Genomic DNA, 57,671 nt, shown 5'->3' with positions numbered 1-57,671 from the left:
AACATGTGCATCCCAGATCTTTTCTACTAATGTTTTTGACATTTTTATTGTTTTAAGTCCCTCCGGACCAATATCCAGAGGGTAATAATATATGTTATGCTGTTTTAATCGATTTCATAGCAGTCATTGCTTTTCTCAACACTGCACCAATTTGCTCTACCTGATGAGAACGGATCGCTTCATTAACGGCAATCAGTGCTCTATTGTCTACTGCACCGTCTTTTCCTTCGTTGAAATTCTTACCAACCAGATCCGTATCCACACCTTTCATGAAATCAGCCAGTAAAGGTTTACAAGCCTGATCAAACAGGTAGCAACCGTATTCTGCGGTATCAGAGATCACGCGGTTCATCTCAAATAATTTCTTACGAGCAATCGTATTTGCAATCAGTGGAGTTTCATGTAGCGACTCGTAGTAAGCAGATTCTGGTTTTATACCAGCCTGAACCATAGTTTCAAAAGCCAATTCCACACCAGCTCTAACGAAGGCCACCATTAAGGTGTAATTGTCAAAATACTCTTGCTCTCCAATCTTAACGTTTCCTGCAGGAGTCTTTTCAAAAGCTGTTTCACCAGTCTCTGCGCGCCATGCCAACAGGTTTTTATCACCGTTAGCCCAGTCTTCCATCATAATGCGACTAAACTCGCCACTCATGATGTCGTCCTGATGCTTTTGGAACAATGGACGCATAATATCTTTAAGCTCCTCTGAGATCTCAAACGCTTTTATCTTTGCAACATTGCTTAACCGATCTAACATTGCCGTGATGCCACCTTGCTTTAAGGCCTCAGTGATCACCTCGACACCGTACTGAACCAGTTTGGAAGCATATCCAGGATCAATTCCCTTTTCGACCATTTTGTCAAAAGAAAGGATAGAACCTGTTTGCAGCAATCCGCAAAGGATGGTTTGCTCCCCCATCAAATCTGATTTAACTTCAGCAACGAAAGAAGATTTCAGTACGCCAGCTTTGTGACCGCCGGTACCCACACAGTAAGCTTTAGCTTGCAACAGACCTTTTCCTTCCGGATCATTTTCAGGGTGAACGGCAATTAGCGTCGGTACACCAAAGCCACGAACATATTCTGCTCTGACTTCGCTACCAGGACATTTAGGCGCCACCATGATTACGGTAAGGTCCTTGCGGATTTGCATGCCTTCTTCAACAATGTTAAAGCCGTGTGAGTATAAAAGTGTAGCACCTTGTTTCATCAGGGGCATAATGGCGTTAACTACCGCGGTATGCTGTTTATCAGGGGTAAGGTTGATCACCACATCCGCATCAGGAATGAGTTCTTCATAAGTTCCTACAGTGAAATTGTTTTCTGTAGCATTTTTCCAAGAATCTCTCTTTCCTTCAATTGCTTCTTTACGGAGGGTATAGGAGACATTTAAACCACTATCTCTTAAATTTAAACCTTGGTTGAGGCCTTGAGCTCCGCAACCTACAATTACCAGCTTCTTTCCTTTCAGGGCATTTACGCCATCTAAAAATTCTGAACTGTCCATGAAATCGCAGACACCTAATTGGTTTAATTTTTCTCTAAGAGGTAGTGTGTTAAAATAATTTGACATCGTTTATTAGTTTTTGGTTATATGGTTTTATTATAAAATAGTTGTGTTGTAGGTGTTGTTTTTGTTGTGTTATGGTTGATGTTGGTTGTCGCCCCCGTCACCCTGAATTTATTTCAGGGCCTCTATTTAGTTGGGCCGGGGTGCTGAAATAAATACCAATGACAGGTTATCCTACGATCGTCATTGCGGCGTAGGCCGCAACCTCGGACTGGGTGGAATTGCTACTCCGAGGTCCTGAAATAAATTCAGGATGACGGACTTTAAACCTGTCAATGCTACTTCTTTATGTTTGCCAAAACACTAAAATCCCAGCGTGACGATTGCTCAACCTTACATCGTGAATACGTTCTTTTCCTTATCCAGGTACTCGTTTTCAATCACTTCCCGTCCTGGCTCTTCTCTTTCGAACTCCCTAAGCTTCGCATTGAAACCCTCGCTGTCTTTAATAATCGCTACCCGGGCACTCCGAACAAACTCAATCAATCCATAAGGTTGCAGAACCTCAATCAGTTTATCCGTTTCTTCCCTATGACCAGTTGTCTCAAATACAGTGTAATCCTTGCGAATCACTACTGCTCTGGCGCCGTTCTCACGCAATAATCGCTCTACCGATACCTTTTCTGCAATCGTATCTGTGGGCACCTTGTAAAGCGCTAATTCCTGCCAGATAATATCCTCATTCGTATTGTAATAAACCTTTAATACTTCAACTTGCTTCTCTATCTGACGAGCCAGTTTACGCACTACATCCTCTGTCTCTGTTATCACAATATTAAATCTGTGAATATGCTCAATTTCAGAAGGCGAGACGTTCAAACTTTCAATATTAATTTTTCTTCTTGAAAATATTATAGCGATACGGTTTAATAAACCAATCTGATTTTCTGTATAAACAGTGATTGTAAACTCCTGTTGGGTATTCGTTTCTATACTAAAGTTGCTCATAGTCTTTAAATTATTTAAGTCGGATTTCACTTACACTACATCCCTGAGGTACCATAGGGAACACATTATGCTCTTTGGTTACCATCACTTCCAGCAGGTAAGAGCCTTTATGATTTAGCATCTCTTCTAATGAGCTCACTAAGTTTGCCCGCTCAGAAACGCGTTTACCCTTAATGTAATACGATTCGGCTAACTTCACGAAATCTGGACTCTTTATATCTACAAATGAATATCTTTTCTCATTAAATAACTGTTGCCACTGACGTACCATTCCTAAAAACTGGTTATTTAAGATCATGATCTTCACATCAACGCCTGATTGCATAATGGTTCCTAATTCCTGTAAGGTCATCTGAAATCCGCCATCGCCAATTACAGCAACCACCGTTCTGTCTGGCCTGCCAAATTTAGCACCAATCGCTGCTGGTAGCCCGAAGCCCATAGTGCCTAAACCACCACTGGTTACGTTACTTCTGGTCTTGTTAAACAAGGCGTAGCGACAAGCAACCATTTGATGCTGACCAACATCACTCACAATAATCGCTTCACCTTTAGTCAGCGTATTCAATTCGTTAATCACTTCGCCCATTGACAATTCATCGCTTTCCGGGTGAAGCTCTTTCTGGATCAGCTCTTCTTGCTCGGTCTTTTCAAAAGCCCTGAATTCTGCCAACCATTCTTTATGTTCTTTCGCTTCGACAAGCGCTGTTAACAAGGGAAGCGTCTCTTTGCAGTCTCCCCAAACAGGTACATCAGCTTTTACGTTTTTATCAATCTCAGCAGGATCTATGTCTAAATGAACCACCTTAGCTTGCTTTGCATATTTGTCCAGACGGCCTGTTACCCTATCGTCAAACCTCATTCCGATAGCGATCAATACATCGCAAGAGTTGGTTTGGACATTCGGGCCGTAGTTTCCATGCATACCTAACATGCCAACATTTAAAGGGTGATCTGTAGGTATCGCACTTGCGCCAAGAATAGTCCATGCGGAAGGGATACCGGTTTTCTCTATGAAATCTTTAAACTCTTGTTCTGCGCTTCCCAACAATACGCCTTGGCCCCATAAAACAAAGGGTTTCTTAGCAGAATTAATTAATGCAGCTGCAGCTTCTATATACTCTGTTCTTACAAGAGGCTTCGGACGATAGCTGCGGATGTGGTTACATGGAACATGCCCTGCATAATCAAACAGCTGCATCTGCGCGTTTTTGGTGATGTCAACCAATACCGGACCTGGTCGGCCGCTTTTAGCAATGTAAAATGCTTTAGCTAATGCCGCAGGGATTTCACTCGCATCAGTCACCTGATAATTCCATTTGGTTACCGGAGTAGTGATGTTGATTACATCAGTCTCCTGAAAAGCATCCGTACCCAACAAATGTGCGAACACTTGTCCTGTAATACATACCATCGGCGTACTGTCGATCTGTGCATCAGCTAAACCTGTGACCAGGTTGGTTGCACCCGGGCCGCTTGTTGCGAATACCACACCAACCTTGCCTGACGCTCTGGCATAACCCTGTGCGGCATGTGTCGCACCTTGCTCATGGCGTACTAATATATGTTGTAATTTATCGTTGTAATCGTACAGTGCATCATAGATGGGCATTATGGCGCCTCCGGGATAGCCAAAGACAACATCTGTTCCTTCTGCGATCAATCCTTCTAATAAAGCCACAGAACCCGTTACTGAAACAGTTGTTTTTGGCTCAACCTGGGTGGTCAATTCTGCTATTGCTAATTCCATATTGGTATTATTTTTATAAGTCTTAAAAAATTATCCGGTGTAGGCATCTGTAACACACCCTTCACTTGCATTGCTTACTTGTTTCAGGTATTTATATAACACCCCTTTTGTAACTGGTGGAGGTAGTTGCGTCCATGCAGCCCGGCGTGTAGCCAGTTGTTCGTCAGTCAGATGAACATTGATCGCGTTGGTTGTAGCATCAATCGTAATGATGTCATCGTCATGCACTAAAGCAATGTTTCCACCGTCCCATGCTTCTGGGGTAATATGGCCCACAACAAATCCGTGAGTACCTCCCGAAAAACGACCATCGGTGATAAGGGCTACTGATTTTCCTAAGCCTGCACCAATAATTACAGAGGTAGGCTTAAGCATCTCAGGCATTCCTGGGGCTCCTTTCGGTCCGACCTGTCGGATAACTACGACATCTCCACTTTTCACTTTGCCGCTTTGAATTCCGGCGATCAGGTTTTGCTCTCCGTCAAAAACACGTGCCGGGCCAACAAATTTCTCTCCTTCTTTACCGCTGATCTTAGCTACAGAACCCAAAGGGGCCAGGTTGCCATACAACATTTGAAGGTGACCTGTCGCTTTTAACGGCTCGGTTACAGGAAATATAATTTTTTGGCTTTCAAAATCTAGATCAACCGCTTCCGCTACGTTTTCAGCGAGTGTCTTTCCTGTTACGGTGATACAATCGCCATGTACAAGTCCTACTTTGATCAGATATTTCAATACAGCTGGCACACCACCGATGGCATGCAAATCTTCCATGAGGTAAGATCCACTTGGTTTCAGATCACCTAGCACAGGTGTACTGTCGCTAATTCTTTGAAAGTCCGCCAGGTTTAAGGGCAAACCGACTGATTTAGCGATTGCTATCAAGTGAAGAACAGCATTGGTAGAGCCTCCTAGAACCATAACAGTTACGATTGCATTGTGAAATGCTTTCTCAGTCATGATGTCTGAAGGAAGGATATTTCTTTCTAAAAGGATGCGGATATACTTTCCGGCTTCCTTACATTCGTTCTTTTTCTCTTCACTGATCGCAGGATAGGAAGAGCTATAAGGTAAGCTCATTCCCATGGCCTCAATAGCCGAAGCCATTGTATTTGCGGTATACATACCGCCGCATGAACCGGCGCCTGGACAAGTGTTTTTAATGATACCCTGAAAGTCGTCTTCAGATAAGTTCCCTGCTAATTTCTGACCAAGCGCTTCAAATGCGGAAACGATATTTAGTGTTTTTCCCTGGTAATTGCCTGAATGGATACTGCCACCGTATACCATGATAGATGGTCGGTTTAAGCGGCCCATAGCCATAAGCGATCCCGGCATATTTTTATCACATCCTGGAACAGTGATTAAACCATCATAGTATTGTCCGCCACAAATAGTTTCAATTGAATCAGCAATTACATCTCTGGAAACCAAAGAATAACGCATTCCATCAGTCCCGTTAGACATCCCATCACTAACACCAATGGTTCCAAATGTCAAACCTACCATATCGTTTGCCCATACACCTTCTTTTACTATTTGTGCAAGATCATTTAAGTGCATGTTGCAGGTATTACCGTCGTAACCCATGCTTGCTATTCCCACCTGGGCCTTGTCCATATCGGCCTTGGTTAATCCAATGCCGTATAACATGGCCTGGGCAGCTGGTTGCGTAGGGTCTTGTGTGAAAGTTTTACTATACCTGTTTATTTCTGGTGATTGTGACATAAGGTTGGTTGCTCTGTATTATTTTGGTTCTAAATTTAAATGTTGTTTATTCTTAAATGATCACTTCATAATCCTGCTTTTCTAACACAAGGCATTTGTAGGCGCGCTGTAATGTTGCGCCGGCACTCTCTGTCCAGGTCATTGGAAATTTATAATCATTAATGGAGGCAAGTCCGATGATCTCGGTTGCGGTACCACAGAAGAAAGCGCTATCTGCATGCTTTACTTCTTTAACAGTTAAGTGTTTTTCAATCACTTCAATATCCAGTACCGAGCATAATGTGATGATGGTTGCCCGGGTAATACCTGCTAGAATATTGCCAAGTGGCGGAGTATACAATCTTCCCATCTTCTCAATAAAAATATTCGCACCTGGAGCCTCGGCGATGTTGCCATGCATGTCAAGCAACAAAGCTTCGTCGTAGCCCTTGCTTCTCGCTTCGGTGCTTGCTAATATAGAGTTCACATAGTTCCCGCTTACTTTCGCTTCAACAGGAGTCGATTTAGGATTAGGTCGCTCGTAACTCGAGATGCCAACTTTTAGAAGTTTATTGCCAGAGTATGCTTCCCATTCCCATGCACAAATCATAATAGATGATTCTTGTGCCGCTACTAAAGTCATGGCAGGCGGACAATAAACCAATGGACGGATGTAAGCGTCTTTGAAATCGTTTAATTCCAATAACTTGTAGGTTTGCTTGATGAGATCATCGATGTCCCAGGTAAAAGGGATATGCACCAATTCTGCAGATCTTTTTAAGCGCTCGAAATGCTCACGTGCTTTAAAAATGCGTGTTCCATTGTGGGTATGATATGCTCTTATCCCTTCAAAAACAGCATATCCATAGTGGAGGGATTGTCCATAAAGATCAGTGGTTGAATCAACTGCCTTTTCAAACTTCCCGTTTATATAGATTGTGGTTTCTGAATTATAGTATTGCATTTCGATGGTATTATTTTTTCAATTCGTTTGATCATTAAAAAAGCGCCATTTTTGGTGGCGCTTCATATTTTGTTATTGAATATTTTATAGCAGCGCCTTTTTCCCCTGGTTCAGCAGAAGAATCACATTAATAATGACAAAGAATAAGACGTTTGCGATAGTTATCATGATAGTATGTTGTCGTTATTTTATAAAAACCAATTTAGGACTTGACATTTAAAGTATCAATAGCCGTCTTAAAATAAATACAAAAAAATATAATATTGTTATTTTATGTTTTATCAATATAATATATCTGTATGTCAACGATTATCATATCATTAAGTGGATGCTGCTATACCAAATATGAAATCGGTATTCGGTATAGGTGTTATGCAAGCATTATAAAAACGTCTGTATTCTGCCTAAAATCTCTAAAAGGCTCTAGAGTTTTGAAATCATTACGTCATGCTGAATTTATTTCAGCACCTCGGAATAGCGATGCCACCCAGTCCGAGTTCGCGGCCTACGCCGCAATGACGATGTTGAAATAGCGATGCCACCCAGTCCGAGTTTGCGGCCTACGCCGCAATGACGATGTTGATATAGTGATGCTACCCAGTTCGACGCTGCGGCCTACGCCACAATGACGGGTAAAAACAAAAAGCTCTTTGAAATTAATCAAAGAGCTTTCTAATATTAGATCTTTAAATATTAAACAACGCCTTCGGCCAGAACAATAATCTTATTTTTTAAAACCTCTACGACACCGCCTTTAATAATGAAGGTATCTTCTGATGCTTTAGTTTTAATAATGACTGGACCGTCCTCTAAAGTTGAAATAATAGGGGCATGGTCTCTTAAAATCTGAAAAGAGCCCATTGTGCCTGGGACCGTAACTGAAGTCACTTCTCCTTCAAAAATTTTCTTATCTGGTGTTAATATTTCTAATGTCATGCCGTATTGCTGCTAGTAGTACTAATTAGTTAGCCTCAGCTAATAGTTTTTTACCTTTTTCAATAGCCTCATCGATGCTTCCAACTAAGTTAAATGCAGCTTCAGGATATTCATCTACTTCACCGTCCATGATCATGTTGAAACCTTTGATGGTATCTTTAATGTCAACAAGTACACCTTTCAAACCAGTAAACTGCTCTGCAACGTGGAATGGCTGTGATAAGAAACGTTGAACACGACGAGCGCGGGAAACGATCAACTTATCTTCTTCAGACAACTCGTCCATTCCAAGAATGGCAATAATATCCTGAAGCTCTTTATAGCGCTGTAAAGTTTCTTTAACTCTCTGAGCAGTGTTGTAGTGCTCATCACCTAAAACGCTTGGAGAAAGAATCCTTGAAGTTGAATCCAATGGATCCACTGCAGGATAAATACCAAGCTCAGCAATTTTACGTGAAAGTACTGTTGTAGCATCAAGGTGGGCAAATGTAGTTGCCGGCGCCGGATCGGTTAAATCATCCGCCGGTACGTAAACCGCCTGCACTGAAGTAATTGAACCACGTTTGGTTGAAGTAATACGCTCTTGCATCAGACCCATCTCAGTAGCCAACGTTGGTTGGTAACCTACTGCTGATGGCATACGACCTAGAAGGGCAGATACCTCAGAACCAGCCTGAGTGAAACGGAAGATGTTATCAACGAAGAAAAGGATGTCTTTTCCAGCGCCTTCACCATCACCATCACGGAAATATTCAGCAACGGTCAAACCTGATAATGCCACACGTGCACGTGCACCAGGGGGCTCATTCATCTGACCGAATACCAATGTTGCTTTTGATTCTTTTAATTTTTCAGTATCAACTTTACTCAAGTCCCAACCACCTTTTTCCATGGAATGAAGGAACTCGTCACCATAGTTAATTACACCAGACTCGATAAACTCACGCAAAAGGTCATTCCCTTCACGAGTACGCTCACCAACACCAGCGAACACAGATAAACCAGCATATGCTTTCGCGATGTTGTTTACCAGTTCCATGATCAATACTGTTTTACCAACACCAGCACCACCGAATAAACCGATTTTACCACCTTTAGCATAAGGCTCTAATAAATCGATTACTTTAATACCAGTAAAAAGTACTTCAGTTTCCGTAGAGAGCTCATCAAATTTAGGAGGAGCACTGTGAATTGGTCTGCCGCCAGTTTTATCTACCGTGTTAATACCATCGATAGCGTCACCAACTACATTGAATAATCGACCTTTAATTTGATCACCTACAGGCATCTGAATAGCTGCACCAGTGTCAATTGCTTCCATTCCACGAACAAGACCATCAGTCGAGTCCATTGATATTGCACGTACACGATCTTGACCTAGATGTTGTTGAACTTCTAAAACGATCTTTTGTCCGTTCTCTTTTGTAATCTCCAGTGCAGAGAATATCTTAGGTAAATGAGCATCGTCAGCAAAACTCACGTCAACTACCGGTCCTATAATCTGCGCTATTTTTCCAATGTTAGGCATATATTGTTTTGGGTAAAATTATAAATATCAAATTGTTAAAGGCCATTTTATAAGCCCGCAATTCGGTTTGCAAAGTTAAATTTTTTAAACAAGAAATATACATATAAGTATAAAGATTTTTCAACAAGTTCAGGAAAGCTTTTTATGCTATCTTAAGACCTGAAAAATCCCATCGTTTAAAGCTATGAAAACTATCTTAGTAACAGGAAGTAACGGACTATTAGGTCAGAAAATTACAGAGCGTGTCATCCAAACAAAGCAGTTCAATTTGATTGCTACGTCCAAAGGGGCTAATCGGTATCCAATTAAAGAAGGATATATCTATGCAGAAATGGACATACTTGATCCGCAGCAGATACTCCAGGTTGTTCATAAGTTTAAACCAGATGCAATCATTCATACGGCAGCGATGACAAACGTAGATACAAGTCACACGCAACAAGAGTTAGCTCATCAACTTAACGTCGTTGCTGTTGCAACCCTGACTGAGATTGCTGCGGCAGAAGGCATCCAATTTATTCATTTGTCCACCGACTTCATATTTGATGGGGCGGCTGGTCCTTATGATGAAGAAGCAGAACCGAATCCCTTAAGCCATTATGGTCGGACGAAATTAGAAGGGGAGGAGATTGTGAAAGAATCAAGTGCCCAATGGGTAATCATCCGTACGATTCTCGTTTATGGGATTGTTAGCGACATGTCCAGAAGTAACATCGTGCTTTGGGCCAAGGGAGCACTCGAGAGTAAGAAGCCAATCAACGTGGTGAATGATCAGTGGAGAATGCCTACTTTAGCAGAAGATCTTGCCGACGGCTGTTTATTAGCCGTTGAAAAGAATGCACAAGGTGTCTTTAACATCTCAGGGAAGGACATGATGAGCGTTTCAGAGCTGGTTAAAGAAGTAGCTGATTACTGGAAACTGGATACGAGCATGATGAATGAGATTAGCTCAGAGAGCTTAAACCAGGCGGCGAAACGTCCGGCGAAGACAGGCTTCATTTTAAATAAGGCAATAAGTCAACTTGGATACAAGCCGAGGAGCTTTCAGGAAGGACTCGCGATCATCGATCAACAACTCAAACAAGGCCTTGATAAGGACTCTTAATAACACTAATAATATGCCAGCGTAAAACCAGGGTAAGTCCATGTTTTAACGGTTTATATTGGTCTTATCTTGGACACATGTTGGTCTTATACAAAGCCCTTATCAACTGCTTACCTTTTTATTTACCTTTTTACATTGAAAAACATCAGGTAGTGTATCCAGTATTTATATTTATCAAAAAAAGTTATGGCTTTACATGTGGGAGATCAATCTCCGGATTTCAAATTATTTAGTTCAGAATTAAAAGAGGTTTCCCTGGCAGATTACGCAGGTAAAAAGCTGGTTATTCAATTTTTTCCAATGGCTTTTACAGGAGTCTGCACTGCGCAACTTTGCACGATGCGTGATAGCTTTGGCTTCTATGAAGGCATGAATGCTGAAGTTGTGGGTATTTCAGTAGATTCACCATTTACGCTCGCCAAATTCAAAGAAGATCAGGCATATCAATTTCCTCTGCTGTCAGATTTCAACAAAGAAGTTTCACAGGCGTTCGGTGCTTACTATCCAGAATTTGCGTTCAATTTGAAAGGAGTTTCAAAGCGTGCGGCTTTCGTTTTGGATGAAGAAGGAAAAGTACTTTATGCGGAAGTTTTGGAAGATGCCGGTAATATGCCAGACTTTGATGCGATTAAAAAGGTCATAGAAAGCTAGTTTTCATAACGTTAACGGACCGCATTGAATAATTTGCTGAAAAAATTGTTAAATTGGTTTCCAAGCATTACTTTTGCAGTCCGTTAACAAAGCGGAAAACATGCATTTGTAGCTCAATTGGATAGAGCATCTCACTACGGATGAGAAGGTTTGGGGTTCGAATCCCTACAAGTGCACTTAATTGGAGTTAGTTCTAGATTTAGAGTTAACTCCATTTTTTTTGGCTTCTAACGGCTTGTTTATCTGGCAGATAATTCTGAACGCAAAATTCATGTCAGCGGTTCTATAAATTTCCCCGTCAATCACGACCATCTGCTCCTTAATGATGCCAAAGACGAGGTCATTTGTATTTACTTGAGCAGTAGTTTCCTCGACAGGTATCTGCCTGGCAATCATCCCGCGTGGGCACAACTAAACGGAGGGATGGCCATGGATACACCCCAGGTGCTCTCTAAACTTAATATGCACCTCACTCCGGAGATTAGCGCGATCTTACAGTGGTTAGATCAAACTACCCATAGTGGATTTTGTGCCCAATTGTTGTTGAAGTCTAAAGTCATTGAACTATTAGCATTACAGATTTCACAGTTTGAATTGACTCAGCTGGAAGAAAAGCCAATACACTTAAAGAAACAAGAATTGGACAAGATGCTTGTAGCAAGGGAAATCATCATTAGTCATACAGGCGAACAGTTGTCATTACGCGCTCTGGCCCATCTTGTGGGCACTAACGAATTCAATTTGAAACGGAACTTTAAGATCGCATTTGGCACTACAGTGTATGGTTATCTCAGCCAGTATAAGATGGAACAAGCCAAGGCTATGTTGATTGCGAAAGATCTCACTGTAGCAGAGGTCTCTTTAAAAATGGGTTATAAATATGCAACCCATTTCAGCACTGCATTTAAAAAGTACTTCGGATACCTCCCTAACAGGCTTAGGTCGGGAAAATTGTCCATATTTTTATTTATTGAAGAAATCTCAGTTGTTTTTGAAGACGTCACCCTGTTATTGGGGAATACGTAGAACGATTTCTAACTTAAATACTTCATCTAAGGAAACCTCTCCACTTTACGAAGTTGTTAGTGAAAACCAATATGGGAAAATTGGTCTTCGCCGATTTCATATATGGGATAAAGATTTTAATAAGATTCTAATCGCGAGCTCCGCTCCAGCCAGATCTTTTTGTAGTTTGCCTTGTAGTCCAGGGACAGGAATGACTGGTCTATCAGCGCAAATACTTTGTCCTGGGCTCCGGTATATTTGGTGATCACCCTTTGAAAAACCTTATCTGACAGACCCAGGGATTTTGCTAGGTTTTCAAAATCCTTTAGCTTGATTTTGCTTTTGCGTCCGCTCAACATCATAGCCATATCGTCTTTGTCCTTTGGAAAGACCAGGGCGCTGTTGATCAGGTCGTATGCCGGTGAGAGCACAATCTCTTCTCCCTGATAGAGGATGGAAAAATTCTTCATGTGCATGTCGCTGTTGCCGCTTAAGAAACTGAATACCAGCAGCTCAAAATAGGCATGAAGGTCCAGTCCCTTGTTACTGCAGTAAGTACTGATCAGTTTGCCACAGCGCTCGTAGGAACTGTCGTATTTCTGTTCGGTCTGAAAGCCGCCTAGCTGGCAAAAATCTTCCATATGAATTTTTTTGTTGTCCTCCCGGTCAAATCTTTTGGCAATGTAGGCCAGGCTGCCGTCTGCTATGGGCATAAGGGCATGCTGGCAGGTTGAGATTTTGAACAGCTCTGCCAGATGCATGGTAAGGTCTTCCACTTCGGGCATAGCCGCAAATTCGGTATTTTGAGGTTTCAGGATGTACCTGCCCCGCAGGCCAACAATAGTCAGGCGCTTCCCGGCAGTATTATTTTCAAGGTCAAGGGACAGTTTGGGTTGAACTCCGGTTACTGCGATCCGTTTCTTCACCGTTTCTTCTGCCAGTTTATCCAGCGTAGTTTTATCCAATGCCAGTTCAGGCATTTTTTCCGTGCCAAAGAATTTCTTGCAGCACCTGGCATGGTAGGTCAGTCCGGGTTCCAGGGCCTGATAACAAAATAAACAATTAGCCATTTGATGCCTCCTCTTCTATGGGTTCAACGGTGACTGCACCGATGGTGTCCATGCATAGGGTGATCAGCAGTTCAAACCGGTGGGTTCTGTCAATTTTCCAATGGTTGCTTGCAATATTCAGCAGCCATCCTTCCGGTATAAGTCCGTCAAAAAACGGGAACAATGTCCGGCTGGTTTTGGTATAGGGGCTCAGTGGCAGGGTTTGGCTGACCGGTTTAGGATGCTCGCTCTTTAAATAGCCCTGATCGTAAGTAAAACTGTATCCGTTATCGGTTTTTTCAAGGTATCCTGCCAGTTGGTTACTGTACAGAACTTTTGCTCTATTGGTCATTTTCTGGTTGTTTATCGGTTACACCAAGTTCCTTTCCAAACATGTTCAGCACGATGTTTACTTTGTCAAGCCGTACCGTTGTTTTTCCTCTTTCCAGTTCGCGCAGGAAGCGGAGTCCGACGCCTGCCTTGAATGCCAGTTCTTCCTGGGTAAGCCTATGCTTTTTCCTGGAATTTTTAATGAATGTTACTATTTCTTTCATATCTCATACCCTAAAGGGTATAAGATATGAATTAATTACCTATTACACACCCTTTCGGGTACAATATTTCAGAATATCAATAATATTGTACCCGTAAGGGTATGTTTTAAGATTTAATGGATTGTTGCTCCCTTTCGGGTATAATTTTATAAGAATGTTTGTCCAGTCTCGTGAATCGGAATGCTGAACTGCGGTATTATTCAAGATCAGGGTAAAAAGCTAAATGCTTCAATGCCCTGATAGCTGGTCTCTATCCATAATTGCGACAAAGAACCGTTGTCTTTGGCGCAGCTATCAGTCTACTTGTTGTTCACCCGCTGGATCAGCTTCTTCTTCACCCGGGTTGAATCGCTTATACATCTCCATATCGAAAAAAGAGGTGGAATTGATTTTGTCTACCTTCAACACAAGGTCCGTTTTTAATTCACTTTGATCAGTAACAGAACCGTCGGCGATGTAAGACGCATAGACAGTTAAGTATTGGGTGGTAAATACCAATTCTTTTTTTTCATCCCTATAGCCACTCAGTGCAGGCGTGATTCTAATATAGCTGGTTGTAAACGGTTTTGGAAGTTCTTTTACCCAGCCTATATACACTTTGCCACTGTCCATAGTAAATTGCAGGAGATGGGCATCGAAAAATGACGAACTTAATAGCAGCTCGAACTCGTTGCCGGCTTTTTCAAGCGAGTTTTTTATTGCCTTTTTCCTGTCAATAAATAGGTTAGCGATTTCAGTAAAAACCACGGCTGCGAATAAAGTAAAGCTAGTGGTGCCAAAATAGGCGGATTTTATTGGCATTAGAGCACCGAGGTATTCAATAAAAGATGGAGAGAGTAGCTGAACAATTGTCCTGAGCATAAAACATACAACTAGGAGAATTATTCCGGCAAAGGCTGAGTTTAGCAGAATCCGCTGGCTTTCTAAGCGGTATTGTATGTAGCGTAGATATTGGAAACGAATTAAAATGTAATAACCGCCCACAAGGGGGAAAATGAGCAGATTAAAAGGCATACGTTTATTTGTTATGCTTTTCGTTCGCGATCTTTTTAAAGATATTAGAGGCCATTATCGAACTGATCATCTGCTGAACCTTAGGCTGACCGAAAAAGTCGGGACTTTTGATGTAAAGTTTGCCGCTGCTATCAGACTGTATAATGTGGCTGAAATCCTTTTTCTTGTCCATTGATCAAATATAACAATATTTATTTTGGTAATAACAAACGATAGAAGTTTTGGTTTACCTGAGACATTGATTATTATGCAGTTAACATCTTAAATGATGGTTCCACCAAAACATTAAGCAACTTCATGCAACCGTCGAGAGTTGCGGTCCTGCCCAATTGTATTAGACAGTCATGGCGTCCCAAAGCGATGTCTATAGCTTTTTAGGCTTTTTGAACAGGAATTCTGTTGATTCTTAGATCAGGAATTTGTATTTTACTTACCGATGAAAAATTTATTGTATTTGCTTTTTTTAGCCTTGGTTATTACTTCATGTGGCAAACGCACTCCTGCACCAGATACTGTCGACAATTACAAACGTGTAACTTCTGAACTTAAGCAGGTTCTACACGTGATGAGCGCCGGAAGTAAACCAGACATTTTCCTATATATGGACTTTCCCAAAAGTACCGTTGGGAAAGCCTCGAAAATTATCGGTTATGACGTTTATTCAGAAGGAGCTCAAATCTATACCGCCACAGGTTTGAATATAGGCTCTGAGGATATTAATAACGGGGCTTATATCTATGGCTTTAAGACAAATGTGCTAAAAGAAGGATGGAACATTTTTAACTATACAATAAATTATGAAGACGGATTCAAGCAAAATGCAAGTGGAAAGTTTTACGCTTTGAAGGATAAGAAAATAGGCACCTGGTGGGAGAAAATTACCTTTGCTTACCTTGACACTGTCCCTGTAACTATGCCTTTTATCGATCGCATTAGCGATCCATCCCAAATGAGACCGGCAACCATTAATTCCTATTTTAGTAAACCGCCTCAATTGGACCTGATTGACGGTCTTTGCGGGGTTTATTATGTAGTTTTCGACAATCAAAAGCACCTGCAAACGATCTTCGTCAGTCATGGATATACTTATAACCTGAATGCAGGTGTGATCAAAGATGATATCCTTAAGGTCTATCCAGACTTCAGTGTCACCAAAACCGGTCACCAATCTTATGTGCTTAACAATCCAGCTTTCAATTTCCGGGTGTATTTTGACGGGAAATCTTATTTTACCGAAATAAAAAAGAATAATTGATGCCTTAATTTTTAAGAAGGTATATAACCTTTGTGCAGCTCGGGATCTGCCTTACCTTTAGTCGAAGATTATGATTAAACATATTTGCAAACTGATACTAGCAGGCTTCTTGAGCTTGGCAACTAGCCATACTAGTGCTCAGCCACCGATTCCTATTCCATTTACATTTAAACAAGCCGGTTTTGTCACCCTGGTAATTGAAGATGCTAACGGTAAACGGGTGCGAAACTTAATCTCAGAAACGCGATTTGCTGCCGGAGATAATACAGCTTACTGGGATGGCCTTGATGATTTAGGACGTGCAAAATCAGTAGTGACTGGCAACCTTGTTACTCCTGGAAAATATACTGTTCGTGGTCTGGTTCGCCCGGAAATTGAGGCGCGTTATGAGATGAGCGTGTACTCACATGGCAAGCCGCCCTGGTATACCGGCGACAAATCAAGCGAATGGCTTACCAATCATACGCCGCCCTCGGCTATTTTATGGGTTCCTGAAAAGAATGCGCCACTACGCGGCGGCAAATCTATCGCTGGTGGCCAGGTTCTGGCGGGCAGTTGGGTTAGTGAAGGCGGTAGCGGCCTGGCCTGGATGGATACGCGAGGCAACAAGGTGTGGGGCCAGGGTTGGGTAGGAGGCGCCTGGACTGGCGTTACAGAATTGGCTCGCGATGCAGGTTCGAAGCCTGTAGAAGGAATTTACGCTTACGCTGCAGTCGCCTGGGACAATGAGCTGCGCCTTACCGAACTGTTACCAAAATCGCTTGGTGGCGGTAATGATGCGCGCATGGGAACTGGTGAGGACAGGCCGCTGTTGACGCCAACATGGAAGTTCCCTGCCGGAACACCAGATCTCAGTGATAAAGGATATGGTGCCCAGCATGGCATCGCCGGTCTTGCAGTGCGTAATGGCCTGCTTATCGCCAGTTTACCGGTAACCAATCAGCTGCTCTTTGTTGATGCACATGCGCACAAAGCGCTTGGCACTACTACAATTAAAGATCCGCGTGGTATAGCTTTTGATTCCAAAGGCCGTTTGCTGGTAATATCGGGCAATCGCGTGCTTCGCTACCAATTATCATCCGATCCAAGAAAGTTATCAAAGCCGCAAGTTCTGATCAATGCTAATCTGGAAGATCCGCAACGCCTGACCTTAAATGCAAAAGATGAAATATTTATCAGCGATCATGGCAACTCGCATCAGGTTAAAGTGTTTGAGCCCGGCGGGAAATTTGTTCGCTCTATTGGCTATCCGGGAAAGCCGAAGCCAGGATTATATGAACCCAATCACATGAACAATCCGCTAGGTATTGCCATTGACGGCCAGAACCGGTTATGGGTAGCGGAGAACGACTTTACTCCAAAGCGTTTAAGCGTGTGGACAAGTAAGGGGCAACTCGTTAGCGCGTTCTATGGGCCGTCGCAATATGGTGGTGGTGGCGAACTGGATCCACGGGACAAGAATCTGTTCCATTACGCAGGTGAAGGTGGAGGTATGACCTTCGGGCTGGATTGGAACAACCGCAGCAACAAATTGCTTAACGTTTATTCGCGCGGAGACTCGAACCCGGCAAACTTGCCGCAAGGCGCCATAGGATCAACGCAGCCGCAAAAAGTCCTCTATCATAATAACAGGCAGTATTTGACTAATGTGTTCAATACCAACCCAACCGGCGGCATTGAAACTGGTTTCCTTTGGACGATGGAAAAAAATGTGGCATTTCCACGCGCCGGGTTTGGTAGCGCTTATGGTTGGGGCGTCCTGGCTTGGACGCTGCCAAACTATAACAAGCACTTTTACGTGCGCTGGACGGGACAAATTGTACCTCGACATAGCCAAATTTATAAGTTCAGCACCCTAACTGATGATGGTGTTCGCTTGTGGATCAGTGACAAGCAGTTGATTAACCGTTGGGAGGAAAAAGGGCTTACCGAAGATTCCGGCACCATCATGCTTGAAGCAGGGAAGCGCTACGACATTACCATGGAGTTTTACCAGAATCAATCGAGTGCCCAGGCTCGCTTATTTTGGGAAAGCAAGGACCAGCCGCGCGAAATTGTGCCGCCAAGCCAGCTTTTCCCTAGCCGGGAGTCCCGGCAAGCGGGAGGAATTACCGGACATTATTTCGCTGGTTCAGTCTACGGAGATTTGCGTGGCACAAGCCACAACGTTCGGCATGTTGATCCAAATATCAACTTTGACTGGGCTTCCGCGGGTCCTAAATGTCTGCAAACCCCCAATGCTGCTGCTTTTCGAGCGCGGTTGCCAAAAGATTACCGTGAAGCAGAGCGTCTTGTCTTTACCTGGTCAGATACTAATAGCGATGCGCAAGCGCAGCCCGCTGAAGTAGATTTTGCTCTGGCCGGATCAGATATTGGGGGTATTACCTTGATGCCCGATCTGTCGTTCATCGTAGCGCGCCTGAACAATAAGGCTACCCGCTTTGCTCCAGTCAGCTTCGATAGCAAAGGCACGCCACGGTATGATTTAAGTCGAGGTCAAGTGCTCGCTGACGGGGCGCAAAGTCCGGTTTCCAGTGGTGGCGACCAAGTAATTCAGGCAGCTAACGGCTGGACGGTGCTAACCAATGCGCCAAAGCCTTTCTCTGCTTATGGTGTTGGCGGTGTCCAGAACGGAGTGGCGAAATGGAGTTATCCAAGCTTGTGGCACGGACTACATGCGAGTCATGATGCTCCTTTGCCTGAGCATCCGGGACAGCTTCTTGGCACTACGCGGTTACTAGGCGGCTTTGTTACACCCAAAGGTTCTGACGCTGGGCCATTGTGGGCGATTAACGGCAACAAGGGTAATGTATACTTGTTCACTGCTGATGGACTTTTTGTCGCCACACTTTTTAAGGATTCGCGCTTGGCTTCGTTTAATGCGCCGGACGAACAGTATAACCGTAAGATGAATGAATACAGTTTGCAGGAAGAAGCTTTTTGGCCATCGATCTCGCAAACATCTGATGGCAACATTTATATCACAGGCGGCACGTCCAGCATCATGCGGCTTGACGGATTAGACGGAATTCGTCGTCTGCCCATAAGTAACCTCGAGGTGTCGGCGCCAATGCTCGAAGCCGCACAGCAGTATTTTCAGCAACAAGAAGCTGTGCGTCAGCAGGCTCAAAAGCAAGGCCCATTGATGATTCCGATCCTTGATGCCGCTCCAGTGCTCGATGGCAAACTGGGCGAGTGGGAGGCGGCTACTTTTGTGCCCATTGACAAGAGCTCTTCAGCTGCCATTGCCATTTCCGGCAACCGACTATACGCCGCCTGGAAAACCGACGATGCATCCCTTCTTAACAACAAGCCCGAATCGCTTTCTAACCTCTTTAAAACCGGTGGAGCACTCGACTTGATGCTGGGCAATGTTGAAGGTGGCCAGCGCCTTTTGGTTGCCAGGGTTGAAGGTCAGCCAATTGCAGTATTGTATCGCACCAGGGATGCACAGGCAGGGACTGAGCCAACCAAGTTCATCTCCAGTTTAGGTATCAATAAAACTACTTCAATAGACCGGGTGGAAAATGTGAGCAAACAAATTGTTCTGGCTCAAGACGGTAATAACTATGAGATCAGTGTGCCGCTAAGCCTACTAAAGCTGCAGCCGCGCCCAGATCAGACCATCAAAGGTGACATTGGCATTCTGAGAGGAAATGGTTTCCAAACCATGCAGCGACTATATTGGAATAATAAATCGACCGGACTGACTTCGGATCTTGCCAGCGAAGCCGAACTTACGCCGCAGTTGTGGGGAAACTTTAATTTTAAGACGCCCTAATTACCTATCGCTCACTAGGGCCTAGTCGTCAAGGAGGCACTGGACAAGATTAAAGAAGCTAGTTTATTAATCTTTCAAGTGCACATCCAGTTTATGTTTAAGGTAATTAGACATAAACATAGCGCCTGTTTTGTTTAAATGACTGGCGTCATAAAAGTAAGTATTTGGAAGGGACTCGTACTTAGTGTCAAAAATCATCCTTGGGTACTTACGCTGTAAGTCGCGTTTAAAGCGTTGATATTGCTTCCAAAATATTTTCTTTTCTAAATGTTTCAGACTCGCATGATTAATAGGAGGTATCAGAAACAAAATTGATGCTCCGTTTTTAACACTTAAATTATAGATCGAGTCTACATAACTCATAATTACCGGATTGGGGTCAAAACGTTTTTTTATTCCTTCTATTCCAGCTTCTGCATTAAGTTGGTCGCATGAATCCAGTTTCATTGGGTTGTTGAAACCTTTTGTTTCAGCCATCATTTTTAGAGCTGACGGATCGTAATCATTTTGCTTTAAGTTTTCTACGAACGTTTCTCTGAGTATAATTGGATTCTGAAAATAAATGGCTTTTCTTTTTAAATACAAACTGTATTTCGGTTTTTGATTATCAATGGTTCTTCCAAATTGCCTCTCAACAGCTTCAAGGTAATTGATGTCATCCTTAGAAGGTAAAGCATACGGCAAGGTCCACCTTTCCAATCTCTCGCTTTCGAGGTAATGATATATTCCAAAACTGATAATTAGTGTGTCAATGTGATTGTTCAGATAAAACTGTTTTAATACGGAATATCCTTCAAACGGAGTGGTTCCGCTTATAGCCAGGTTGAGTGTGTTATGTCCGATAATGATTGGGTTGAAACCAATCATAGCTCTTGAATCGCCAATAATCACATTTGTGGTTCCTGAATAAGAACTATTGATCAGCTTTTTCTTGTATTTCCACATAGCGTACATTGTGCTTTCTCCCAGCATTTTTCCGAGATTCAACTTCGTAACGATGTAAATCGTCGCATAGCCAATAAATGCAACTATAACGAGGTATATCAAAATACGTCTTAGAAACTTATTCATAAAGTCAGAATTGGAAGTAAATAAAACTATTCCTCTTACCAAAATAAAAGAGAATTAAAATGCCTAACCCAATATAGAACAGGTTCTTATACCATACGTTTTTAAATAATAATTGTCGCTCATTATGTCTAAAGTTCCAGTCGATAATTAGCAATGGGAGTATATATGCAAATGAACTAAGGCCTTGTGGTAATGTGAAAAACTGCTTTGGACTTTCAATCGTGCTAATGATGATTTGTTGAACGTAACCCCAGGCCGACCTAAGGCTCTCAGATCTGAAAAATATCCAGGCAAAGGTGACAAATGCAAAGGTGGAGAGCATTTGAAAAGCTTCTTTTATTGTAGGGAGGCTTGATGATTGTGCAACTACATCACTGATGTACTGCCGGTTCCGATTTAACAATAATAGCGGCAAAAAGCCACAAGCGTGGATAAATCCCCATGTAATGAAGTTCCAGCTTGCTCCGTGCCAAAATCCACTTACCAAAAATATAATAAATGTATTCACTACTGCTCTTGCCTTTCCTTTTCGGGAGCCCCCAAGTGGGATGTATAAGTAATCCTTAAACCAGGAAGAAAGTGAGATATGCCAGCGTCTCCAGAATTCGGCAATGTTCCGCGAAAAGTAAGGGAACTTGAAGTTGCTTAACAATTCGAATCCAAAAAGCTTAGCGGTACCCAAGGCGATATCCGAATAGCCGCTAAAATCTCCATAGATCTGGAATGCAAATGCGACTGCACCGATCAATAATGTGAATGCATTATAATCTTGGTAATTATTGAAGATTTGGTCGGCTATCACCGCAAGACTGTCGGCAATCACCACCTTCTTGAACAAACCCCATAAGATCAGGCGGCACCCTTCCACTGCCTGACTGTATTTAAATGTTCTTTTAGATTGAACTTGTGGCAAAAGGTGATTTGCTCTTTCGATGGGTCCTGCTACCAACAGCGGAAAAAAAGATACAAAGACAGAATAATCAACAAAGTTTGTTACCGGTTTTCTCACGCCACGATAAATGTCAAACACATAAGACATTCCATGAAAGGTGTAGAACGAAAGACCCACAGGTAAGGCAATTTGCAGGAAAACCGGATTGGTGTGAATGCCAGCTGCTTCGAATGCTTGCTGAAACTGTAATGCAAAGAAATTGTAGTATTTGAATATGCCCAGAATCCCTAGGTTATTAATGATGCTGAGCCAAAGGAAGAACTTAGATTTCGTTTTGTCGCTAGAACCTACCCCAAATCCATATAAGTAATCAAGAAGTGTCGAGCCAATTAAGAGTAGCAGAAACCTCTCACTCCACCCGCCATAAAAAACATAGCTCGCAATAAGAATCAGGATGTTCTGCCATGTGAGAGATTTATTAAAAACGAACCAGTATAATAAGAAAACAATCGGTAAGAATACAAGGAAGCTGGTAGAATTGAAAAGCACGAAAAGTCCTTTGGTCCGACATACCCTGAACACTTCCTATAAACCTTTGTTTAATCTATTTTAGGATACAAAACCGGGAAATCGTAATTACGAAAGCCATTCTCTATATTAGATAATAAAATCTAAATTAATGCACATTCTCCATTTTTCGGCGGCTATCCGCCATAGGCTTTTCATGCCTACACTGATCTTATCATCTATTTTAATTTTATTGAGCTGCGGGAAGGACAAAGCACCAGCGCCCGAAATTCCTCCTGCTGAGGTGGAAACTTCTGCATTAACATTCAATAGCCCAATAGGGGTTGATGTGGTTGGGAGAATTACTAATCCCGGAAGCGGTAAAATTACCGATCATGGATTTATTTACTGGTTCAATGCCGAGGACGAAATATCAAAAGGGACAAAAGTTTCTCTGGGAGAAATTACCTCTGGGTTTTTCACCACTTCAATTAATAGCTTGAAATTCCCGGAAGTAAATGGGCTTCAAGCGCTATTTGTTGTAAAAGCTTACGTAACCGATAAAAATGGAACACGATATGGCCAGGTATTTTCTAGCCGCTATACAGGCACAGTTGTCTCAAGTATTGTTCCTAATGAAGGGAAAACAGGCGATTTAATTACTCTTTCCGGTGTTTATAAAGGCTTAACTGCAAATGATATTAAGATCACTTTTGGGGGAATACAAACATTAGTTAAAAACATAACAGATAATGAAATTACTGTCGAGGTGCCAACAGGGATTCCAGTAGGACATGGGCAAACAGTCGAAGTCAGGTCTTCGGTAGCAGGAGTCACCGCTATTGTCTCTTATGAGTTTAGGATCTGGGCGAACATCAAGGACATGAACCCCAAATCCGGACCTATTAATACCAAGATCAGATTTACCGGAGATAACCTCCCGTTATCAAAAGATGCATTGTTTGTTAATTTCGGAGAGCGTTCAGATGTTACTGGAAACTCCGGTTATGATCATGGATTTTATGTTAGTGTTCCTGGACAAATCCGGACTGAGAAACTAGCGCTAAGCTATAATAAAGGCAAGGTAAGTGCAGTATTGCCCTGGGAGTTTAGCTTGACACCACCTGCAATTAGATCCATTAGTCCAAATCCAGCATTAGACTTGCAGGTAATGACCATAGAATTGGATAACTATTTATATTTACAAAAAGGTTATAACGACTTTTCTGTAAAAGTCGGAAATTTTGACCAATGGGTTACAGCGGATGAAGATGGTAAGTTAACGTTCAGGTTAGACCATAATGCCAAATATCTTACCGGAAGTAGCTATCCTGTTTCCATCGCTTTCGGCCCGCATACAGTAAGAGCTTCTAGTCCACTTACCATTACCAAACCAGAAGCCACTGGATTTTCTCCTAAAACGGGCGCCCCTGGGACACCAATTCTTATCACAGGAAAATTTGCAAAAGGAGCAACTTATTATGTAAAGTTTAACAACAGTGGAGGACTATCTTTTGATGCTGTTTCAGACTCTAAAATAGCAGGAAGTGTGTATATGGGTATGGAGCCAAAAAGCTATACGTTGAGTATAACAAATGACGCTGGAGATGTACCTGTCCCGGGTGGGCTTTTTGAAGTGCTGCCTACCAAATTTATTAGTGTTTTACCTGTATCTGCAACTGCAGGATCAACCGTTACCATCTTAGGTGAAGGATTTGAGAGCAATGGTGGAACCATTACTGCTAATTTTGCTGGTCATACTGCTCATGTAAGTTCAGTTACTTCAAATAAAATTACCCTTGTTCTTGGGAATTTAACCCCGCCGGGAACATATCGTATTAAACTGGACTGGGGTCTAAGCATCTATGACACCGGACAAAATATCACCGTGGTTCCGTAATGATTCATCGGTAGTAGATTTGAGAAGCAATCGGGCAATTTCAACCAGCAGCTTTTCACCAAATAATGACCGTTATTAAATTGGCTGAAACGTCTAGACCTATTTCAAGTAGTTGTCAGGCGCAGGAATCTCTGTGTCTGGAACCCAACATTTAAATCCTTTTCTACATGTGGCATTGGTTCGTCACACGGTATAGGTTACACCGGTCTTGGCAGGGCATTGAGTTGGGGTTGGACCGGCTTAGGACGAACCAATACCGAACCAACCCCGGACCAACACCGGACCAACCCCGGTTCAACCTACTACTGTCCTACACTTGTACTATACTGAAATAAGTTTACACTAAAAGTTTTGTTACTACTCTGTGTTTACAATAAGATTCCTGTTCAACCTTTTTTGCGCATCACGTATGATGCTATCTTTAACAACAATCTTCTTGCTCTCCGGGCCTCAAAAGCGCAAAGTCTTCTAGGGGCATTGCGGTTATGCTGTTGATAAAGGCTATGACTCTTTCCATTTATATAATTTAGCGATAAGAATTGGAAATAGCTTCGCTTATATTTTAGCGCTTATTAATCCAATCAACAACTTTTGCAAGTGCGATTGGACTAACGGTCTCCTCAATCTCACCATACTCTATTACTCCTCCTGTCTTTGCAGTTTGAAAAAGGTGGTTCAGACCTGTTAGAGGCAATACTTCAAAGCGTTTGTTTCCAGCTTTCTTTAGGCTGTTGGTAATCCCATCAAGGTTCTCTTTATAGCTCACCTGCATATCCAAAGTTCCATTCAGGGCTAGTACCGAACATTTTAATTTGGTAAGATACGCCGTTGGATCAAATGAGATAAAGTATCGAAACCAAGGTCCCGATATCTGGCTAACATTGGCTGCTACTTGTTTATCAATCTCTGCTTTCGATAACATGCCTGCTCCGCGGCTACTTAAATCTGCACTAAGCGCACTATCCAGTTTTATTTTTAATGCATCCACGCCTAGATTCCTATGGGATTTAATAAGTTGATAAAGTTTTCCATTACTTGCCGTGTTTACTTTAATAACACTATCAGCCGCACCAAGCAATCGCATTTGGTCGGCCGACTGCCTTACAAGAACTTCTGTAGTAGGAATTCCAGGAGCTGCAAGCAAAACTACAAATCCAATAGTCTGGTCATCAGCAGCAACCATTGGGGCAATCATTCCTCCTTCACTATGTCCCATCAAGCCAATGCTTAATTTTGCAAGATCACTTCGGGATTTGAGATAAGCTATTGCGGCACGAACGTCATCTGCAAAGTCCGCACTGGTAGAGGTACCAAAGTTTCCAGTTGATTTACCTACTCCACGATCGTCGTAACGCAACACTGCGATCCCTTGTCGCGTTAGCCAGTCACTCCAAACTAAAAATGGGCGGTGATTAAATTGCACCACTTCTTCATTTCGGTTCTGCGGGCCGGATCCTGAAATCAGGATCACTATCTTTTTGGTCGCCCCTCTGTCTTTAGGCATCGTCAGCGTTCCGGCAAGTTGAACGTTTGCTTTTGTGTTATTAAATGTTACTTCCTCCTGAAGATAGGAGATATCTGAAGGGTCTTGCGCACGCTTAACGGATTTTGCTCCAGGAGAACTGTTGCTGCCTGAATAAGTTGAAGCGGTAACTTTATACAACGTTAGAGGAATGCTACCCGGTCCCTGACTGAACGTTCCAGTGATTCTGTTGCTGTCTGCCTGGTAAGTCCCTACATACTTCAGTGCGAGCTTTGATGCCTCTATGATAATTGTGTTATCTGAGACCACCGTTTTATCGGTTAACAACCCTTTTGCACCCTGATCTGGACTGTCCATCGTAGAAGTATAAACGCCCGCTTTTTCTGAAATATGAAGTACAAGGCGAAGTTTAAGGTTCTGGGCTCCGGGAATATTTAGTACCCCATTCCAGTCTCCAACAAAATTTTGTGCCTGGGTGATTTCGCTAAGCAAGAGTAACGATGCGATAATGATTATCTTTTTCATAAGTCTATGTAATAGCTAAAGATAAACATCACAATACCAGATAAACAAAACAAATTGAAGCTTTGATGTATTGATGTCAAGGTATTTTATTTGATTTCCACCAATATTCCTTCAAATTTTCTACCATCAACTAATCAATTTATTTATCGAGCCATGAAAAGAATTTTTACACAACTAGCCTTAGTGGTTGCTATCTGTTTTCTCTGTGTTTCCGTTGCTGTTGCTCAGAACATTACCGTAAACGGTACAGTCACAGATGGAAAGTTTCCTATCCCAGGGGCAGGAGTAATCTTAAAGGGTACCACCACTGGAACAGTCACCAATGCGGAAGGCAAGTTCGCTATTAGTGTACCTGCTAATGGTACACTTGTAATCACCTACATCGGATATGAGTCCAGGGAAGTATTGGTGAACAATCAAACCACAATTAACGTTTCCATGATTACTTCTTCACAGGATCTGGAGCAAGTCGTTGTTGTCGGCTATGGTACCCAAAAACGAAAGGACCTGACAGGTGCGATTTCCAGCGTGAGTGGAGAAGACCTCGCCCGTCTGCCTGCTGTAAATCCACTAGCTTCCCTACAAGGAAAAGTAGCGGGATTAACAGTGGTCAACTCAGGCGGTGCAGGATCGCAGCCTGTCATTAGGATCAGGGGAATCAGTAGTACAAACAGTGCCAACCCCTTATACGTAGTTGATGGATTATTGCAGGACAATATAGACTATCTGAATCCGGCTGATATCGAATCTATAGATCTTTTACGTGATGCCTCTTCCTCTGCCATTTACGGTTTACGAGGTGCCAATGGGGTAATAGCAGTGACTACCAAGCGTGCCGCCCGTGGACAAACCACCGTTAACTTCGTAAGCAATGTGGGTGTTCAAAGTGTCGTGAATCAAATTGATGTGGTCGATGCTGCCGGCTTCAAGCAACTTTACTCTGCGCAGCTGGCAAATCTGGGTGCTGCCCCCTTTGACTATACTAACTATACAGGTAACACGGATTGGCAAGACTTGATTTTTCGAAAAGGTGTTATTAGTTCGAACAGTCTCACTTTCTCAAATAGTGGAGATAAAACCACTACACTCATCAATTTTGGATATAATACTCAAGAGGGTGTATTAAAGTATGAAGACTATCAGAAATACGTCCTGAGGATGAATGAGGAGATCAGAGTAACTGATAACTTCAAAATTGGAGGAAACATTACCGGTTTTCACGAGAAGAAGAACCCAACAGTTGCAGGCTTAAACAACCCTGCAGGTCCAGGCTTAAACAACGCTTTGTGGGCTGCACCTATTGTTCCTGTTCAATTAAATGACAACACATACTATGCTATGCCATCGTTTCAACGGGCACAAGTAGGCAATCCTATTGCCTCCATAAATAGGAATAACGGAACCAGTGTAAATAAAAATTATCGCTTCAACGGAAGTGTGTTTGCAGAACTTAGAGTGCTTAAAGACTTCATTGTACGCTCTACCCTATATGCTGATTATGGATATGCGCACAGCAGAGGATATAGTCGTCCGCCATTTGCATTCATAAATATTGGAGAGAATGGAGGAGCTACCGAGACTACTACGGATAACCAATTCCGTTCGTCAATCAGTCAGAATCAATCTGAAGCTCACCGATACCAGCAGGATCATACCATTACATATGAGAAGGAGTTCGCCGGAGGCCATAGGCTGACTGCCTTAGCTGGTTTTACCAGCTTACGTTGGGCAAATTCTCTTGTAAGTGCCTCACGCCAGGACAGTACATTGATTGTTCCTGGAGATCCTGATCTTTGGTATTTAAATCTGATTAATGTTAACAACACCCTAGGCAACGCAGGTGAGGGTGCTGAAGAAAGCACAGCTGGTGGATTTGCACGTGTTAGTTATTCCTACAACAACAAATATTTATTCAATGGAACCATTCGTAGAGACGGAAGTTCAAGATTCTCTCCTGAAAACAGATGGGGAACTTTTGGTAGTGTTGGTTTAGGATGGATTGCGAGCGAAGAAAGCTTTTTCAAGGATAATATAAAAGGAATCGAATACTTAAAATTACGTGCTTCCTGGGGAAGGTTGGGTAATTCAAATGGCGTGCAAGGAAACTTGTTCCAGCAAGGTTTAACTACCGGCGCAACGGCAGTATTTGGCGACAATGTCTATACCTCCGTTCAAAATGCTTATATCCCAGATCCAAATTTGAGGTTTGAAATTGTTCAGGGAACGGATGTCGGATTAGATGTACGCGCGTTAGACAGCAAATTGAACGCAGAAATCAATCTTTACGATAAGACTACGGATGGAATCCTGACCAGTTTCCCACTTCTTGCCGGTCAGTTACCCTTCTTTACCAATCTTGGTAAAATAAATAATAAGGGTATCGAGGTTACATTAGGATGGACGGACAAGATCGGAGACGACTTTAGCTATAATCTCTCCGGTAACTTTAGTTACAACAAGAATAAGGTAGCCTCATTAGGCAATACCACTGAGTTCCAGATCACTGGAAATAGCGGTGTGAATTTGACCAATACTGGATATTCCATCGGTTATTTTTATGGATATAAACAGGTTGGAATTTACCAGTCTGCAAGAGACCTGTTAACGCAACCTGCCTTTGCAAATTCTCTTCCTGGTGATATCGCTTATGAGGACATTAATGGAGATGGAATTATTTCTGCATTAGACAGGACTTATTTAGGTACTCCATTCCCGCCATACAGTTATGGTTTGAGTTTGTCCTTAGGTTACAAAGGCTTTGATGCATTAATAGAGGGTCAGGGAGTGATTGGAAATGAGATCTTTACGCAAAGACGCACGAATAACTTCGCTGTATTAAATTATGAGTCGAATAGACTGAATGCATGGACTGCGCCGGGCACTTCAAATGTGGAGCCTATCCTTGACAATACACGTGGGAACAACTTCCAATTCAGCTCCTATTATCTGGAGCCTGGAGATTATTTTAGATTGCGTACTGTTCAATTGGGTTATGCCTTTGCTCCAGAGCTTCTAAATACGATTGGCGTTAAGAGATTACGTGTTTATGTAAGTGGGCAAAATGTTGTGACCTGGAGCAAAGCCACAGGTTATACCCCAGAAGCGCAAATTGGCAGCATTTTAGGCGGTGGAGCAGACAACGGAGTTTATCCGGTACCTGCTATTTATTCCTTCGGTTTGAATGTTACTTTCTAATTATTTAAGACTAAGAATTATGAGACTATCTAATATAACTAAAAGAAATCTTTGCATCACGTTGATGACGGCAACGATTATTTCGGTAAATCCGGGGTGTAAAGATTTCCTGGACACACAAAGACAAGGAGAATATACTGCTGATAATTACCCTTATCCAAAGGGATCTGGTCCCTATGACACTAATTTATTCGCAGCATACAATGCATTAAGGGCTTATAATTATGTCTCGGACGGCTTTATGGTGGCTACAAGTATCAGGAGCGATGATGCGGATAAAGGTAGTACTCCAGCTGATGGTGGCGCAGATGTGATTGCTATGGATAATTTCCCTGTGTTGACCAACGGACGAGTGAATACTTTATGGACTGAATACTTTACTATGATCAATCGTTGCAACGCGATTTTAGTAGCGATTGAAACCAATACAGATATTGCGGCAACACCATTACAAAAAACAACCGCTGAGGCAGAGGCTAGATTCCTGCGTGGTTATTCTTACTTCTTTCTGGTGAGGGCATTTGGAAGAGTTCCTAAAATCGATAAAGTTCAGGAAGTAACTTCGAATATCCCACAAAGTTCCCCTCAGGAGATCTATGCTTTGGTTGAAAGTGACCTTCAGTTTGCGGCTGCTAATTTACCTTTAAGTTGGGACAGAAAGTTTGTGGGTCGTCCAACCAGCGGTGCTGCAAGCGGAATGTTAGCCAAAGTATACCTGACGCAACAAAAATGGGGTTCTGCCATGGCGTCTGCTTCTATGGTCATGAATTCTGGTCAGTATGACCTAAGTACTTCTTACACTATGATATTTGGTGAAAGCGGAGAAAATAGTAGGGAATCAGTTTTTGAGATACAAGGTACTGCTAGTGCGGCAGTTCCGGAAACTAACGGTGTGCAATACGCAAACATTCAAGGCGTAAGGGGATCAAATGAATGGAATTTAGGATGGGGCTGGAACATGCCTAGTGCAGCTTTAGAAGCTGCTTATGAGCCTGGGGATCCAAGAAGAACACGTACCATCCTCTATACCAGTACAGCAACTACTCCTGGTGTAACAATCTATGGTGAGGTTACCCCTACAGGTTTACCAAATCCAAAGTATAATCAAAAGGTATTAACCAATCCTTCTTTCAGGTCGTTATACAACAGTCGTGGCGGATGGTGGATGAACGTTCGGATCCTACGGTATGCAGATGTGGTTCTAATGTATGCTGAGGCGGCGAATGAACTTGGAGGAACTGGAAATATCACCAATGCTTTAGGTGCATTAAATAGCGTACGCGCCAGGGCAAGAGGTACTAATAATGATATCCTTCCTAACGTAACCACTACCGATCAAGCTGTTTTAAGAGACGCAATTCGTCATGAAAGAAGGATTGAACTGGCCATGGAGCACGACCGTTTCTTTGACATTGTAAGGTGGGGAATCTCTGGAGCAGCAATGCAAGCCGCGGGTAAAACGAGTTTCAACCCGGCACGGGATAATTTATTACCTATCCCACAGCAGCAAATTGACTTAAGTAGAGGTACGCTCACTCAGAATTTTGGTTATTAATCTCCGTTAAAACTTTAGAAAATGAAACTATTCCATTCTTATAAAAAATACTGCCTGTTGGGAATCGCCCTCTCGGCAGTAGCCTTTTCTGCCTGTAAAAAAGACGGAAATCCAAATAACCTTCCTGAGGTTGACGCAAGCAAATACGCTGGAACAGTCGATGGATATGCATCTTCAGACGAAGTATATAAAGAAAATCTTGTTGCTTACTTTCCTTTTGATGACAATTATAATGAAGTCATTAGTGCCACTACGCCGACAGCTACTGTCGGCAACACACTTGTAGCCGGTATTAAAGGCAAAGCTGCAAGCCTGAATGCAGGATATTTATACTACGGGACGCAGTTTGCAGCTTTCTGGACAGAAGTCTTTAAAAGTTTTACAATCAGTCAGTGGGTTCAGATCGCTAACAATGGTTCAAAAAGAACCATGTTATTTCAACTGGCAAGGCCTGGGATGTTGACCGGGAACATCAACATCAATTTAAATACCCAGGCACGGCCAGCAACCAATACAGATTTCCTAGGCATTCAGCCTGTTTTCACAACGGTTGGAGGCGGCACGCAGGACAACGCTAATGCAAATGCATCTCCGAAAATTGGCACTATGACCTGGGCGCATATTGTGATCAATTATAATGGCTTGACGGGTCGTTTTAATATTTTCGGCAATGGTGTAAATATCGGTTCCTATTCTGATCGTGGAGTAGACAACAACCTTTTCAAGTCTTACGAGCCCAATGAAGTCATTGTAGGTGGAAACTATAATGTAATCCCAGGTAAAGTTGTCAATACAGACGCTTCTTTTGCCGCCATGACTGGTAATGTTGATGAGATAAGAATTTACAATACTGTCTTACCGGATGCAATTGTGAAGGCACTATATAATCTTGGCGTTGCAGGCAAATAATTTGCACGCACAAAGTAATTATTCTGATCTTCAACTTAATTATATTCTCAACAGCTGGCTTTAAATTTCAGTCGCTTACTTAGTCCGACTAAAAAATGTAAATATGAAATTACTTTATGCATTTATTTTAATTGCTGGACTCTCGAGCTGTAAAGCGAGGATTGTAGAGGATCCGCTTGTAATTAAACGAAATCTAAGTGACAACGCATTGCTTACTTTGGTACAGAAACAGACGTTTCAATACTTTTGGGACGGTGCGGAACCCAACTCCGGGCTTGCACGTGAACGCTATCATAGTGATGACATTTATCCCCAAAATGACAAGCATATAGTTGCCACCGGAGCAGTTGGCTTTGGTGTAATGTCTATCCTTGTAGGAATCGAGCGCAAATTTATTACCCGTCAGGAAGGTTTTGAACGGCTTAAAAAAGGAGTGTCTTTTTTAGAGAAAGCAGAACGCTTTCATGGTGCTTTTCCGCATTGGATTGACGGCAACACAGGAAAAGCAAAACCATTTAGTAAAAATGATGATGGAGCCGATCTTGTGGAGACTGCTTACCTGGCTCAAGGGTTGTTGTGCGTCCGACAGTATTTCAAAGACGGAAACATAGCGGAAAAGGCTTTAGCAGCGCAGATTGATACCTTATGGAAAGGCATTGACTGGAACTTTTTTACAAAAGGAGAAAACGTATTGTATTGGCATTGGTCGCCAAACGTTGCCTGGAAAATGAACTTTGCAGTTACAGGCTTTAATGAATGTTTGATTATGTATGTGATGGCTGCCGCTTCTCCTACTCATACGATTAAGCCAGAAGTTTATCATGAAGGTTGGGCACGTAATGGTGGAATTAATACTGATATCAAACCCTATGGTTATCCAATCAAGCTCAAACATAATGGCGAGAAAGACAACGTTGGTCCGCTTTTCTGGTCTCAGTATTCGTTTCTTGGTTTAAATCCGACGGGCTTAAAGGACAAGTATGCAAATTACTTTGAAGAGGCTAAAAACCACACTTTGATCAATTGGGCCTATGCAAAAGAAAATCCTAAGAATTATAAGGGTTACGGCGAAAATTCCTGGGGTTTGACTGCGAGTTATTCCGTTGATGGATACTCGGGCCATAGTCCTGCAAATGATCTGGGAGTAATTACACCTACTGCGGCACTTTCTTCGTATCCTTTCACTCCAGATAAGTCAATGAAGATGATCAGGCATATGTATGAGAACTTAGGGGATAAGGTTTGGGGAGAATTTGGGTTTTACGACGCTTACAGCGAGACTAAGAACTGGTATCCCAAAAGATATTTAGGCATTGACCAGGGTCCCATCGTGGTGATGATTGAAAATGGACGCTCTGGATTGCTTTGGGACCTGTTTATGAGTAGCCCAGAGGTTAAAACAGGACTCAGGAAATTAAGATTCACAAGTCCGGCATTATAAAAAAGATGATCATGAAGCTATTTAGAACTATTGTCCTCGGTTTAATTGTCTTTACAACAACCGGTGCTTTAGCACAAAACAAACCTTTCTGGAATGAAATCCAGGATTTCAAGAAACAGGACAGTACAAAGATGCCTGCAGCCGGAGGTATCGTATTTGTTGGAAGCTCTTCCCTTCGGATGTGGAAAAACCTGGAGTCTTTTTATCAATCGTACAAAGCGATCAACCGGGGTTTTGGTGGTTCCAACCTACAACAGGCCAATATGTACATCAATGAACTGGTATTTCCGTATAAACCCAGGCAGGTTGTAATTTACAGTGGCGAAAATGATATCGCAGAGGGAACTTCGGCTATTGAGACTTTAAATAGACTGGCCACTTTCTTTTCAAATATTAGAAACAGACTACCTGAGGCTAACATTGTGTTTATATCAATTAAAGAAAGCCCATCCCGCGCTAAATTTAGCGATGCCACTGTCCACGCAAACCGACTCATTAAAGAATATCTGCTCAATTACAGAAACACAAAATATATAGATGTGAACAGTAAGATGAAAACGGCAGATGGCAAACTTAGACCCGAACTCTTTTTAAAGGATATGCTTCACATGCAGCCTGCGGGATACGAGATATGGATCAAGGAAATCACTCCCCATTTATTGAAATAATAGTTAGTTCACTCTAATAACGATACTTACAACCAATAGCAATGAAAAGGTTTTTCCTGTTTATATTTTTAGTGAATACCGTGGCATTTGCATACGGACAGCAAAAGAAAGCGCTTAGCGAAAGTCAAAAGATGAATACATTTATCTCTGCGTTAATGACTAAGATGACGATTGACGAAAAGATCGGGCAATTAAATCTGGTTACAGGGGGCGAAGCGACAACTGGTGCGGCGGTAAGCACGGATGTAGAGAGTAAGATTAAAAAAGGCCAGGTTGGCGGTATTTTCTCTATGACTACTCCTGCAAAAATCAGAAAAACACAGGAACTGGCAGTCAACAATACCAGACTAAAAATCCCGATCATATTTGGACAGGATGTCATCCATGGTTATAAAACAAATTTCCCTATTCCATTAGGACTTGCCGCTACCTGGGATTTGGATCTTATTAAGCAAAGTGCCCGGATCGCAGCTGTGGAGGCAAGCGCGGACGGGATAAACTGGACATTTTCTCCTATGGTTGACATTTCCCGTGATCCGCGTTGGGGACGCATTTCTGAAGGAAGTGGTGAAGATCCATTCTTAGGCTCTGCAATTGCAAAAGCGATGGTGGAAGGATACCAAGGTAATGATTTGAAGTTAGCGAACACCATCATGGCGTGTGTTAAACATTTTGCCTTATACGGTGCAGCAGAGGCAGGGTTGGATTACAATACGACTGATATGAGCCTTCAGCGGATGTATAATGAATATTTGCCGCCTTATAAAGCCGCCTTAGCTGCGGGTGCAGGAAGTGTGATGGCATCATTCAATGACATCAATGGAACCCCTGCTACTGCAAATAAATGGTTGATGACTGATGTTTTACGCAAACAATGGGGCTTTAAGGGCTTTGTGGTATCAGATTATACCGGGGTTAGTGAATTGACAAACCATGGTTTGGGAGATCTTAAAACGGTTTCCGCATTGTCATTGAAAGCGGGTGTGGAGATGGACATGGTAAGCGAAGGATTTTTAACAACCTTGAAAAAGTCATATCAAGAAGGTAAAGTAACCCTTCAAGAAATAAACAATGCTTGCAGATTGATTTTGGAGGCGAAGTATAAGTTGGGGTTATTTGAAGATCCATACCGGTATTGCAATGAAGAACGTGCAAAGAATGAGATCCTGACTCCTGCGAATCGGGCGTTTGCAAGAAAAGCGGCGACTGAATCGTTCGTGCTTTTAAAGAACGAAGGCAACATTTTGCCCTTGAAAAAGTCGGGTAAGATTGCCTTGATCGGCCCGTTGGCGAATACCAGAACCAATATGCCTGGAACCTGGAGTGTAAATGCGGATATGAATGTAGTTTCTACTTTTCTTGAAGGATTAACAGACGTTGCCGGACCAGGTGTTAAAATTCTGCATGCAGTTGGCTCTAACTTAATCGCAGATGCTCAGCAGCAGACCTGGGGTACGGCGCATGGAAGGGATATTCCAAGGGACAACCGGCCGGAAGGTGAAATCATAGCAGAAGCAGTTGCGATAGCTAAACAATCGGATGTCGTGGTAGCTGCCTTAGGAGAAGCATCGGAGATGTCTGGTGAAAGCAGCAGTAGAACCAACATTGAGATTCCGGAAACGCAAAAAAGGCTGTTGGCAGCGCTGCTTAAAACAGGGAAACCCGTAGTCCTGGTTTTATTTGCAGGCAGGCCATTAGCGATAAAATGGGAAAGTGAGAACGTCCCCGCAATATTAAATGTATGGTTTGGTGGGACTGAAGCTCCAAGAGCAATCGCTGATGTCCTTTTTGGAACGGTTAACCCCTCGGGAAAACTGCCTGCAACTTTTCCGCAAAATGTGGGTCAGGTACCGATTTACTATAGCCATAAAACTACTGGTCGCCCACTGGGCAGTGATCCCTGGTTCACTCGATTCAAAGCGAATTATTTAGATGTAAGTAATGATCCGCTTTATCCCTTTGGTTTTGGGTTAAGCTATACGACCTTCGCTTACAGCAATATGAAGATCAGTAGTCCTTTATTGAAAAAAGGCGGCAAGGTAATAGCGAGTATTACGGTGACGAATACTGGTAAATACGAAGGTATGGAGACTGTTCAACTCTACATCCGCGATTTGGTGGCTTCGAGCACCCGGCCGGTGAAAGAACTGAAGGGATTTAAGAAAATACATTTGAAGCCTGGAGAAAGCACTAGTGTCGATTTTCCGATAACAGAGCAAGAATTGAAGTTTTACAATATGGATCTGAAGTTTGTAACTGAACCGGGAGACTTTAAGGCATTTATAGGGCCTAACTCAAGAGATACGAATGCTGTAGATTTCAAGCTACAGTAGTATCGAGTTTTGGTTTGGGTGCAAGTGGGTGATTGATGCACGCCCTTACCACCAAACACAAATACATATTATCATTAAGACCTACCTATCTTAAAGAAAAAATTACTAAGTATCTCTATTTATCCTAAATAATCGTTAAGTTTGAACCGCTAACCGGTTATACATTGACTGCATCCAGTAAAAAATATAAACTTTTAAAAAAGGAAGTGTTACGTCATTTGTACGTTCACAAAATGCTCACGCTTACGGAATTAAGTGCTTTGAGTGGCAAGAGTGTGCCCCTTATCACATCAGCAATCAGCGATCTTGTAGCTGATGGTTATGTAGTTGAGCATGGCTTAGCTCCCTCTACGGGAGGACGCCGGGCAATTGGCTTCTTATTAAATCAAGATAAAAAACGATATATAGTAGCTGTGGCCCTCGATCAAATGGTTGCCCAGATCGCTATATACGATATGCTAAATTATCCACAGCATCCTGTTGAAGTGATGTCGCTAAAGCTAGCAGAAGACAAGGCTGCAATTCAAAAACTAGTTCCATTTATCGTCGGCCACATACAACGTTCCGGAATCTCTCCTGATCACCTCCTTGGAGTCGGTATAGGTATGCCCGGCTTTATTGATGCAGTTAATGGCATCAACCACAGTTTTTTCAAGCTTCCGGATGGGCAAAATCTAAAAGCTTACCTCCAAAAGGAGATCGGCTTGCCGGTATTTATCGACAATGACTCCAGTTTGATTGCACTCGCAGAGCTAAAGTTTGGACAAGGGAAAGGCGAAAAGGAAGTGATGGTGGTTAACATCGGCTGGGGCATCGGCTTAGGCATGATTGTAAATGGAAAGCTTTTTAGAGGTCACAGTGGCCTTGCCGGAGAGTTTAGTCACATCCCATTATCGCAAAGTAATAAATTATGTTCCTGTGGTAAAAGGGGTTGTCTTGAAGTGGACACCTCTTTATTGGTACAGGTAGAACGTGCCCGGGCAGAGATGGCCGCTGGAGTAAATTCAAGTATGGAAAGACTGTTCGAGGATGAATCGAAGCTTCCTGGAGACCATCTTCTTGATGCTGCTAACGCGGGAGATCCGCTAGCAGTAAATGTATTATCTGAGGCTGCATTCCTTATCGGAAAAGGATTGTCGACCCTGATTCATATCATGAATCCGAAGCTAATTATACTAAGTGGTCGTGGTGCAAGAGCAGAAAAAATCATCATGGCTCCAATAAATCAGGCGATCAATGAATTCTGCATCCCAAGGATTGCAGAATATACAGAGATCAAGGTATCTAAGATTGCATCTGAATCTGAACTGTTGGGAGCGGCGATCCTCGTAATGGACAATTGTGAATTTAAGTAGCGAATAAGAACAACCAATATATATAACAACCAATTTCTAACTTCAATCCCAAAAAATGAAACAGATCTATTTAAAGTGTTTAAGCGTATTGCTATTTACCCTCCTGGCAATGTCGGCTTCTGCACAAAAAGCAGTTACAGGTACTGTAACAGACAACTCAGGCTTGCCCATTCCGGGGGTGAGCGTGATCGAGAGGGGTACAAAAAATGGCACCTTAACGGATGTTAACGGTAAATATACCATTACGGCCGCACCAGGCGCTATCCTCACATTTACCTATGTAGGCCTCGCTGTCAAAGAAGCCACCATTGGTGAGGCGGCAACAATCAATATCGTTTTACAAGACGATGCAAATACGCTTGGAGAAGTAGTCGTTACTGCCTTAGGAATCAGAAGAGAAAAGAAGTCACTCGGATATTCCGTTCAGGAAGTGAAAGGACAGACACTCGTCGAAGCAAGGGAACCCAATCTGGTGAACACGCTTTCAGGCAAAGTAGCTGGTCTACAGGTGACAAGGTCAAGTAACGGTCCAATGGGATCTTCCCGAATCACGTTACGTGGAAACAATTCACTAACTGGTAACAATCAGCCTCTTGTAGTAGTTGATGGTGTTCCGGTAAGTAATTTCACAGGTGCAGACAACAATGATTTCAATAATCCTAACCCTGATTACGGTAATGGTCTTGCTGATATAAATCCGGAAGATATAGAAAACGTTTCTGTACTTAAAGGTCCAACAGCTGCGGCACTTTATGGCTCCCGTGCAGGTAATGGTGTCATCTTAATTACTACAAAGTCGGGTACCGCTCAAGCCGGTCTGGGGATTAATTTCTCGACTTCTGTAGGTATCGAAACCATATTTACTGGTCCAGACATGCAAAATGAATTTGGACAAGGATCTAATGGTGTCTTTGCAGCGCTCGATGGTACAAGTTGGGGGCCGCGTATTGAAGGACAAAGTTTGCCGAAATGGAATGGTGTTTCCAGCCCATTAGCAGCGTACGACAATGTTCAAAACTACTTTAACCGTGGTACTTCATTAAATCAGAGTATTTCGTTTCAAAGGCAATTCAAATCTACTTCGGTTTATACTTCTTATAACCGTTCTGATGATGCGAGTATAATTCCAGGTGCTAAGCTAACGCGTAATAACTTAACTGCTAGAGGCGTTACAAAGTTTGGTGCCGATGACCGTTGGACTACTGACACGAAGGTTCAATACAGTAACACAAAAGCAAACAATCGTCCAATTGGAGGTAATAGAACAGAAAATTCTTTCGGTACACTATATACTATGCCTCGCTCTTTGGACATACGGGATTTTAGTGCCGCTACTAATGATCAAGGCAATATGCTATGGTATGGTTCAAGCAGTCAGATCAACCCTTACTGGAACCAGGAATATAACCGCAACCAAGATGACAGGGACCGCTTTTTAATGAGTGGATCTTTGAAATACCAATTTAACAGCTGGTTAAACGCTGAAATACGTGGAGGAGCTGATATCTATACCACGAATTACGAGAACCTGACTTACGCAGGAAGTCCTATCGTTAGAAATGGACGTTATAGCGAAGGCAAAAGAACTTTTACAGAAACCAATTATAGTACGTTGTTTACGGCCACAAAGGACAATCTGTTCGGCAAGGTAGGTGGTGCAGCAACGTTAGGTGGAAACCTAATGTCACAGCGTATGGATTATTTGTCTGCAAGCTCTGGTGAGTTCAACGTGCCGAATTTCTTTGCAATAAACAACGGCGTTAACGCCCCAACAGTTGATCAGCAAGGTGACCGAAAAAAGATTAATTCTGTTTACGGATCAATACAGGCAAACTATGATCAATACTTCTTCTTAGAAGGAACAATGAGAAATGACTGGTCTTCTTCATTGAGCAGAGAGAACAGATCTTATTTCTATCCTTCAGTAAGTACGTCATTGGTGTTCTCAGAAATGATCGTTAAAAATGGAGGAACGTTGCCTGCATGGATGAGCTTTGGTAAGGTGCGCGCATCTTATGCTCAGGTGGGTAACGACCTTCCGGCGTATCAATTGTACAATGCTTACAATGTAGGAAAGGATCCGAATGGAGGAACTACTGCGAGTAGAGGAAGAATTTATTTTGATCCTACAGTTAGAAGTGAGTTAATTAAGTCATTCGAAGTAGGAGCAGAGATGCGTTTCTTTGACAGCCGCCTTGGATTTGATGTTGCCTATTATAAGTCAAATGCTACGCGTCAGCTAATCGACATTCCGTTGGATCCGTTAAGCGGATACAGCAGTCGTAAGATTAACGCTGGTGATATTGAAAATAAAGGATTTGAAGCTACGGTCAACGCAGGAATATTAACCAGTGAAAAAGGTTTAAACTGGAATCTCTCTGCGAATTACTCCGCCAACATTAACACGGTGAATGCAATTACAGATGGAATTACCCTTTACGGTTTAGGTGGATACGACAATGTACAGATCTATGCAGAAACTGGAAAGAAATATGGTGAGATCTATGGTAGCAAGTACTTGCGTGTGGAAGATTCATCCAGTCCTTATAATGGACAATTGATCTTAGATGCAAATGGATTCCCTCGTCTTGGTCAACAAGGTGTGAGGTTAGGTAATCAGCAGGCCACAGGCTTACTGGGTGTGACCAACTCTTTCGCTTATAAAGGGATCGGCTTGTCGTTCCTGGTAGATGCGCGTTTCGGTGGACAAATATTCTCTGCATCAAATGCGATCATGCAAGAGAATGGAACTGCAGCAATCACGGCGCCAAACGGGCAACGTGAGGCGTTTGTAGTGCCAGGGGTGCGTCAGGTTGCTACTGGTTATGAAGTGAATACTACGGCGGTGAGTCCTCAGTTGTATTGGGCACAGGTGCATAGTTTCGGAAATCTTGGTATTTCAGAAGAAAACATCTATGATGCTACGAACATACGTTTGAGAAATGTGCAGTTAAGCTATTCATTACCAAAAAGCCTATTGGCAAAATCACCTGTTCAGCGTGCTAAATTAGGCTTTACTGTAAATAATGTGTGGTTAATTTCAGGAGACATGAACGGAATCGATCCGGAATCCGTATATAATACTGCAACCAATGCTACAGGCTTTGAAAGTTTAAGTTCTCCAACTACAAGAACCTATCTGTTTAACCTGACAATTGGCTTTTAATACTAAACATGAAAAACAATTTAAAAGATATCATGATGAAAAACTTTGTAAGAAACTCATCGATGCTACTGGCAGCAACCTTAATGTTCGCCTCCTGCAAAAAATTTGAAGACACCAACGTGAACCCTTTAGTGGCGAACGGTGAACAGGTCCAGATTGAATACTTCCTGAACAACTCCATTACTGAAGCGCAGATGAATCCTGACGTTGCTGAACGGGCATTTGTGCTCTATTGGAAAACTGCAGGTCACCAGCACAGTAACGGTGGTATCTCTTCTGGTACCTATAATGATGAATGGTCTAACGCTTACTACAATCAGGTAGCCGGCTGGCTTAACTCCGTAAACACGGGTATCCAGATCGCTAATGAGCAAACTACTGCTGGAAATACTAAAGCGTACACTAATAACCTGATTCAGGTTTCCCGCATTTGGCGTGCTTACCTGATGAGTGAAATGTCTGACAACTTTGGTCCGATTCCAGTGGTGGCTTTCCAGGTACAGAACCCAAGTTTCAACGAAGTCAAAGATGTATACTACTACCTTTTGGAGGAGTTGAAAGATGCAAGCGCGAAGTTGGATGTTAATCTAGCTACTACAGAATCGTTGAAAAAGCTGGATCCTGCTTATCAAAATGACTATACCAAGTGGAGAAAGTATGCAAATTCATTAAGAATGCGGTTAGCTATGCGTCTTTCTGAAGTTGATGCCAGCAAAGCACAAACTGAATTTCAGGATGCAGCTGCAGGTGGTCAGTACATAACTACAATGGCAGAAACCTTCCAGGTGAGAGAGTTAGGTGGTTGGAATGCCTTGACCGGCGTTATGAGCCGGGAGTGGAATGCACAGTTCATTTCAGCGACGTTGTACAATCTCTACTTAGGATTAGGCGGTATCGAAACAAAAGATCAGTTGGCGACAAGTTATCACAGTTACATTAAACCAGCAAACTACATGGGCCTTAAGTTGGATGAGCATTTTACATCTAGAACAAACAACCCTTCTGCAGGTTACTGGTTTGACGGTCTACCTAATACCATAGATCCACGTGCTTACAAAACGTTTATTATTCCAGGTGATTTCACTAATCCGAATTTCAACTCATATTCTACGGATAATGCCAGAAATACGGTTAGAAACCTGGTTAATGATGCCGGTGCAACTGTAAAAGTAATTGATGCTAAATTTACTTATAATGCCTCAAACACAGGTGATTGGGGTGTTAAAGGTACAAGGAATCAAGTACGTGCTTTTGAAGGTACTATGCCGCGCCTGGCTAACCAATTCAGAACCAGTGCGAGCAGCCGTATTTTCTTTGCGCCTTGGGAAACTTACTTCCTGTTGGCCGAAGCTTCCTTGCGGGGTTGGACGGTTCCCATGTCTGCTAAAGCGGCATACAACGCTGGTGTTACTTCGAGTTTAGCCTATTGGGGTGAAGAGGGAAGAGCTGGACAATACCTTGCTTCAACAGCTTATAACCGTGTTGGTACATCTGTTAGTTGGGACCATACCACAGAGCCTCCTGCAAGTCGTACCATGAACTATGTTGACGGCTATACCAATGCAGCCGGTACGACTACCGTTCTGTATCCAAAGAATGACCTTTACAAGAGCGGTACTGTTAAAAACGATCTCTTGACTAAAATTATCACGCAAAAATTCATTGCGCAAACACCATGGTTGCCGTTGGAGGCCTGGAATGATCAAAGAAGATTGGGCTTACCGTTCTTTGAGAACCCGGCCATAGAAAATCCTTTACCAAATCTACCGGCGCTGACTACTGCTACCTACATGACCAGCAGTTTGAAGTTTTTCCCTCAGCGCTTAAGGTATCCTGCAAGTTTGAAGAACTCTAATGGTGCAGGTTACAGTCAGGCAGTTGCTGCATTAGGTGGGCCAGACGAAGTTCTTACCCCATTATGGTGGGCTAAGAAACAATAACAGCTAGTATCCTATTTAAAAGGCCGCCTCAAGTAATTGAGGCGGCCTTTATATTTTATGCATTAATTGACTTGTCGACCGGGAAAAACACTTTGAAGGTTGTGGATTCATTTAGCGTGCTTTCTACTTCTATCATGCCTCCGAGCGCTTCAATCTGGTTTTTAATTATAAAAAGTCCCAGGCCCTTTGCATCTGCATTTCCATGGAATGTTTTATACATTCCAAAGATCTCTTCGCCGTTGGTTTCCAGGTTAATACCAACACCATTGTCTTTGAAAATGAGAATATTATAGCCATCTTGCTCGATTACATTAAGGTCTACTTCCAGAGCTCTGTGGGGCGACTTATATTTTAACGCATTGGTCAACAAATTAAGCACAATGCTTTCCAGATAGGCTGGGTTAGTCTGGAGAAATATCGACTCCTCGAAATGGTAGCTAATTTTGGCATTAGCCTTATCAAATAGTATCCTAATGCTATCTATGATCCTGATAATTTCATCTTTCACATAAATCTTTTTGATCAGTAAGTTGGTATTGGTCTGGATGTTTATAACATCGCTTAAATTACGGATTGTTGCATCAAGACCACTTACGCTTTTTTTAATGATGTCCCAACTCATGTCCTTCTCCTGCTCGTTGCCATCATCGTTAAGGTCAATGATGCCAATGATGTTCGCGACATGAGAACGGATATTATGTGAGATGATGTAGGTAAAGTTGATTAACTTTTTATTCTGATCTGCAGTAACGTTCACCAAGGTTTGCAGCTCCTGCTGTCGCATGATCAGTGATGTGATATTGTGTCCTATACAAAGCAGTTCGAAAGAATTTCCAGATTCGTCCGGAACCGTTCTAAACTCCCACTGAGTAGATAGAATTCCAGTAGAGTGAGGTTTTCTCAAGATCACCCAATGTGATTGACCAGGGTTAATGAAACATTGTTGAACCGTGTCAATACACGCCTGGTGATCCTCTTCAATAATCAGATCGAGTGACGGTGTACCTAACAATTCAGCCGGCTCTAAGCCGAATTTCTGGCAGAAAAACGGATTCATATAGGTGTACTTCCCTTCAAGGTCAGTTTTTATCACATAAAATGAGTTGTTTTCAATGATAGACCTATAGTAATGGTCATCAGCTCTGATTTGTTTAACTATTGAATTAGCATCATTATCATTACCCTTCTCGATTTTCTTCATTAATAATACTAATAGTTGTAGGCGAGAAAGATATGGATTAATACTTATCTTCTTGATTTATTTTTAGCTGGTCTCAGCTTTGTGACGTATCCCTTATTAAATGCTGGTCAGCGCAGTAAACATAAGAGCCGCCTGGATTCCAGGCGGCTCTTATGTTGAATTGAAACCTAGATTATTTTATCTCAATCTGGCGACTTACCATTTTAGCTTCTTCGCGCTTAGCTATGTCAATGCATAATACGCCATTTTCATATCTAGCGGTAATCGCTTCCGGGTTGGCGCTTTCCGGTAGGGTAAAGCCGCGAATAAACGAACTGTAGCTGAATTCACGTTTGCTATAGCTGCGATCCTCAGACGAATCCTGTAAAGTGTGTTCAACTGAAACACTCAATAAGTCGCGCTCGAGTTTTAACTTAAAGTCGTCTTTCTTCAAGCCTGGAGCAGCGAGTTCAACATGATAGTGATTTTCGGTTTCACTGATATTAGCTGCTGGTACTCTGCTTACCATGCGGTCAGTAAAAAACGTGTCATTGAAAATGGAATCAAAGACATTGTTAATTGTTGGCAAGTTGCCATTTCTTTTGGTTTCGGAATTAAATTTAACCAGTGTCATAGGTCTGTCCTCCTTAATTTTAGTTAATGATTTAAACTTATTAGTTAATTAAACTTTTTATCTGAACGTCTGTTCGCTTAAGGTATAGCAACTGGAATGCCAACGCTAAAAAAGCCGAGACTGACTGCAAAATTTACAGGTCTTCTGCAAAGATTTCAGTTGCAATGTCAAAAATTCAGATTTATTGTCAAAAGTTCGTAGCTACTTCAACGAACTTGAACAGGGATAAGCATCAATAGGAAAATACATTTAAAGTCTATTAACCTATTGAAATTAAGTCCAATAAGCTAAAGTTTCAAATCTTGAACCATTTGCGATCAAAGTTGTTAACTGAAAAGTTTAGACTACAATGTCCAATCTATGAGCGCATTAAAAGAACCCGTATTAAAGATACTTAATAAGATCTACGAACCTTCGTCAATGGTTGAAGTTCAGTTTAAGCGATACGACCTGGCCTTTAAAACTGATGAGCAGGGAAGACCCATCCTGTTATTTATGGGAGTAAAGGACGAGGCAGGACGGATCCAAGGGGAGCGGTACGCAAGGCGACTTGTTTTCGATGCTGAAGGGAAAACCGTAAAAGACCACTGGGACCACAAGGGAAAAGCAACAGCACAGATTTAAATTTTAACTGAAAAACACTCAAATGGAATTCATAGACATCTTAGGGATAGTGGCGGGGATTCTTACTTCGTCCTCCATAATTCCTCAAATCGTTACTACACTTAAGAAGAAGAAAGCAGGGGACGTTTCTTTATTTATGTTCATTGTAATGATGAGTGGAAATGCGCTTTGGATCTACTACGGCTTCAGTAAGTCTGATATTGCGATCATCAGCACGAATTTCCTTTCCTTAGCCTTGAATATTGTAATGTTGATTCTAAAGTTCAGGTTTCGTGGGAATAACTAAGCCTCAAGGATCTCGATTGCGGGTGGTAAAGTACCTGAAATACCCGCCAAATACCTGATTTTAAATCACCCTAAACTGCATTCTGTAATCCCTGTTAGTAAACTATAATAGCCATCTAATTATGAATAGTATATTAAGCAGCTGGAAAGCTGTCTTCGGGTTGTGCCTTGTCATTCTCTTAATGGAGAGCTGCAGTGGGCAAGCGAAGGATCAGGAGATCAAAGCGGACATCACAATTAAAGCGAAAGACGACGTAAATTTTGCAGGTGTCCAATTTTACGTTAAGGATGCAACAGTGAAGCTGGTTGGGACCTGTCCGACGCCGAAGTCAATAGCGTTGGTCAAACAAAAGCTCAGTACGATACATGTGATTGACAGTGTGGAAGATTATTTAACGATCGCTCCTGTAAGACTGGGATCTAGTTTGGCGATGAAACAGCAAGCGGATAGCATATTATCAAAGTATCCGACGGTGATTTCGTCGGTATCAGATACCTCCATAACACTTCTTGGCGATATTGGAAATTCTGAACTGCAAAAACTACTGCCTGTAATGAAGAAAGTGCATCCCAATGTAATTACTCTCCGTCTAAACACGAATGCCTTAACATTATGAAAAAAGAAGAGATACATTGGCTGGATTGGCACCGTATATTGTTAGGCACAGCGCCGGAGCTGTTTTTAGTAGAAGTATTAGTACGAACTATAATCATCTATCTGTTCCTGCTGGTGATCTTGAGATTGCTGGGTAAAAGGATGGGTGGTCAGTTGACAATTTCCGAATTGGCGGTTATGCTTACTTTGGGAGCAATCATCTCTATTCCCATGCAGGTACCGGATAAGGGACTGGCACAAGGATTTGTGGTGTTGATCTGTGCGCTCTTCTTTCAGCGCGGGGTCAACTACTTCGGTCTTAAAAGTCAAAAATTTGAACGTTTACTTCAGGGAAGGGAGCGGTTAATGGTAAAGAATGGCGTGATGATGGCAGCCGAATTGCTGGAAATGAAAATGTCGCGTGAGCAGATGGCAGCTGTTCTAAGAGCTGAAAAGATATTCAACCTGGGTGAGGTTCGGCGCGTTTACATTGAAGCTGACGGTTTATTTTCAATATTCAAGTATCCCGAAGCCCGACCCGGCCTCTCACTGCTCCCGCCTGCAGATGAGGCAGGCGGTTCAGATTTGTCCGTAATCAAAGACGTCATGGTGTGTAGCCACTGCGGTAACCCTGCTCCCGGAATAAATGAAATTAATAATGCTTGTAGTATCTGTACAGCAAATGAATGGACACCCGCAGTAATCGCTAAGAAGTAATGAAAGAATTCGAAATTAAATTCAGCGATATCCACCGGATATTAATTGGAGACGTTCCCTATCACTTTTATCTGGAAGTAATATTTAGGGTCGCATTTATCTATTTGATCCTGATGGTTTCCCTGCGGCTCATGGGCAAAAGGATGTCTACGCAGCTTGGGAGAAATGAGATGGCCGCTGTTACGTCCCTTGCTGCTGCGATTGGTGTGCCGCTTATGAGCCCTGACCGCGGATTGTTACCTGCGGTAGTCATTGCCGCAGTAATCATTACCTTCCAGATTTTAATAGCAAAAAAAGCGTCAACCAACAAGAAGTTTGAATCCTTCACACAAGACAAATATAACATGTTGGTCAAAGATGGTGTTTTGGATACTAAGGCTATGATGTCTACCCGGGTGAGTAGAGACCGTGTTTTTTCACAGCTGCGGTCTGAAAGCATCAGTAATTTAGGCGAGGTAAAGCGCTTGTATTTTGAAGCGGGAGGATCCTTTAGTATACTTGCCGCTGAAAACCCTAAACCGGGTTTGTCGGTGTTACCAGAATGGGATGTGGATATGTCTTCCGACATGCATCAGTCTGTTGATCAGGAGATCTGCGGCTATTGCGGGTATCAAGACCCTGGTCCTGTTGCCGCTAAAGAGAAAGTTTGTGGTAATTGTCAGCATAAAGACTGGGTCTCTGCAGTTACTTTGCTAGAATAATATCATCACCCTTCTCGCTTAAAAGGGACTCTACGGCGGATACTATTGCCAAGGAGGAAGGGTAAGGAACCCATTCTGAATAAATGCTCTGGTTAACAAAGTTAATGACCTGGTTGCGACTCTTCAACCGTTCATTTATACTAAATTCCAAACAGACATATCTATTTTTCCAAGGTTTGTGTTGAGGATTTGTTCTCGCGTAAAGTACGACTGTAGGAGTGGCAACTGCGGACGCAATGTGAACGATCCCCGTGTTTACACTTAATAAACATCTTGCGTGTCTGACCAGAGCCACCATTTCCGCTAAGGAGAGTTCTCCAGCAACCACAAAGGCGCCCTCGCCAATCCCTCTCGCGATTTCTTCACATAGGGGTCGCTCTTCCAGATTACCCGATAATAACAAAGGTAGACTAAAAGTCTTCATAATTTCAGTGCCTGCTTTAATCCATAATTCCAGTGGGTACCTTCTTTTTTCTTCAGATACACCAGGATGGAGGATAAGGTATTCATCGAACCGCAATCCGGTTATTGTACTAAGCTTGTCGCTTACTACTGAACTTTTAACAAGGTCTGTTATTGCCAAAGTCTCATCGCTGGTTCGCGCACCTATTTCGTTAACCAGTGCTAAATCACGCGCTACCTGATGGGTAATGACGTTATACGGTTCCTTATCAATTACCCAGTTGGAAAGGAGTTGGTAAGGGTTTTCCCGACAATAAGCAAGCACTAGAGGTATCTCACAAAGCGAAGCTAACATTGCTGCTGGCAAAGCGCTCTGACTATAAACCGTAAAGATGATACAACCGTCAAAATGACCCTCCCTGACCTGGTCGATAAGGGTTAACATACTTCTGCCTCCGTAAGAAGTGTCAGTTTGAACCCATGGTAAATCTGCAGTAATCACTTCGTCCACATAAGGCACCATCTGAGCAATTGGAGCTCCTTTACTTGAAGTCAGTAGCGTAATAGAAGGGTTGAACGTTTCCTTTAAGGCTCGTAGTGCAGGCGAGGACATGAGTACATCACCCATGTTATCCGCCCTTACACAAAGTATCTTTTTACAGGCCGCCCATTCCGTCATTGCACATATGGTTTGTTTTCTACTGCCGGCTCTGAAGACCTGATTTTTGAGATGATCGTTGTAGTGGACTGATTGGCCACTAATGGAAGCAGCACGACCTTAGTTTTAAGCGTTTTCAATAGGGCAAGCTCTGGCATAAACTTGTTCTTATAATCTGCGCCTTTAACGAATACATCAGGCTTGATCCGCCGTATAAGTTCAATTGGAGTATCATCTGCAGGTTGGCCGTAGCTTACAATGTGATCTATGCAACTTAACTCACTTAAAACTGCGATGCGGTTGTTTAACGTGTTAATAGGCCTGGAAAGGCCTTTTAGACGTCTGATGCTGTCATCGTTATTCAAACCAACGATCAGCACGTCTCCCCGCTTTTTAGAACCCTTTAAATAACGAACGTGACCGCTATGAAGCACGTCAAAGCATCCATTCGTAAATACGATCCTTTTGTTTTGTGCCCGATAATAGTCGCAGAGTTCTTCAAGGCCAACACTTAGCAATTTCTGCTTATGCTGGTACAGGTGAAGCAGTTCAGCTTTATCGCAGGTTGCAGTATGGCTCTTTTGAATTGCGATAAGCGCTGACGACATTGCCACTTCGAGTGCCATCTGAGCCGGTGCGCCACATAGTAGTGATAAGACTGCACCGCTCACAAAAGTGTCCCCGCCGCCGCTAACGCTTGGTGATTGTAGCGGAACACCGGCTGCTTTGCAGATCAGCTTTCCGTCTTGTAAAAAGGCAGCGCCATCCTTATCAAGGCTGACTGCAGTAATATTTGCATTTGTTTTTCTGCAGATGTCCCCCCCATAGGTTTTAATCTGATTTAACCTGTCTGCACTGGTTGGGTACTTCATTAATTCGAGGAACTCCTTGTAATTGGGTTTTACGAAGTCGGGTCTCAAAACAGCAAACTTTTCAAGGTTCTTGGAATCAATGGCTAAAAACTTTCGATTGTCCTCCTGTAAGGTATTAAGCAAGGTGATCACCTCATCTGTAACTACTCCCTTTCCATAATCCGCAATCACAACAGCGTCACAAATGTGGTGTGCCAGCGTGATTTTATTTAGCAGTTTTGACAAGTTTGCTCCCGATACCGTTCCGGTAGAGCCTTCATCAAAACGAACTATTGTGCCGCTTGCTGAGCTAACCCGAGTTTTAACCAATGTGAATCTATCCTTACAGGCAACAATATATTTCTCCTCTATTTTAAAATCCTTCAATAGCTCAACTAGCTGTTCCCTACCTGCATCTGCACCGGTTAGTCCAGCCAATAGTACCTTAGCGCCCATAGCAGATAAGTTGGCTGCCGTGTTTGCCGCACCACCTAAACAAGTCCTTTTGTCTGATAGGTCAATTACAGGAATGCTGGCCTCCGGCGCAATCCGTGTACATTCGCCATATAAATAAGTATCTGCGATCATATCGCCGATCACTAATATAGTTTTGGCTTCAAACTTTTTAATTAACCTTGGAAAGTCTTGCTTCATGTTTTTTATCTGTAGCTAATATGAGGTCACATGCCTCATTTATCGTCTGGGTAGTGTAATGTGGCGTTCTGAAGGGCCCTTCCAGCCATTCTGTTTCGTTATTATTATCAACAAGTATTGATCTGCAACCGGCCCGGTTTCCGGCTTCAACATCGTTTAAAATATCTCCGATCATCCAGCTTTCCTCAAGGTTAAGCTGGTAATCTAAAGCGGCTCTTTTAAGCATTCCGGGTTCCGGTTTACGGCAGTCGCAGGCCATCCTATAGCGCTCAACTTTTCCGTTACTGTCATGCGGACAATAATAAAAGCCATCTAAGATGATTCCATTAATTCGCAGCAAAGACATGATTTTCCGATGCACGGAAATCAAATCACATTCTCTGAACAAGCCTTTGGCCACTCCAGACTGGTTAGTAACTACAATTAACTTATAACCGGCGCCCTGCAATTGCCTGAGCCCATCCACCGCATCATCACTTATTGTGATTAAGTGGTGATCAACGTTATAGGGGATGTCTGGTATAAGGGTGCCATCTTTGTCAAGAAATACTGCTTTATGAGTTTCCATAGTACTTTGCTATAGGGACTGGAAGCTCCGTTTCTGACTGCCTGACTTGTCTTAAAGGTGCAACCTTGGCTTCGAACGTAGCGCTCGGCCGGGTTTTAAACAATTTTATTTCTACCAGGGTACAAAGCAAGTGTACCAGCTGCAGATGTACCTCTTGTATGCGCTGCGTACTCTTGGAGGGTACGATGATGTCGATCAGCCCTGTACCTGCAGCCTCACCCCCATCTTTTCCTAGTAAATTGATACAGCTGATTCCAGCGTCTTTTGCCGCGGAAATCGCATTGATAATGTTCTCAGAGTTGCCGCTGGTACTAAACGAAATGAGCACGTCGCCTGGTTTACCATAGGCTTGTACCTGCCTTGCAAATACCTGGTCAAAGCCAAAGTCGTTCGCCCATGCCGTTAAAATCACAGTATCAGAATTTAAAGATAGGGCCGGAAGTCCGGGTCTTTCCGGGATTTCAAAGCGGCCAACTAACTCGGCCACGAGGTGCTGACTTTCAGCGGCACTTCCGCCGTTACCACATACTAATATCTTAGAACCCTTTTTAAGCGCATAACTGATCACATCAGCTGCCCTGGCGATAACACCAGACAACTCTTTCTCTGAACGCAATGAGATTTCAGACGCTTCTCTGAATGCTTGGCTGATGATCGAGGAACTGTCCAAATCCCTATTTAAAAAGCAATCCTGATAAAGGTCTGCCATTTTTGAAGCAATCCCCCTCCAGGTAAAATGATTTGCCGCATGCGCTATCGCATTTTTACTCATTTGATTGCAGCGTTTTTCATCTTGAATAAGACTTATAATTTTCTCTGCTAAAGCGTCAGAACGTTTAGGCGGGACCAATAATCCCGTTATTCCTGGTTGTACGGAATATTTAATTCCTCCTACATCTGATCCGATCACTGGCGTGCCGCAAGCCATAGCCTCCAGTGGGGTAATACCAAACGGTTCGTACCATGGCGTAGTCACGAACACATCAGCTGCATTATAGTAGTATCGCAATACATCCCGGTCTTTCTGACCAACAAATGTAGTTCGGTCTGAAACATTCAAGGTGGCCGCCAGCTTCTTTAATTCTGCAAGCTCATCTTGTTCAGCGTCACCAGCGGCGATATACTCCCCACCAACAATCAGTAGTTTAGCGTTAGGAATCTCCTTACAAACTTTAGCAAAAGCTTCAATTACGTTATCAACTCCCTTTCTTGGAACCATCCTGCCAAGTTGTAAAATAATTTTATCGTTAGGCTGCAGACCGAGTCGCTCTCTGCATTGCGCTTTGTCAACCGGGTAAAACTGATCAGGATTGTATCCACAGGGTATAATGGTGATTTTATCTGGGTCTACCTGATAATGTTCAATTAAATCGTCACGATCTTGTGGACATTCCGCAATGATCCGCTCTGCTGTCCTGGCAATATCCGACTCTATAGCCCCTCTTTCTTCAGGAAATTTATCTGCTTCTTTTTGATGTAACTTCCGAACCTTGCCCAATGCGTGAAAAGTGATTACAAAGGGAATGTTCAGTTTAGCTTTTAATTGCATGGCAACAAGGCCTGACATAAAGAAGTTAGCATGTATCAAGTCATACGTTAGTTCCTGACTCTCAATAAACTTGAGCATATGATTGCAGAAATCTCCCATAAACTCTAAAAGAAATTCCTTTGCGATGTGCTTTTCAGGTCCTGCCTGGATATTAATGATTCTAACCCCTGGCGCATAATCAACCACATGATGTAATGATTCGGAATCCTTACGCGTATAGACATCCACTAGTAAACCAGTCTCCGCAAGTCGTTTAGCCAGTTCGGCAACATAAACATTTTGACCACCGCTATCAATAGAGCCCAAAACGGCGAGAGGAGAGGCGTGATCACTTATAAATGCTATCCTTTTATTCATTCTTATGTGGTTACGGCCTAGAAAACCAGAGAAGCGCTTCATTTGTTCTACTGGAAAATACGTGTTTTAGGGTATATAGTACGTGATAGGACACTGTTTTTTTAGAACGGAAAAAAGCCAAAGGATGCCAATTTCCATGAAATTAGCTCTTCTAAGCGGGATAGAACGGTCCGGGCAAATACGGTGGAATTGAGCGAAGTACTTGTTTTGATTGTTTTGAAATCAAAAGCTTGTTTTCAAGGGTTTACTGCGAAAAGCCCCATACATTTTATGTACATACTTGGTATTAATGCAGTCTTCCATGATTCGGCAGCCTGTATAATTAAAGATGGTGTTCTCCTTGCAGCCGCAGAGGATGAGCGTTTTACCCTTATCAAGCATGGAAAACGACCCATTCCCTTTTCCACTTATGAACTTCCTTTTCATGCTATAGATTACTGTCTTAGCGTTGCTGGAATACATCTTTCTGACGTTGATCACATTGCCTATTCTTTTGACCCCAGCTTGCTGGTGGCATCATCAGATAGAAACTCAACAGTGGAAATTCCATTTTACCCTTCGGCGGATCAGCAGACTGCGACTTGGGATAGCCTGTTTCTTTCGGCTATACTGAATGCACCGGCGCAGCTGGTAGATGGATATCCACACCATTTGCAACAAAGATTCTATGGATCTTCCACTAAAGATTGGGAATGGCATTTTGTAGAGCACCATATTGCACATGCAGCCAGTGCATATTTCCCATCGCCTTTCAGCGACGCGGCCATCATGACGTTGGACGGGAGGGGTGAACTTGCCTCAACGACCTATGGCATAGGTAAAAATAATAGTATGACCAGAATTGGTCAGGTAAACATGCCTACTTCGCTGGGTCTGTTATATGAAAGGATTACCAGCCATCTGGGCTTTTTACATTCCTCGGACGAATATAAGGTGATGGCATTAGCGTCCTACGGGAAACCAGAGTTTGTAGCTGATTTCAGAGAGATCATAGTTAGGGGAGAAAAAGGCCTTTATACCATTTCGAATGAGAATCTCGAAGGTAGATTTGGGCCGGCGCGATTGAGGTCAGAAGAATTTACGGCGCATCATTTTAATATCGCGCATTCCCTTCAACTTGTACTGGAAGAGACGGTGGTAGACCTGTCCCGTTGGTTACAAAAAGAAACGAATCAGCAAAACCTCTGTATGGCGGGTGGCGTAGCACTAAACTGCGTGTGTAATGCCAGAGTCAGGGATAAATCAGGCTTTAAAAATATTTGGGTGCAGCCTTCCTCTGGCGACTCTGGTACGGCACTTGGGGCCGCCATGTTTGTAGACACAGAACAGCGTAAACCTTCTGGGAAGGATTTCGTCATGGACCATGCGTATTGGGGACCAGAATATTCAGATCAGGAAATCGAAAAGTTTATAAAATGGTCGAAGATCCCTTATAGAAAAATGGATGATGTGGCAACTGAAACTGCAGAGCTGTTAGCCGAAGACAAGATCATAGGATGGTTCCAAGGTAGAATGGAATACGGGCCAAGAGCATTGGGAAGCAGGTCAATTCTCGCTTCACCTATTTCCCCGGAGATGCAAACCCGTCTAAATGATGTCAAAGATAGGGAAGACTTTCGTCCTGTGGCCCCTGTGGTACTTGAAGAAGATGCAGCCGAGTGGTTTGTGAATGCAGAAAAGTCTCCCTTTATGCTTTTCATTTATGATGTGGTTGCTGAAAAGGCTAGTCAGATTCCGGCGGTAAAGCATGTTGATGGTACAGCACGGATTCAAACTGTGAATGAATTTCAGCACCCTCAGTATTATGCGCTATTGAAAGCTTTCAAGAAGATAACCGGCGTGCCGATATTGGTCAATACTTCGTTTAACACCCTAGGAAAGCCGGTGGTATGCAGTCCCAGAGATGCCATTGCCTGCTTCTGGACTTCCCCGTTTGATGCGTTAGTAATTGGCTCGTACATAATTGAGAAAAATGATAAAGGAACTCATAACAGTAGTTATTCCAACTTACAATCGGAAGGAGCTTTTGCGTAAATGTTTGACTTGTTTAAACGATCAAACTTTATCAAAAGACGCTTATGAAGTGATTGTTGTGAGCGATGGCCGGGACGAAGCAACGGAAACTGCTGTCGTACAATATGCGGCACAATGTAATTTCAAGCTTCGTTTTTTATCTACCAGGAAGAAAGGTGGACCAGCCTCTGCGCGAAATCTGGGATGGCTTCAGGCTCTTGCGCCACTCGTAGCTTTTACCGACGACGATTGTCTGCCGAAGAGCAATTGGTTGAGCGAAATAGTTAGCAACTATAATGGGGAGCATTTAATTGCCTTTTCAGGTAAAACAGTTGTTCCAATGCCCGAATTGGTTACCGATTTTGCCCTTAACACTGCCAATCTTGAAACCGCTAGCTTTATTACTGCAAACTGTGCCTGTACTAAAGCAGCCCTTAAGAAAACAGGAGGATTTGACGAATCCTTCCGAGCTGCCTGGCGTGAGGACAGCGACCTTCATTTTAAGTTTTTAGAAAACGAGATCAACATAGTAAAACTAGAATCTGCTGTTGTGGTACATCCAGTGAGGTCGGCCCGGTGGGGAGTTAGTCTGTTTGAACAGAACAAAGGGCGATTTGATGCCCTGCTCTATAGTAAATACCCCGGCTTATTTAAAAGTAACCTACATGTTCCTATTCTAGGGTACTATCTAATTCTTCTGGCAACTGGCCTGCTGCTGCACAATTTGTTTTTTGGTGGCAAGGAGATTTTTGGTTGGGCATGGGCAACTGTGCTTGTTTTCCTGTTTGGGAAGCTGATCTATCAACGGTTGCAAAATAGACATAAAGGACTTAGCCAGGTGGCTGAAATGATTTTTACATCGTTGCTCATTCCATATCTTTCCGTCTATTGGCGGATTTATGGTGCCGTGAAGTATCGTGTTTTCTATGTCTAATGATATCATTTAATAAGAAAAAGATCGCCATCTTCAGAGCGCTGCAGCTTGGCGACATGCTTTGCGCCATCCCGGCTATCCGGCTATTAAAGGCCGCATACCCAGACGCCGAATTAACCTTGATCGGTCTGCCATGGGCAGAGTCGCTTGTAAGCAGGTTCCCACAATATTTTGATGCCTTCATTCATTTCCCAGGATATCCCGGACTACCTGAACAAGAGTATGTAGCTGCTCAGTTTCTGAACTTCGAACAAGTGATGAATACAGCAGGCTTTGACTTTATAATTCAAATGCAAGGCAATGGAACCATTGTTAATGATGTGCTAAAGGGGCTGAATGCTGGTCAAGTACTGGGCTATACGCTGGACCAGGATGAGGAGTCCCAAGAGTTTATGCGGTACCCGAACTTTGGGCACGAAGTTAACAGACATTTATTGCTCATGGAACATTTTGGCATTCCAGTAGCAGGCGGTCAATTAGAGTTTCCATTATATCCTGCAGACTATCTCTCTTTGAAAAACCTTCAGCTCGCAATTGAGTCGAAGAAATACGTTTGTATCCATCCTGGGTCGAGGGGAGCGTGGCGGCAATGGCCTACAGCCCACTTTGCTGCAATTGGCGATTTGTGTGTCCGGGCCGGCTTGAAAGTGGTTGTCACCGGCACCGATTCTGAGTCATCAATCGTTAGCGAAGTGATTGACAAAATGGAATGTGATGCAATAAACTTAGCAGGGAGAACCAGTCTTGGAGCTGCTGGGGCATTGATTGAAGAAGCATATTTGCTACTCTCCAACTGTACGGGAGTGTCACATGTTGCTGCGGCGTTGCAAACGCCTAGTCTGGTAATCAGTATGGATGGTGAGCCAGAAAGATGGGGTCCAATGAATACGCAACTTCATTACACGATAGACTGGACCCGTGATCCGGACTTTAGCAAAGTTTTCAGCAAAGCCGAAGAAATGCTAGAAGGCACTACGAACCTGCTTTAATTTGTTTTCTGAAATTACCTGATGAAAGAGTGCTTCCCATTCCTTAGAAAAGCGGGTGATAGAGAACATATCTTGCGCGGTGTGCCGGGCGTTTACACCAAGCTGCATCCCTTCAGTAGGGGAGGTGAGTAAGGACTTCATTTTGTCTATTAAGAACTCGATATTGGTGCTGACGTATCCAGAATAGCCATTTTGTATCTTTACCGACATCTCGGTAGTTGCCAATCCAATAATTGGCAGCCCTATCATCATGGCTTCACAAACAGCAAGTCCAAGGCTGGTGTAGCGAATAGGATTGAAAAAGAACCGGTACCGACCAATAAAATCAGGCAGGTTAGGATGAAGAACCTCTTCCATACCGTATTCTTCTGCGCCCATTCCGACTAGATCTAACGGAATGTATTTGCGAACCTCATTAAAAATATCAAGACCTAACAGGCGGCCCCTGGTAGGGAGATTGTTAATGACAACAATTCCCCGGTCAAGTTCCCCGGTATATTTCATCCCTGGGTCCGTTACTCCATGTTCTATCACTTGACTGCGAAGACCGTTATTGTCCCACATCAGTTTATTAAAATGGGTAACATGCACCAGACTGACATCTGGATCTGTGACCGGATGTTTAGCATTGGTTGGATGTTCCCAAGGTGGATCGTGTTCCAGATAGACTTTAGGTAACTCCCTTTGTGCGGTACTTAATACCTCATATTGGTCAACCAAATAGTTTTCATCTGTCTGATACAAGATCAAATCAAATTCAAGGTTTCTAACTTCCTGGGCATCTACTTCAATGATATTTGGACCAAAAGGGAAGGTTTCGCCTCTTCCATAATAGCCCTCTGTTTTTTGCGGCTTAACTGGAATAAAAATGTCATAGTTGCCCTGCGAAAGAAAAAACAGGTAGCTGCCGTGAATGTGCCAGGTGAAGATTCGCAAACGTCGTTCAGAAATTGCCATTGAGGTATTTGATTTCATTGTTAACAATAGATGTGGCTGCCGGGTTTAGGAAGTTACACAATGGGTATTTATCCCTGGCCAGTAAGTACTTTTCTACCCCTGTGAACAAATCGCAGGACATTTTTGTATTATTATTAAAACGGAGCTCTCAAATAGTTGTTTACAGGTAAATATTGCCCTATATCAGTTCGCATGCAGAAGAAAAAAACGGATCGTTATTTAAATTATAGCCTTACTAAAGGA

The 57,671-nt window shown here is 42.8% G+C and carries 47 protein-coding genes and 1 tRNA gene (2 of these 48 running past the window's edge); 25 read left to right on the top strand and 23 right to left on the bottom strand.

Translation table 11 applies throughout. The features are described 5' to 3' along the window. The 8 genes from leuC to atpD form a co-directional block, all read right to left on the bottom strand. Positions 1–42: the 5' portion of a 3-isopropylmalate dehydratase large subunit gene (gene leuC, locus WKF66_RS20330; protein WP_489676341.1), read on the bottom strand. It extends 1,365 nt beyond the left edge of the window; 42 of the gene's 1,407 nt are visible here — the first part of the coding sequence; its start codon is at positions 40–42; its stop codon lies beyond the left edge, outside the window. 52 nt (positions 43–94) lie between these two features. After that, positions 95–1,576, bottom strand: coding sequence for a ketol-acid reductoisomerase (gene ilvC, locus WKF66_RS20325; protein ID WP_489676340.1), 1,482 nt, complete (start codon positions 1,574–1,576; stop codon positions 95–97). Between the two features lie 330 nt (positions 1,577–1,906). Continuing rightward, positions 1,907–2,521 (bottom strand): acetolactate synthase small subunit, encoded by a 615-nt coding sequence (gene ilvN / locus WKF66_RS20320; protein WP_489676339.1) that lies wholly within the window; start codon positions 2,519–2,521, stop codon positions 1,907–1,909. A gap of 10 nt (positions 2,522–2,531) precedes the next feature. Beyond that, entirely contained in the window at positions 2,532–4,271 is a 1,740-nt protein-coding gene (ilvB, locus tag WKF66_RS20315) for a biosynthetic-type acetolactate synthase large subunit (RefSeq protein ID WP_489676338.1), read from the bottom strand. 30 nt (positions 4,272–4,301) lie between these two features. After that, complete coding sequence (ilvD, locus tag WKF66_RS20310) at positions 4,302–5,999, bottom strand: dihydroxy-acid dehydratase (protein WP_489676337.1); 1,698 nt, start codon at positions 5,997–5,999, stop codon at positions 4,302–4,304. Between the two features lie 52 nt (positions 6,000–6,051). Further along, entirely contained in the window at positions 6,052–6,942 is an 891-nt protein-coding gene (locus tag WKF66_RS20305) for a branched-chain amino acid transaminase (protein WP_489676336.1), read from the bottom strand. Positions 6,943–7,635: 693 nt separating this feature from the next. Continuing rightward, a complete protein-coding gene (atpC, locus tag WKF66_RS20300; protein WP_489676335.1) occupies positions 7,636–7,878 on the bottom strand; it encodes an ATP synthase F1 subunit epsilon in 243 nt (80 codons plus the stop codon). Positions 7,879–7,903: 25 nt separating this feature from the next. Then, positions 7,904–9,406 carry a F0F1 ATP synthase subunit beta gene (gene atpD, locus WKF66_RS20295; RefSeq protein WP_489676334.1) on the bottom strand — a complete coding sequence of 501 codons (1,503 nt, stop codon included), beginning with the start codon at positions 9,404–9,406 and terminating at the stop codon, positions 7,904–7,906. Positions 9,407–9,590: 184 nt separating this feature from the next. On the opposite strand from atpD, the gene WKF66_RS20290 reads away from it, so the two are divergent. The 4 genes from WKF66_RS20290 (at position 9,591) to WKF66_RS20275 (ending at position 12,188) form a co-directional block, all read left to right on the top strand. Beyond that, a complete protein-coding gene (locus WKF66_RS20290; RefSeq protein WP_489676333.1) occupies positions 9,591–10,511 on the top strand; it encodes an SDR family oxidoreductase in 921 nt (306 codons plus the stop codon). 186 nt (positions 10,512–10,697) lie between these two features. Further along, positions 10,698–11,162 carry a redoxin domain-containing protein gene (locus WKF66_RS20285; protein ID WP_489676332.1) on the top strand — a complete coding sequence of 155 codons (465 nt, stop codon included), beginning with the start codon at positions 10,698–10,700 and terminating at the stop codon, positions 11,160–11,162. Positions 11,163–11,264: 102 nt separating this feature from the next. Then, a tRNA-Arg gene (locus WKF66_RS20280) sits at positions 11,265–11,338 on the top strand. 178 nt (positions 11,339–11,516) lie between these two features. Further along, the gene (locus WKF66_RS20275) at positions 11,517–12,188 is read left to right on the top strand and encodes a helix-turn-helix domain-containing protein (protein ID WP_489676331.1); all 672 of its coding nucleotides are present in this window, start codon (positions 11,517–11,519) and stop codon (positions 12,186–12,188) included. Positions 12,189–12,304: 116 nt separating this feature from the next. Here the strand turns inward: WKF66_RS20275 and WKF66_RS20270 are convergent, their stop codons facing one another. The 5 genes from WKF66_RS20270 to WKF66_RS20250 form a co-directional block, all read right to left on the bottom strand. Beyond that, entirely contained in the window at positions 12,305–13,237 is a 933-nt protein-coding gene (locus tag WKF66_RS20270) for a HipA domain-containing protein (protein ID WP_489676330.1), read from the bottom strand. Beyond that, the gene (locus WKF66_RS20265; RefSeq protein WP_489676329.1) at positions 13,230–13,568 is read right to left on the bottom strand and encodes a HipA N-terminal domain-containing protein; all 339 of its coding nucleotides are present in this window, start codon (positions 13,566–13,568) and stop codon (positions 13,230–13,232) included. The genes WKF66_RS20270 and WKF66_RS20265 overlap by 8 nt, the downstream gene beginning before the upstream one ends. Next, the gene (locus WKF66_RS20260; RefSeq protein WP_489676328.1) at positions 13,558–13,770 is read right to left on the bottom strand and encodes a helix-turn-helix domain-containing protein; all 213 of its coding nucleotides are present in this window, start codon (positions 13,768–13,770) and stop codon (positions 13,558–13,560) included. Before WKF66_RS20260 ends, WKF66_RS20265 begins: the two co-directional genes overlap by 11 nt. Before the next feature lie 294 nt (positions 13,771–14,064). Beyond that, a complete protein-coding gene (locus WKF66_RS20255) occupies positions 14,065–14,631 on the bottom strand; it encodes a hypothetical protein (RefSeq protein ID WP_489676327.1) in 567 nt (188 codons plus the stop codon). A 157-nt stretch (positions 14,632–14,788) separates the two neighbouring features. Beyond that, positions 14,789–14,956 (bottom strand): hypothetical protein, encoded by a 168-nt coding sequence (locus WKF66_RS20250; protein ID WP_489676326.1) that lies wholly within the window; start codon positions 14,954–14,956, stop codon positions 14,789–14,791. 264 nt (positions 14,957–15,220) lie between these two features. On the opposite strand from WKF66_RS20250, the gene WKF66_RS20245 reads away from it, so the two are divergent. Continuing rightward, on the top strand, positions 15,221–16,039 hold the full coding sequence (locus tag WKF66_RS20245; RefSeq protein WP_489676325.1) for a hypothetical protein: 819 nt from the start codon (positions 15,221–15,223) through the stop codon (positions 16,037–16,039). Between the two features lie 70 nt (positions 16,040–16,109). Continuing rightward, positions 16,110–19,820 (top strand): PA14 domain-containing protein, encoded by a 3,711-nt coding sequence (locus WKF66_RS20240; RefSeq protein WP_489676324.1) that lies wholly within the window; start codon positions 16,110–16,112, stop codon positions 19,818–19,820. A gap of 66 nt (positions 19,821–19,886) precedes the next feature. Here the strand turns inward: WKF66_RS20240 and WKF66_RS20235 are convergent, their stop codons facing one another. Both WKF66_RS20235 and WKF66_RS20230 read right to left on the bottom strand, forming a co-directional pair. Further along, on the bottom strand, positions 19,887–20,891 hold the full coding sequence (locus WKF66_RS20235) for a hypothetical protein (protein WP_489676323.1): 1,005 nt from the start codon (positions 20,889–20,891) through the stop codon (positions 19,887–19,889). A gap of 4 nt (positions 20,892–20,895) precedes the next feature. Beyond that, complete coding sequence (locus WKF66_RS20230; protein ID WP_489676322.1) at positions 20,896–22,365, bottom strand: MBOAT family O-acyltransferase; 1,470 nt, start codon at positions 22,363–22,365, stop codon at positions 20,896–20,898. A gap of 97 nt (positions 22,366–22,462) precedes the next feature. On the opposite strand from WKF66_RS20230, the gene WKF66_RS20225 reads away from it, so the two are divergent. Continuing rightward, the gene (locus tag WKF66_RS20225; RefSeq protein ID WP_489676321.1) at positions 22,463–24,190 is read left to right on the top strand and encodes an IPT/TIG domain-containing protein; all 1,728 of its coding nucleotides are present in this window, start codon (positions 22,463–22,465) and stop codon (positions 24,188–24,190) included. A gap of 562 nt (positions 24,191–24,752) precedes the next feature. Here the strand turns inward: WKF66_RS20225 and WKF66_RS20220 are convergent. Further along, the gene (locus WKF66_RS20220) at positions 24,753–26,198 is read right to left on the bottom strand and encodes an alpha/beta hydrolase family protein (protein ID WP_489676320.1); all 1,446 of its coding nucleotides are present in this window, start codon (positions 26,196–26,198) and stop codon (positions 24,753–24,755) included. Between the two features lie 153 nt (positions 26,199–26,351). Here WKF66_RS20220 and WKF66_RS20215 point away from each other — a divergent pair, with 153 nt between their 5' ends. The 9 genes from WKF66_RS20215 (at position 26,352) to WKF66_RS20175 (ending at position 42,760) form a co-directional block, all read left to right on the top strand. After that, entirely contained in the window at positions 26,352–29,393 is a 3,042-nt protein-coding gene (locus WKF66_RS20215; RefSeq protein ID WP_489676319.1) for a SusC/RagA family TonB-linked outer membrane protein, read from the top strand. Positions 29,394–29,412: 19 nt separating this feature from the next. Further along, positions 29,413–30,948, top strand: coding sequence for a RagB/SusD family nutrient uptake outer membrane protein (locus WKF66_RS20210; protein WP_489676318.1), 1,536 nt, complete (start codon positions 29,413–29,415; stop codon positions 30,946–30,948). Between the two features lie 21 nt (positions 30,949–30,969). Further along, positions 30,970–31,857, top strand: coding sequence for a LamG-like jellyroll fold domain-containing protein (locus WKF66_RS20205; protein ID WP_489676317.1), 888 nt, complete (start codon positions 30,970–30,972; stop codon positions 31,855–31,857). Between the two features lie 103 nt (positions 31,858–31,960). After that, on the top strand, positions 31,961–33,298 hold the full coding sequence (locus WKF66_RS20200) for a glucoamylase family protein (protein WP_489676316.1): 1,338 nt from the start codon (positions 31,961–31,963) through the stop codon (positions 33,296–33,298). An 11-nt stretch (positions 33,299–33,309) separates the two neighbouring features. Further along, positions 33,310–33,966, top strand: a complete 657-nt coding sequence (locus tag WKF66_RS20195) for a GDSL-type esterase/lipase family protein (protein ID WP_489676315.1) — start codon at positions 33,310–33,312, stop codon at positions 33,964–33,966. A gap of 41 nt (positions 33,967–34,007) precedes the next feature. Then, positions 34,008–36,299 carry a beta-glucosidase BglX gene (bglX, locus tag WKF66_RS20190; protein ID WP_489676314.1) on the top strand — a complete coding sequence of 764 codons (2,292 nt, stop codon included), beginning with the start codon at positions 34,008–34,010 and terminating at the stop codon, positions 36,297–36,299. Positions 36,300–36,463: 164 nt separating this feature from the next. Then, positions 36,464–37,654: an ROK family transcriptional regulator gene (locus WKF66_RS20185; RefSeq protein WP_489676313.1), complete on the top strand. Its 1,191-nt coding sequence runs from the start codon at positions 36,464–36,466 to the stop codon at positions 37,652–37,654. Between the two features lie 55 nt (positions 37,655–37,709). Further along, on the top strand, positions 37,710–40,820 hold the full coding sequence (locus WKF66_RS20180) for a SusC/RagA family TonB-linked outer membrane protein (protein WP_489676312.1): 3,111 nt from the start codon (positions 37,710–37,712) through the stop codon (positions 40,818–40,820). An 8-nt stretch (positions 40,821–40,828) separates the two neighbouring features. Beyond that, on the top strand, positions 40,829–42,760 hold the full coding sequence (locus WKF66_RS20175; RefSeq protein WP_489676311.1) for a SusD/RagB family nutrient-binding outer membrane lipoprotein: 1,932 nt from the start codon (positions 40,829–40,831) through the stop codon (positions 42,758–42,760). Positions 42,761–42,815: 55 nt separating this feature from the next. On the opposite strand, the gene WKF66_RS20170 is transcribed toward WKF66_RS20175, so the two are convergent. Both WKF66_RS20170 and WKF66_RS20165 read right to left on the bottom strand, forming a co-directional pair. Further along, a complete protein-coding gene (locus WKF66_RS20170; protein WP_489676310.1) occupies positions 42,816–43,961 on the bottom strand; it encodes a PAS domain-containing sensor histidine kinase in 1,146 nt (381 codons plus the stop codon). Positions 43,962–44,133: 172 nt separating this feature from the next. Further along, positions 44,134–44,574: an Hsp20/alpha crystallin family protein gene (locus tag WKF66_RS20165; protein ID WP_489676309.1), complete on the bottom strand. Its 441-nt coding sequence runs from the start codon at positions 44,572–44,574 to the stop codon at positions 44,134–44,136. Between the two features lie 360 nt (positions 44,575–44,934). Between WKF66_RS20165 and WKF66_RS20160 the strand changes: the two genes are divergently transcribed. The 5 genes from WKF66_RS20160 to WKF66_RS20140 all read left to right on the top strand — a co-directional run bounded on the left by WKF66_RS20160 (position 44,935) and on the right by WKF66_RS20140 (position 47,496). Beyond that, a complete protein-coding gene (locus tag WKF66_RS20160) occupies positions 44,935–45,198 on the top strand; it encodes a hypothetical protein (RefSeq protein WP_489676308.1) in 264 nt (87 codons plus the stop codon). 22 nt (positions 45,199–45,220) lie between these two features. Next, positions 45,221–45,484 carry a SemiSWEET family sugar transporter gene (locus WKF66_RS20155; protein WP_489676307.1) on the top strand — a complete coding sequence of 88 codons (264 nt, stop codon included), beginning with the start codon at positions 45,221–45,223 and terminating at the stop codon, positions 45,482–45,484. A gap of 121 nt (positions 45,485–45,605) precedes the next feature. Then, complete coding sequence (locus tag WKF66_RS20150; RefSeq protein ID WP_489676306.1) at positions 45,606–46,100, top strand: BON domain-containing protein; 495 nt, start codon at positions 45,606–45,608, stop codon at positions 46,098–46,100. Further along, on the top strand, positions 46,097–46,795 hold the full coding sequence (locus tag WKF66_RS20145; RefSeq protein WP_489676305.1) for a DUF421 domain-containing protein: 699 nt from the start codon (positions 46,097–46,099) through the stop codon (positions 46,793–46,795). The genes WKF66_RS20150 and WKF66_RS20145 overlap by 4 nt, the downstream gene beginning before the upstream one ends. Next, positions 46,795–47,496 carry a DUF421 domain-containing protein gene (locus tag WKF66_RS20140; RefSeq protein ID WP_489676304.1) on the top strand — a complete coding sequence of 234 codons (702 nt, stop codon included), beginning with the start codon at positions 46,795–46,797 and terminating at the stop codon, positions 47,494–47,496. The genes WKF66_RS20145 and WKF66_RS20140 overlap by 1 nt, the downstream gene beginning before the upstream one ends. Here WKF66_RS20140 and WKF66_RS20135 read toward each other — a convergent pair. Genes WKF66_RS20135 through WKF66_RS20120 form a run of 4 tightly spaced genes read right to left on the bottom strand, consistent with a single transcriptional unit; the run spans position 47,480 to position 52,535 of the window. Continuing rightward, the gene (locus WKF66_RS20135) at positions 47,480–48,577 is read right to left on the bottom strand and encodes a glycosyltransferase family 9 protein (RefSeq protein ID WP_489676303.1); all 1,098 of its coding nucleotides are present in this window, start codon (positions 48,575–48,577) and stop codon (positions 47,480–47,482) included. The two genes, WKF66_RS20140 and WKF66_RS20135, sit on opposite strands and share 17 nt — an antisense overlap. Then, positions 48,574–50,061: a PfkB family carbohydrate kinase gene (locus WKF66_RS20130; protein ID WP_489676302.1), complete on the bottom strand. Its 1,488-nt coding sequence runs from the start codon at positions 50,059–50,061 to the stop codon at positions 48,574–48,576. The genes WKF66_RS20135 and WKF66_RS20130 overlap by 4 nt, the downstream gene beginning before the upstream one ends. Next, a complete protein-coding gene (locus WKF66_RS20125) occupies positions 50,033–50,629 on the bottom strand; it encodes a D-glycero-alpha-D-manno-heptose-1,7-bisphosphate 7-phosphatase (RefSeq protein WP_489676301.1) in 597 nt (198 codons plus the stop codon). The genes WKF66_RS20130 and WKF66_RS20125 overlap by 29 nt, the downstream gene beginning before the upstream one ends. Further along, the gene (locus WKF66_RS20120) at positions 50,616–52,535 is read right to left on the bottom strand and encodes a glycosyltransferase (protein ID WP_489676300.1); all 1,920 of its coding nucleotides are present in this window, start codon (positions 52,533–52,535) and stop codon (positions 50,616–50,618) included. The genes WKF66_RS20125 and WKF66_RS20120 overlap by 14 nt, the downstream gene beginning before the upstream one ends. A 270-nt stretch (positions 52,536–52,805) precedes the next feature. Here WKF66_RS20120 and WKF66_RS20115 point away from each other — a divergent pair, with 270 nt between their 5' ends. Genes WKF66_RS20115 through WKF66_RS20105 form a run of 3 tightly spaced genes read left to right on the top strand, consistent with a single transcriptional unit; the run spans position 52,806 to position 56,471 of the window. Further along, complete coding sequence (locus WKF66_RS20115) at positions 52,806–54,569, top strand: carbamoyltransferase family protein (RefSeq protein WP_489676299.1); 1,764 nt, start codon at positions 52,806–52,808, stop codon at positions 54,567–54,569. Next, on the top strand, positions 54,508–55,482 hold the full coding sequence (locus tag WKF66_RS20110; RefSeq protein WP_489676298.1) for a glycosyltransferase family 2 protein: 975 nt from the start codon (positions 54,508–54,510) through the stop codon (positions 55,480–55,482). The genes WKF66_RS20115 and WKF66_RS20110 overlap by 62 nt, the downstream gene beginning before the upstream one ends. Then, positions 55,482–56,471 carry a glycosyltransferase family 9 protein gene (locus WKF66_RS20105; protein WP_489676297.1) on the top strand — a complete coding sequence of 330 codons (990 nt, stop codon included), beginning with the start codon at positions 55,482–55,484 and terminating at the stop codon, positions 56,469–56,471. Before WKF66_RS20110 ends, WKF66_RS20105 begins: the two co-directional genes overlap by 1 nt. Here the strand turns inward: WKF66_RS20105 and WKF66_RS20100 are convergent. Further along, positions 56,445–57,446: a glycosyltransferase gene (locus WKF66_RS20100; RefSeq protein WP_489676296.1), complete on the bottom strand. Its 1,002-nt coding sequence runs from the start codon at positions 57,444–57,446 to the stop codon at positions 56,445–56,447. The genes WKF66_RS20105 and WKF66_RS20100 overlap by 27 nt on opposite strands. Before the next feature lie 174 nt (positions 57,447–57,620). On the opposite strand from WKF66_RS20100, the gene WKF66_RS20095 reads away from it, so the two are divergent. After that, on the top strand, positions 57,621–57,671 hold the 5' end (the start) of the coding sequence (locus WKF66_RS20095) for a glycoside hydrolase family 2 protein (RefSeq protein ID WP_489676295.1). It continues 1,821 nt past the right edge of the window; only the first 51 of its 1,872 coding nucleotides appear in the window; it begins with the start codon at positions 57,621–57,623; the stop codon falls past the right edge of the window.

Source organism: Pedobacter sp., assembly GCF_037719805.1.
Classification (GTDB): Bacteria; Bacteroidota; Bacteroidia; order Sphingobacteriales; family Sphingobacteriaceae; genus Pedobacter.
Note: the sequence above shows the minus strand (reverse complement) of the source record. Positions and strands in the feature narration are given on the sequence as shown.

Coding starts and splice junctions, on each gene's coding strand:
- ilvB (WP_489676338.1), bottom strand. CDS start 4,271: ATGGAATTAGCAATAGCAGAATTGACCACCCAGGTTGAGCCAAAAACA.
- WKF66_RS20135 (WP_489676303.1), bottom strand. CDS start 48,577: ATGACGGAATGGGCGGCCTGTAAAAAGATACTTTGTGTAAGGGCGGAT.
- WKF66_RS20215 (WP_489676319.1), top strand. CDS start 26,352: ATGAAAAGAATTTTTACACAACTAGCCTTAGTGGTTGCTATCTGTTTT.
- WKF66_RS20100 (WP_489676296.1), bottom strand. CDS start 57,446: ATGAAATCAAATACCTCAATGGCAATTTCTGAACGACGTTTGCGAATC.
- WKF66_RS20125 (WP_489676301.1), bottom strand. CDS start 50,629: ATGGAAACTCATAAAGCAGTATTTCTTGACAAAGATGGCACCCTTATA.
- WKF66_RS20195 (WP_489676315.1), top strand. CDS start 33,310: ATGAAGCTATTTAGAACTATTGTCCTCGGTTTAATTGTCTTTACAACA.
- atpC (WP_489676335.1), bottom strand. CDS start 7,878: ATGACATTAGAAATATTAACACCAGATAAGAAAATTTTTGAAGGAGAA.
- WKF66_RS20160 (WP_489676308.1), top strand. CDS start 44,935: ATGAGCGCATTAAAAGAACCCGTATTAAAGATACTTAATAAGATCTAC.
- WKF66_RS20130 (WP_489676302.1), bottom strand. CDS start 50,061: ATGAAGCAAGACTTTCCAAGGTTAATTAAAAAGTTTGAAGCCAAAACT.
- WKF66_RS20285 (WP_489676332.1), top strand. CDS start 10,698: ATGGCTTTACATGTGGGAGATCAATCTCCGGATTTCAAATTATTTAGT.
- WKF66_RS20225 (WP_489676321.1), top strand. CDS start 22,463: ATGCACATTCTCCATTTTTCGGCGGCTATCCGCCATAGGCTTTTCATG.
- WKF66_RS20110 (WP_489676298.1), top strand. CDS start 54,508: ATGATAAAGGAACTCATAACAGTAGTTATTCCAACTTACAATCGGAAG.
- WKF66_RS20145 (WP_489676305.1), top strand. CDS start 46,097: ATGAAAAAAGAAGAGATACATTGGCTGGATTGGCACCGTATATTGTTA.
- WKF66_RS20150 (WP_489676306.1), top strand. CDS start 45,606: ATGAATAGTATATTAAGCAGCTGGAAAGCTGTCTTCGGGTTGTGCCTT.
- WKF66_RS20170 (WP_489676310.1), bottom strand. CDS start 43,961: ATGAAGAAAATCGAGAAGGGTAATGATAATGATGCTAATTCAATAGTT.
- WKF66_RS20305 (WP_489676336.1), bottom strand. CDS start 6,942: ATGCAATACTATAATTCAGAAACCACAATCTATATAAACGGGAAGTTT.
- WKF66_RS20205 (WP_489676317.1), top strand. CDS start 30,970: ATGAAACTATTCCATTCTTATAAAAAATACTGCCTGTTGGGAATCGCC.
- WKF66_RS20270 (WP_489676330.1), bottom strand. CDS start 13,237: ATGGCTAATTGTTTATTTTGTTATCAGGCCCTGGAACCCGGACTGACC.
- ilvD (WP_489676337.1), bottom strand. CDS start 5,999: ATGTCACAATCACCAGAAATAAACAGGTATAGTAAAACTTTCACACAA.
- ilvC (WP_489676340.1), bottom strand. CDS start 1,576: ATGTCAAATTATTTTAACACACTACCTCTTAGAGAAAAATTAAACCAA.
- WKF66_RS20200 (WP_489676316.1), top strand. CDS start 31,961: ATGAAATTACTTTATGCATTTATTTTAATTGCTGGACTCTCGAGCTGT.
- WKF66_RS20105 (WP_489676297.1), top strand. CDS start 55,482: ATGATATCATTTAATAAGAAAAAGATCGCCATCTTCAGAGCGCTGCAG.
- bglX (WP_489676314.1), top strand. CDS start 34,008: ATGAAAAGGTTTTTCCTGTTTATATTTTTAGTGAATACCGTGGCATTT.
- WKF66_RS20265 (WP_489676329.1), bottom strand. CDS start 13,568: ATGACCAATAGAGCAAAAGTTCTGTACAGTAACCAACTGGCAGGATAC.
- WKF66_RS20220 (WP_489676320.1), bottom strand. CDS start 26,198: ATGAAAAAGATAATCATTATCGCATCGTTACTCTTGCTTAGCGAAATC.
- WKF66_RS20120 (WP_489676300.1), bottom strand. CDS start 52,535: ATGAATAAAAGGATAGCATTTATAAGTGATCACGCCTCTCCTCTCGCC.
- WKF66_RS20140 (WP_489676304.1), top strand. CDS start 46,795: ATGAAAGAATTCGAAATTAAATTCAGCGATATCCACCGGATATTAATT.
- WKF66_RS20175 (WP_489676311.1), top strand. CDS start 40,829: ATGAAAAACAATTTAAAAGATATCATGATGAAAAACTTTGTAAGAAAC.
- WKF66_RS20115 (WP_489676299.1), top strand. CDS start 52,806: ATGTACATACTTGGTATTAATGCAGTCTTCCATGATTCGGCAGCCTGT.
- WKF66_RS20255 (WP_489676327.1), bottom strand. CDS start 14,631: ATGCTCAGGACAATTGTTCAGCTACTCTCTCCATCTTTTATTGAATAC.
- WKF66_RS20240 (WP_489676324.1), top strand. CDS start 16,110: ATGATTAAACATATTTGCAAACTGATACTAGCAGGCTTCTTGAGCTTG.
- atpD (WP_489676334.1), bottom strand. CDS start 9,406: ATGCCTAACATTGGAAAAATAGCGCAGATTATAGGACCGGTAGTTGAC.
- WKF66_RS20180 (WP_489676312.1), top strand. CDS start 37,710: ATGAAACAGATCTATTTAAAGTGTTTAAGCGTATTGCTATTTACCCTC.
- ilvN (WP_489676339.1), bottom strand. CDS start 2,521: ATGAGCAACTTTAGTATAGAAACGAATACCCAACAGGAGTTTACAATC.
- WKF66_RS20260 (WP_489676328.1), bottom strand. CDS start 13,770: ATGAAAGAAATAGTAACATTCATTAAAAATTCCAGGAAAAAGCATAGG.
- WKF66_RS20235 (WP_489676323.1), bottom strand. CDS start 20,891: ATGAATAAGTTTCTAAGACGTATTTTGATATACCTCGTTATAGTTGCA.
- WKF66_RS20250 (WP_489676326.1), bottom strand. CDS start 14,956: ATGGACAAGAAAAAGGATTTCAGCCACATTATACAGTCTGATAGCAGC.
- WKF66_RS20245 (WP_489676325.1), top strand. CDS start 15,221: ATGAAAAATTTATTGTATTTGCTTTTTTTAGCCTTGGTTATTACTTCA.
- WKF66_RS20290 (WP_489676333.1), top strand. CDS start 9,591: ATGAAAACTATCTTAGTAACAGGAAGTAACGGACTATTAGGTCAGAAA.
- WKF66_RS20165 (WP_489676309.1), bottom strand. CDS start 44,574: ATGACACTGGTTAAATTTAATTCCGAAACCAAAAGAAATGGCAACTTG.
- WKF66_RS20210 (WP_489676318.1), top strand. CDS start 29,413: ATGAGACTATCTAATATAACTAAAAGAAATCTTTGCATCACGTTGATG.
- WKF66_RS20155 (WP_489676307.1), top strand. CDS start 45,221: ATGGAATTCATAGACATCTTAGGGATAGTGGCGGGGATTCTTACTTCG.